Source organism: Bradyrhizobium sp. BR 10261 (assembly GCF_019455395.1).
In the GTDB taxonomy this organism is placed as follows: Bacteria; Pseudomonadota; Alphaproteobacteria; order Rhizobiales; family Xanthobacteraceae; genus Bradyrhizobium; species Bradyrhizobium manausense.
In genome coordinates this window covers 56,438-111,540 of record NZ_JACOFQ010000025.1, presented here as the reverse complement: position 1 = coordinate 111,540, position 55,103 = coordinate 56,438, and the positions used below count along the sequence as shown (strand labels likewise).

56 protein-coding genes and 1 tRNA gene (1 of these 57 cut by a window edge) are annotated in these 55,103 nt (G+C 64.6%); 35 read left to right on the top strand and 22 right to left on the bottom strand.

Annotated elements, in window-relative coordinates; all coding sequences use genetic code 11:
• A protein-coding gene (locus HYH07_RS26510) for an MFS transporter (RefSeq protein ID WP_057751592.1) crosses the window boundary here: on the top strand, nt 1-852 show its 3' portion. It extends 513 nt beyond the left edge of the window; the window shows 852 of its 1,365 coding nt (coding positions 514-1,365); the start codon falls outside the window, past its left edge; the stop codon is at nt 850-852.
• A gap of 8 nt (nt 853-860) precedes the next feature.
• On the opposite strand, the gene HYH07_RS26505 is transcribed toward HYH07_RS26510, so the two are convergent.
• The 3 genes from HYH07_RS26505 to HYH07_RS26495 all read right to left on the bottom strand — a co-directional run bounded on the left by HYH07_RS26505 (nt 861) and on the right by HYH07_RS26495 (nt 5,224).
• The gene (locus tag HYH07_RS26505) at nt 861-2,111 is read right to left on the bottom strand and encodes an arsenic transporter (protein ID WP_220005275.1); all 1,251 of its coding nucleotides are present in this window, start codon (nt 2,109-2,111) and stop codon (nt 861-863) included.
• A gap of 43 nt (nt 2,112-2,154) precedes the next feature.
• Nucleotides 2,155-2,595: an EamA family transporter gene (locus HYH07_RS26500; RefSeq protein WP_220005252.1), complete on the bottom strand. Its 441-nt coding sequence runs from the start codon at nt 2,593-2,595 to the stop codon at nt 2,155-2,157.
• A gap of 151 nt (nt 2,596-2,746) precedes the next feature.
• Nucleotides 2,747-5,224 (bottom strand): PAS domain-containing sensor histidine kinase, encoded by a 2,478-nt coding sequence (locus HYH07_RS26495; RefSeq protein ID WP_220005251.1) that lies wholly within the window; start codon nt 5,222-5,224, stop codon nt 2,747-2,749.
• 214 nt (nt 5,225-5,438) lie between these two features.
• Between HYH07_RS26495 and HYH07_RS26490 the strand changes: the two genes are divergently transcribed.
• The 4 genes from HYH07_RS26490 to HYH07_RS26475 all read left to right on the top strand — a co-directional run bounded on the left by HYH07_RS26490 (nt 5,439) and on the right by HYH07_RS26475 (nt 10,018).
• Nucleotides 5,439-6,533, top strand: coding sequence for a putative zinc-binding metallopeptidase (locus HYH07_RS26490; protein WP_220005250.1), 1,095 nt, complete (start codon nt 5,439-5,441; stop codon nt 6,531-6,533).
• A gap of 149 nt (nt 6,534-6,682) precedes the next feature.
• Nucleotides 6,683-8,698 carry an acetyl/propionyl/methylcrotonyl-CoA carboxylase subunit alpha gene (locus HYH07_RS26485; RefSeq protein WP_220005249.1) on the top strand — a complete coding sequence of 672 codons (2,016 nt, stop codon included), beginning with the start codon at nt 6,683-6,685 and terminating at the stop codon, nt 8,696-8,698.
• A 157-nt stretch (nt 8,699-8,855) separates the two neighbouring features.
• Nucleotides 8,856-9,722, top strand: a complete 867-nt coding sequence (locus HYH07_RS26480) for an oxaloacetate decarboxylase (protein ID WP_220005248.1) — start codon at nt 8,856-8,858, stop codon at nt 9,720-9,722.
• A complete protein-coding gene (locus tag HYH07_RS26475) occupies nt 9,719-10,018 on the top strand; it encodes an acylphosphatase (RefSeq protein ID WP_057751581.1) in 300 nt (99 codons plus the stop codon). The genes HYH07_RS26480 and HYH07_RS26475 overlap by 4 nt, the downstream gene beginning before the upstream one ends.
• Nucleotides 10,019-10,171: 153 nt before the next feature.
• Here HYH07_RS26475 and HYH07_RS26470 read toward each other — a convergent pair whose 3' ends face one another.
• Nucleotides 10,172-11,692 (bottom strand): PAS domain-containing sensor histidine kinase, encoded by a 1,521-nt coding sequence (locus HYH07_RS26470; protein ID WP_220005247.1) that lies wholly within the window; start codon nt 11,690-11,692, stop codon nt 10,172-10,174.
• A gap of 152 nt (nt 11,693-11,844) precedes the next feature.
• On the opposite strand from HYH07_RS26470, the gene HYH07_RS26465 reads away from it, so the two are divergent.
• From HYH07_RS26465 to HYH07_RS26455, 3 genes are read left to right on the top strand one after another with little or no spacing between them, the layout of a single operon-like run.
• Nucleotides 11,845-12,402 carry a GbsR/MarR family transcriptional regulator gene (locus HYH07_RS26465; protein ID WP_220005246.1) on the top strand — a complete coding sequence of 186 codons (558 nt, stop codon included), beginning with the start codon at nt 11,845-11,847 and terminating at the stop codon, nt 12,400-12,402.
• A gap of 15 nt (nt 12,403-12,417) precedes the next feature.
• A complete protein-coding gene (locus HYH07_RS26460; RefSeq protein ID WP_220005245.1) occupies nt 12,418-13,083 on the top strand; it encodes a DUF4166 domain-containing protein in 666 nt (221 codons plus the stop codon).
• Nucleotides 13,080-14,516, top strand: a complete 1,437-nt coding sequence (locus HYH07_RS26455; RefSeq protein ID WP_220005244.1) for a TIGR01777 family oxidoreductase — start codon at nt 13,080-13,082, stop codon at nt 14,514-14,516. Before HYH07_RS26460 ends, HYH07_RS26455 begins: the two co-directional genes overlap by 4 nt.
• 12 nt (nt 14,517-14,528) lie before the next feature.
• On the opposite strand, the gene HYH07_RS26450 is transcribed toward HYH07_RS26455, so the two are convergent.
• On the bottom strand, nt 14,529-15,380 hold the full coding sequence (locus tag HYH07_RS26450) for a LysR substrate-binding domain-containing protein (protein ID WP_220005243.1): 852 nt from the start codon (nt 15,378-15,380) through the stop codon (nt 14,529-14,531).
• A 108-nt stretch (nt 15,381-15,488) separates the two neighbouring features.
• Between HYH07_RS26450 and HYH07_RS26445 the strand changes: the two genes are divergently transcribed.
• A complete protein-coding gene (locus HYH07_RS26445; RefSeq protein WP_220005242.1) occupies nt 15,489-15,911 on the top strand; it encodes a 4-oxalocrotonate tautomerase family protein in 423 nt (140 codons plus the stop codon).
• Between the two features lie 44 nt (nt 15,912-15,955).
• Here HYH07_RS26445 and HYH07_RS26440 read toward each other — a convergent pair whose 3' ends face one another.
• Nucleotides 15,956-16,669: a DNA helicase gene (locus HYH07_RS26440; protein ID WP_220005241.1), complete on the bottom strand. Its 714-nt coding sequence runs from the start codon at nt 16,667-16,669 to the stop codon at nt 15,956-15,958.
• 201 nt (nt 16,670-16,870) lie between these two features.
• Nucleotides 16,871-17,620, bottom strand: coding sequence for a lipoyl(octanoyl) transferase LipB (gene lipB, locus HYH07_RS26435; RefSeq protein ID WP_220005240.1), 750 nt, complete (start codon nt 17,618-17,620; stop codon nt 16,871-16,873).
• An 82-nt stretch (nt 17,621-17,702) separates the two neighbouring features.
• On the opposite strand from lipB, the gene HYH07_RS26430 reads away from it, so the two are divergent.
• Both HYH07_RS26430 and HYH07_RS26425 read left to right on the top strand, forming a co-directional pair.
• The gene (locus HYH07_RS26430; protein WP_057751563.1) at nt 17,703-17,945 is read left to right on the top strand and encodes a FliM/FliN family flagellar motor switch protein; all 243 of its coding nucleotides are present in this window, start codon (nt 17,703-17,705) and stop codon (nt 17,943-17,945) included.
• 170 nt (nt 17,946-18,115) lie between these two features.
• Nucleotides 18,116-18,200: transfer RNA gene (locus tag HYH07_RS26425), tRNA-Leu, on the top strand.
• Nucleotides 18,201-18,244: 44 nt separating this feature from the next.
• Here HYH07_RS26425 and HYH07_RS26420 read toward each other — a convergent pair.
• Nucleotides 18,245-18,502, bottom strand: a complete 258-nt coding sequence (locus HYH07_RS26420) for a hypothetical protein (RefSeq protein WP_220005239.1) — start codon at nt 18,500-18,502, stop codon at nt 18,245-18,247.
• Between the two features lie 208 nt (nt 18,503-18,710).
• On the opposite strand from HYH07_RS26420, the gene HYH07_RS26415 reads away from it, so the two are divergent.
• Nucleotides 18,711-19,085 carry a hypothetical protein gene (locus HYH07_RS26415; protein ID WP_220005238.1) on the top strand — a complete coding sequence of 125 codons (375 nt, stop codon included), beginning with the start codon at nt 18,711-18,713 and terminating at the stop codon, nt 19,083-19,085.
• Between the two features lie 10 nt (nt 19,086-19,095).
• On the opposite strand, the gene HYH07_RS26410 is transcribed toward HYH07_RS26415, so the two are convergent.
• Both HYH07_RS26410 and HYH07_RS26405 read right to left on the bottom strand, forming a co-directional pair.
• Complete coding sequence (locus tag HYH07_RS26410; protein ID WP_220005237.1) at nt 19,096-20,346, bottom strand: polysaccharide deacetylase family protein; 1,251 nt, start codon at nt 20,344-20,346, stop codon at nt 19,096-19,098.
• Nucleotides 20,347-20,529: 183 nt separating this feature from the next.
• Entirely contained in the window at nt 20,530-21,336 is an 807-nt protein-coding gene (locus tag HYH07_RS26405) for a polysaccharide deacetylase family protein (RefSeq protein ID WP_220005236.1), read from the bottom strand.
• Nucleotides 21,337-21,414: 78 nt separating this feature from the next.
• On the opposite strand from HYH07_RS26405, the gene mgtE reads away from it, so the two are divergent.
• The 4 genes from mgtE to HYH07_RS26385 all read left to right on the top strand — a co-directional run bounded on the left by mgtE (nt 21,415) and on the right by HYH07_RS26385 (nt 25,196).
• A complete protein-coding gene (gene mgtE / locus HYH07_RS26400) occupies nt 21,415-22,836 on the top strand; it encodes a magnesium transporter (RefSeq protein ID WP_220005235.1) in 1,422 nt (473 codons plus the stop codon).
• Between the two features lie 183 nt (nt 22,837-23,019).
• Nucleotides 23,020-23,346: a DNA-binding transcriptional regulator gene (locus HYH07_RS26395; RefSeq protein WP_220005234.1), complete on the top strand. Its 327-nt coding sequence runs from the start codon at nt 23,020-23,022 to the stop codon at nt 23,344-23,346.
• Nucleotides 23,347-23,491: 145 nt separating this feature from the next.
• Nucleotides 23,492-24,310: an aldo/keto reductase gene (locus HYH07_RS26390; RefSeq protein WP_220005233.1), complete on the top strand. Its 819-nt coding sequence runs from the start codon at nt 23,492-23,494 to the stop codon at nt 24,308-24,310.
• 49 nt (nt 24,311-24,359) lie between these two features.
• A complete protein-coding gene (locus tag HYH07_RS26385; RefSeq protein WP_220005274.1) occupies nt 24,360-25,196 on the top strand; it encodes a hypothetical protein in 837 nt (278 codons plus the stop codon).
• A 308-nt stretch (nt 25,197-25,504) separates the two neighbouring features.
• Here HYH07_RS26385 and HYH07_RS26380 read toward each other — a convergent pair whose 3' ends face one another.
• Nucleotides 25,505-26,218 carry a DUF599 domain-containing protein gene (locus HYH07_RS26380; protein WP_057751800.1) on the bottom strand — a complete coding sequence of 238 codons (714 nt, stop codon included), beginning with the start codon at nt 26,216-26,218 and terminating at the stop codon, nt 25,505-25,507.
• Between the two features lie 119 nt (nt 26,219-26,337).
• Between HYH07_RS26380 and HYH07_RS26375 the strand changes: the two genes are divergently transcribed.
• The 5 genes from HYH07_RS26375 (at nt 26,338) to HYH07_RS26355 (ending at nt 29,532) form a co-directional block, all read left to right on the top strand.
• Complete coding sequence (locus HYH07_RS26375) at nt 26,338-27,000, top strand: glutathione S-transferase family protein (protein WP_057751492.1); 663 nt, start codon at nt 26,338-26,340, stop codon at nt 26,998-27,000.
• A 135-nt stretch (nt 27,001-27,135) separates the two neighbouring features.
• Entirely contained in the window at nt 27,136-27,504 is a 369-nt protein-coding gene (locus HYH07_RS26370; RefSeq protein WP_249781156.1) for a YidB family protein, read from the top strand.
• A 206-nt stretch (nt 27,505-27,710) separates the two neighbouring features.
• Nucleotides 27,711-27,902, top strand: a complete 192-nt coding sequence (locus HYH07_RS26365) for a hypothetical protein (protein WP_026312695.1) — start codon at nt 27,711-27,713, stop codon at nt 27,900-27,902.
• A gap of 157 nt (nt 27,903-28,059) precedes the next feature.
• Nucleotides 28,060-29,049 (top strand): hypothetical protein, encoded by a 990-nt coding sequence (locus HYH07_RS26360; RefSeq protein WP_220005231.1) that lies wholly within the window; start codon nt 28,060-28,062, stop codon nt 29,047-29,049.
• 42 nt (nt 29,050-29,091) lie between these two features.
• Nucleotides 29,092-29,532 (top strand): DUF1489 family protein, encoded by a 441-nt coding sequence (locus HYH07_RS26355; RefSeq protein ID WP_220005230.1) that lies wholly within the window; start codon nt 29,092-29,094, stop codon nt 29,530-29,532.
• Here HYH07_RS26355 and panC read toward each other — a convergent pair.
• Nucleotides 29,529-30,380 (bottom strand): pantoate--beta-alanine ligase, encoded by an 852-nt coding sequence (gene panC / locus HYH07_RS26350; RefSeq protein WP_220005229.1) that lies wholly within the window; start codon nt 30,378-30,380, stop codon nt 29,529-29,531. The two genes, HYH07_RS26355 and panC, sit on opposite strands and share 4 nt — an antisense overlap.
• 272 nt (nt 30,381-30,652) lie before the next feature.
• On the opposite strand from panC, the gene HYH07_RS26345 reads away from it, so the two are divergent.
• The 4 genes from HYH07_RS26345 to HYH07_RS26330 all read left to right on the top strand — a co-directional run bounded on the left by HYH07_RS26345 (nt 30,653) and on the right by HYH07_RS26330 (nt 34,522).
• A complete protein-coding gene (locus HYH07_RS26345) occupies nt 30,653-31,576 on the top strand; it encodes a division plane positioning ATPase MipZ (protein WP_220005228.1) in 924 nt (307 codons plus the stop codon).
• A 343-nt stretch (nt 31,577-31,919) separates the two neighbouring features.
• Nucleotides 31,920-32,780, top strand: a complete 861-nt coding sequence (locus HYH07_RS26340) for an alpha/beta fold hydrolase (RefSeq protein ID WP_057751481.1) — start codon at nt 31,920-31,922, stop codon at nt 32,778-32,780.
• Between the two features lie 196 nt (nt 32,781-32,976).
• Nucleotides 32,977-33,732 carry a VWA domain-containing protein gene (locus HYH07_RS26335; RefSeq protein WP_220005227.1) on the top strand — a complete coding sequence of 252 codons (756 nt, stop codon included), beginning with the start codon at nt 32,977-32,979 and terminating at the stop codon, nt 33,730-33,732.
• Nucleotides 33,733-33,796: 64 nt separating this feature from the next.
• Complete coding sequence (locus HYH07_RS26330; RefSeq protein WP_220005226.1) at nt 33,797-34,522, top strand: DnaJ domain-containing protein; 726 nt, start codon at nt 33,797-33,799, stop codon at nt 34,520-34,522.
• 223 nt (nt 34,523-34,745) lie between these two features.
• Here HYH07_RS26330 and HYH07_RS26325 read toward each other — a convergent pair whose 3' ends face one another.
• Nucleotides 34,746-36,548, bottom strand: a complete 1,803-nt coding sequence (locus HYH07_RS26325) for a serine hydrolase (RefSeq protein ID WP_220005225.1) — start codon at nt 36,546-36,548, stop codon at nt 34,746-34,748.
• A gap of 388 nt (nt 36,549-36,936) precedes the next feature.
• On the opposite strand from HYH07_RS26325, the gene HYH07_RS26320 reads away from it, so the two are divergent.
• From HYH07_RS26320 to clpA, 3 genes are all read left to right on the top strand, one after another.
• Nucleotides 36,937-37,275 (top strand): phasin family protein, encoded by a 339-nt coding sequence (locus HYH07_RS26320; protein ID WP_057751475.1) that lies wholly within the window; start codon nt 36,937-36,939, stop codon nt 37,273-37,275.
• Between the two features lie 679 nt (nt 37,276-37,954).
• Entirely contained in the window at nt 37,955-38,287 is a 333-nt protein-coding gene (gene clpS, locus HYH07_RS26315) for an ATP-dependent Clp protease adapter ClpS (RefSeq protein WP_027530069.1), read from the top strand.
• A gap of 292 nt (nt 38,288-38,579) precedes the next feature.
• Nucleotides 38,580-40,988 (top strand): ATP-dependent Clp protease ATP-binding subunit ClpA, encoded by a 2,409-nt coding sequence (gene clpA / locus HYH07_RS26310; RefSeq protein ID WP_220005224.1) that lies wholly within the window; start codon nt 38,580-38,582, stop codon nt 40,986-40,988.
• Between the two features lie 74 nt (nt 40,989-41,062).
• On the opposite strand, the gene HYH07_RS26305 is transcribed toward clpA, so the two are convergent.
• From HYH07_RS26305 to HYH07_RS26290, 4 genes are all read right to left on the bottom strand, one after another.
• Nucleotides 41,063-42,484: an MFS transporter gene (locus tag HYH07_RS26305; protein WP_220005223.1), complete on the bottom strand. Its 1,422-nt coding sequence runs from the start codon at nt 42,482-42,484 to the stop codon at nt 41,063-41,065.
• 148 nt (nt 42,485-42,632) lie between these two features.
• The gene (locus HYH07_RS26300; RefSeq protein WP_167353994.1) at nt 42,633-42,794 is read right to left on the bottom strand and encodes a hypothetical protein; all 162 of its coding nucleotides are present in this window, start codon (nt 42,792-42,794) and stop codon (nt 42,633-42,635) included.
• An 86-nt stretch (nt 42,795-42,880) separates the two neighbouring features.
• A complete protein-coding gene (locus HYH07_RS26295; RefSeq protein WP_220005222.1) occupies nt 42,881-43,906 on the bottom strand; it encodes an aldo/keto reductase in 1,026 nt (341 codons plus the stop codon).
• A 155-nt stretch (nt 43,907-44,061) separates the two neighbouring features.
• Nucleotides 44,062-45,018, bottom strand: coding sequence for a helix-turn-helix domain-containing protein (locus HYH07_RS26290; RefSeq protein WP_220005221.1), 957 nt, complete (start codon nt 45,016-45,018; stop codon nt 44,062-44,064).
• 205 nt (nt 45,019-45,223) lie between these two features.
• On the opposite strand from HYH07_RS26290, the gene HYH07_RS26285 reads away from it, so the two are divergent.
• Nucleotides 45,224-46,240 (top strand): carbon-nitrogen hydrolase family protein, encoded by a 1,017-nt coding sequence (locus HYH07_RS26285; RefSeq protein ID WP_220005220.1) that lies wholly within the window; start codon nt 45,224-45,226, stop codon nt 46,238-46,240.
• Between the two features lie 28 nt (nt 46,241-46,268).
• Entirely contained in the window at nt 46,269-47,309 is a 1,041-nt protein-coding gene (locus HYH07_RS26280; protein WP_220005219.1) for a phenylacetaldoxime dehydratase family protein, read from the top strand.
• Nucleotides 47,310-47,433: 124 nt separating this feature from the next.
• Here HYH07_RS26280 and HYH07_RS26275 read toward each other — a convergent pair whose 3' ends face one another.
• A complete protein-coding gene (locus tag HYH07_RS26275) occupies nt 47,434-48,072 on the bottom strand; it encodes an HAD family hydrolase (protein ID WP_220005218.1) in 639 nt (212 codons plus the stop codon).
• An 82-nt stretch (nt 48,073-48,154) separates the two neighbouring features.
• On the opposite strand from HYH07_RS26275, the gene HYH07_RS26270 reads away from it, so the two are divergent.
• The 4 genes from HYH07_RS26270 to tsaA all read left to right on the top strand — a co-directional run bounded on the left by HYH07_RS26270 (nt 48,155) and on the right by tsaA (nt 50,883).
• On the top strand, nt 48,155-49,117 hold the full coding sequence (locus tag HYH07_RS26270; RefSeq protein WP_220005217.1) for a lytic transglycosylase domain-containing protein: 963 nt from the start codon (nt 48,155-48,157) through the stop codon (nt 49,115-49,117).
• Nucleotides 49,118-49,271: 154 nt separating this feature from the next.
• A complete protein-coding gene (locus HYH07_RS26265) occupies nt 49,272-50,012 on the top strand; it encodes an AzlC family ABC transporter permease (RefSeq protein ID WP_220005216.1) in 741 nt (246 codons plus the stop codon).
• The gene (locus tag HYH07_RS26260) at nt 50,009-50,359 is read left to right on the top strand and encodes an AzlD domain-containing protein (protein ID WP_057751453.1); all 351 of its coding nucleotides are present in this window, start codon (nt 50,009-50,011) and stop codon (nt 50,357-50,359) included. Before HYH07_RS26265 ends, HYH07_RS26260 begins: the two co-directional genes overlap by 4 nt.
• A gap of 32 nt (nt 50,360-50,391) precedes the next feature.
• Nucleotides 50,392-50,883, top strand: a complete 492-nt coding sequence (gene tsaA, locus HYH07_RS26255; protein ID WP_220005215.1) for a tRNA (N6-threonylcarbamoyladenosine(37)-N6)-methyltransferase TrmO — start codon at nt 50,392-50,394, stop codon at nt 50,881-50,883.
• Between the two features lie 3 nt (nt 50,884-50,886).
• Here tsaA and HYH07_RS26250 read toward each other — a convergent pair whose 3' ends face one another.
• The 4 genes from HYH07_RS26250 to HYH07_RS26235 form a co-directional block, all read right to left on the bottom strand.
• Nucleotides 50,887-51,312, bottom strand: coding sequence for an HIT domain-containing protein (locus HYH07_RS26250; protein WP_220005214.1), 426 nt, complete (start codon nt 51,310-51,312; stop codon nt 50,887-50,889).
• A gap of 63 nt (nt 51,313-51,375) precedes the next feature.
• Nucleotides 51,376-52,632, bottom strand: coding sequence for a GNAT family N-acetyltransferase (locus HYH07_RS26245; protein ID WP_220005213.1), 1,257 nt, complete (start codon nt 52,630-52,632; stop codon nt 51,376-51,378).
• Between the two features lie 54 nt (nt 52,633-52,686).
• Nucleotides 52,687-53,433 carry a glycerophosphodiester phosphodiesterase gene (locus tag HYH07_RS26240; protein WP_220005212.1) on the bottom strand — a complete coding sequence of 249 codons (747 nt, stop codon included), beginning with the start codon at nt 53,431-53,433 and terminating at the stop codon, nt 52,687-52,689.
• 5 nt (nt 53,434-53,438) lie between these two features.
• Complete coding sequence (locus tag HYH07_RS26235) at nt 53,439-53,906, bottom strand: RidA family protein (RefSeq protein WP_220005211.1); 468 nt, start codon at nt 53,904-53,906, stop codon at nt 53,439-53,441.
• Nucleotides 53,907-54,159: 253 nt separating this feature from the next.
• Between HYH07_RS26235 and HYH07_RS26230 the strand changes: the two genes are divergently transcribed.
• Nucleotides 54,160-55,005, top strand: coding sequence for a cell envelope integrity EipB family protein (locus tag HYH07_RS26230; RefSeq protein WP_220005210.1), 846 nt, complete (start codon nt 54,160-54,162; stop codon nt 55,003-55,005).
• The last annotated feature ends 98 nt before the right edge of the window (nt 55,006-55,103 follow it).

Genomic DNA, 55,103 nt, shown 5'->3' with positions numbered 1-55,103 from the left:
GTCATCGTGATCTTCCTCTTGATCGACATGCAGCACGAGATGCTGTGGCGCGTGACGCTCGGGCTCGGCGCGGTGCCGGCGCTGATCATCCTGGTGATGCGCCACGACGTGCCGGAGACGGCGGTGTGGCTGGTGCAGAAGGGACGCTACCGCGAGGCCAAGCAGGTCGCGCGCGAGATGTTCAACGACGATCTCGCCATGCTGCCGGACCAGGACGTCGAGGTGCCGAAGGTTTCGACCCGGGCATTCCTCGCCGACCTCAAGAAGGATCCGATCCGCTGGCGCGCCACCGTCTACGGCTGGATCGCCTGCTTCGCGCAAGGCAGCGAATTCTCGACCTTCGCCTTCTACCTGCCGGTGCTGTTCGTGATGGTCGGCGTCTCCAGCGTGCTCGGCAACAATCTGGTGACGATGGGCCTGTTCTGCTTCGCCGCGCTGTCGGGCTGGGTCGGCCCGCTGCTGACGCCGAAGATCGGCCATCGCGGCATCGCCATCGCCGGTTTCGGCATCGTGCTGGCTTCGCTCTTGGTCGCGGCCTTCGCGCTCTACACCGACAACAAGATGCTGCTGCCGTTCGCGGCCGCCGCCATGCTCTGGGGTCATTATTGGGACGCGTCGAACTGCATGACGATCCCGACCATGGTCGCCAAGCCGAAATACCGCGGCACCGCCAGCGGCTTCGCCTACATGTTCGTGAAGCTGCCGTCGTTCCTGGCGATCTTCCTGTTCCCGTCGCTGTTCGCGGCGATCGGGCAGGCCAGTGCGACGCTGTTCGTCGCGATCTTCCCGCTGATCGGATTGCTTGCGGCAATCTTCATCCTGCCTGAGGTCTACGGCTACGAGAACGACTAGTAGAGAAGCTACCTGATCGCGGCAGCCAGTGCCGCGATCAGGGCCGGCGGCGTCACCAGCATGCCGAGCTTGAGGAACGGCCAGGCGCCGAGCTCGATCTTCACCCGCCGCAACGCCACCAGCCACAGGATGGTGGCAAGCGATCCCGTCACCGACAGATTGGGCCCGAGATCGACACCGATCAGGATGGAGCTGACGACGGGCGTGGGCAGGTGATCGCTGGCAGCGACCGAGCCTGCGACGAGCCCGACCGGCAGATTGTTGGCGATGTTGGTGGCGATCGCGGTTGCGACGCCGACGCTCCAGGCCGCCTTCGGGACTGATTGCGCCACCGCTTCATGCAGCAGCGCGCTGAGCTGGCCGATGACGCCGGTCTTGATCAGCGCCTCCACCATCACGAAGAGACCGCCGACCAGCGGCAGCACGCTCCAGGATACGCCTCTCAGCACCGGCATCGGCGATTGGCGGCTGATCAGCAGCACGACGGCTGACGTCACCACGCCGCAGACGAAAGTCGGCAGCCCGAGCTGCTTGTCGAGTGCGGAGGCTGTGACCAGCACGATTCCGACAGCGATGATGCCGATAGCCGTGAGCTTGCCGCCACGGCCGAGTATCGGATGCGGCACGCTGCTTGCGATCGTTTCCTCCTTCAACGCGTGATGCTGGGTCAGGCGCAACACGATATAGGTCAGCAGGATCGACGCCGCCGAGGGCAGGGCGAACAGGCGCAGCCATTCGCTGAGCTGCGGCATGCGCGCGCCGAACACGACGAGATTGGCGGGATTGGAGATCGGCAGCACGAAGCTCGCGGCATTGGCGATGAAGGCGCAGACGAAGAGATAAGGCAGCGGTTTTGCGCCGGCCGCGCGCGTCGCGGCGTAGACGGCCGGCGTCAGCACGATGGCGGTGGCGTCGTTGGAGAGCAGCACGGTGACGACAGTGCCGACGATGTAGATCAGCAGGAACAGCCGTTGCGGGGATCCGCCGGCATATTCAACCGCAACCGCGGCGAGATAGTCGAACAGGCCCTCGAGCCGCGCCAGCTCGGCGATCAGCATCATGCCGATCAGGAAGAGATAGACGTCGACGCCTTTCTCGATGCCGACAAGCGCATCCTGCCACGGCAGGAAGCCTGATAGCACCAGCGCGCCGGCGCCGAGCACGGCCCAGATCGCCTCGGGCAGGCGGAAAGGGCGGATGATGACGCCGGCAGTCGCGGCGACGATGATGCTCCAGGCCCAGATGGGGTCAGACGGCAGGCTCGGCACGGATAGTCCTTGGCGTGGAATGAAATTGGAAGCGTCAGAATTTCACGGCGAGCAGCACCGCCCCGGCGCCGATCATGGTGATCCCGGTCCAGCCCTGCGCGCTCGGCCGCTCGCCGAGAAAGGCGAAGGCGAACAGCGCCACCAGCACCACGCTGAGCTTGTCGATCGGCGCCACCAGCGTCGCCGGCCCGAGCTTCAGGGCACGGAAATAGCACAGCCACGACGCGCCGGTCGCAAGCCCCGACAGCACCAGGAACAGCCAGGTTTTCGGCGAGACCGCCGACGGCACCGTGAACTGGCCGGTGAAGAACAGCAGCACCGAGAAGGCCAGCAGCACCACGATGGTGCGAATGAAGGTGGCGAGATCAGGATTGATGTTCTCGACGCCGACCTTGGCGAAGATCGCGGTCAGCGCGGCGAAGCAGGCGGAGAGCAGCGCCCAGGTTTGCCAGGCGGAGAAGAGGGCGGGTTTCATGTCATCGGTATCCGTTGTTCCAGGACGACGCGCCATCGTCGTCATTGCGAGCGCAGCGAAGCAATCCAGTCTGTCTCCGTGGAAAGATTCTGGATTGCTTCGCTGCGCTCGCAATGACGGAATTTGTGGCAACGTCGTACAACTATAACACTCAACGCGCCACCGACAGCTTCTCGGTGATCGCCTTGCGCAGGATGCGCGAGAGCGATTCCACCGAATACGGCTTCTGGATCAGTTCAAAGCCGCGGTGAGCATTTTCCGCGAGCACGTTGCTGTAGCCGGAGGTGAGCACGACGGGCAGGCCCGGATAGCGCTCGCGGATGATGCCGGCGAGCTCGACGCCGTTCATGCCGGGCATGATCACGTCGGAGAAGATGAGATCAACCGCGAACTCGTTCTCGCCAAGGATGGCGAGCGCGGCGTTGGCGTTGGCGACGCGACGGGTGACGTAGCCGAGGTCCTCCAAGAGCTCGGTCGAGAACTGGCCGACATCGTCATTGTCCTCGACCACGAGCACGCGATAGCCCCGGCCGGTGGTGGCGCCCTCACTGGTCAGCGAGGACGCTTCCCTCTCGGCGCTGGGGCTCTGCGCCTGCGGCAGATAGATGGTGAAGGTCGCGCCCTGGCCCGGTGTGCTCGTCACGGCGATGTCGCCCTCGGACTGTTTTGCAAATCCAAAGGCCTGGCTGAGGCCGAGGCCGGTGCCCTTGCCGACCTCCTTGGTGGTGAAGAAGGGTTCGAAAATGGCGTCGATGTTCTCGGGCGCGATGCCGCTTCCGGTGTCCGCGATCGAGATCGCGACATAGTCGCCGCTGCGCGCGGACTGCGCGCGCAGGGTCGGAATGCCCTGGACCTTGCGCACTGAAATGGTGAGCCGGCCTTCATCGTTCATGGCGTCGCGGGCATTGATGGCGAGGTTGATCAGGGCGGTCTCGAACTGCGCGACGTCGGCGACGGTGAAGCAGTCGGCATCGTCGATCTCGACGACAATCTCGATGCGGCCACCGACCAGCGGCCGGACCAACTGCGCCACGCCCTCGACCTGGCTGCCGACATTGAAGATCTGCGGCTTCAGCGGCTGCCGGCGCGCGAAGGCCAGCAGCTGCGCGGTCAATTTCGAGGCGCGCTCGACAGTGTCGGAGATGGCATCGACATAGCGGCGGCGGCGCTCCTCCGGCAGCTCGCGCCGGCGCAGGAAGTCGGTCGCCGAGCGGATGATGGTGAGCAGGTTGTTGAAATCGTGCGCGACGCCGCCGGTGAGCTGCCCGATCGCCTCCATCTTCTGCGACTGCCGCAGCGCTTCCTCGCCGCGGCGGCGCTCGGTGACGTCGACGGCTTCAGGCACCGCGCCGGTGATGTTGCCATGGCGGTCGAGCACGGGGCGGATGCTGAACTCGAAGTCGCGCTCGCCGATGGGCAGACGCAGCCGCATCTCAAGCCGCACGGCTTCGCCCTTCAGCACGGTGTTGAAGGCCTCGCGCACGGTTGCGCTCATGCCTTCCGTACCGGTGAACCAGGGCGTGTCCCAGAACGGCTTGCCGATGACCTCGGCAGAACTCGCCTTGATGCCGTCGAGCGCGGTCTTGTTGGCGTAGAGCAGCTCGCCCTTCAGGTTGATCAGGCCCTGATACTGGTTGCTGGTCTCCAGGATGGCGCGCAGCCGGGCCTCGTTGGATTCGAGCTCGGCGGTGCGCTCGACGATGCGCTCTTCCAGCGTCTCATTGAGCTTCCGCAGCTCGATCTCGGCCTGCTTGGCGGCGGTGATGTCATGGGCGACGCCGATGAAACCGATATGCTTGCCGGTCGGGTCCCAGCGCGGCTGCGATTCCGAGCGCAGCCAGCGCCATTCGCCTGATGCGTTCTTGTAGCGCGCCTCCAGCACGAACGGTTTGAGCGAGGCTTCGCCCTGGACCGATTGTTGCAACACATGCGGCAGGTCGTCAGGGTGCAGCACCTTGCGCCAGTCGAAGGCGATGGCCTGCTCGTAGGGCAGGCCGAGGAAGTCGACATAGGCCTGGTTGGCGAAGGAGCGCGTGCGGTCGAGCTTCGTCACCCAGATCGGCACCGGCGCGCTGTCGGCGATCAGCCGGAAACGCTCTTCGCTCTCGCGCAACGTCTCGCGGGCGAGCATCTGGTCGGTGATGTCGATATGGGCGCCGACGAGGCGGATGGCGCGGTTATCGTGGTCGCGCTCGATCTTGGCGACGACGCGGATCCAGCGGGTCTGGCCATCGCTGGGGCGGATGATGCGATATTCGGCCGTGTAGTCCCCGCCGGTCGCGGCCAGCGCATCGAAGAAATGCTTGACGGTGGCATCGCGGTCGTCGGGATGGATGCGGCTGACCCAATCCTCATGCGTCTCGTCGGCGGCCTCGGGCGGCAGGCCGTGGATGATCAGATATTCGGGCGAGCGGCGGTTCTTGAAACCTTCGCGGAGGTCGACTTCGAGCCCACCCACTTTGCCGATGCGCTGGATGCGCGCCAGCTCCGCCTCGCGCTCCTGCAGCGCGCGATAGGCCTCGTCCCGCTCGCGCGCGATTTCTTCGAGGTGCTGGCGCAGCCGTTCGGCGGCGATGGTCTCGGGCAAAGGATCGTTCAAGGTATCGGCCGTTGTGATGCGGGGGCGCACGTGCCGGACCGATATTCACATAGACACGGCGTGATAGCCATTGCTCAAAAGGGAATAGCTTGAGGAAACGCCCACCGTATTGCATCCGGTGATGTCAATGAACGCGGGGGCTGGCTATTTGTTCCTAAAGAAGGAACGATGAGCGGCCTGCGCGCGTATCTGCGTGGCGCCATAGTTGATATCGGTAAGACACACCTTCCCAAGAGGCTCAATCTTGAAGCTCTTTGTTTGCCAGGACTGCGGCAACGTTCTTTATTTCGAGAACCGCGCCTGCGGACGCTGCGGCCACAGGGTGGCCTTCCTGCCGGAAAAGGAGACGATGTCGGCGATCGAGCCCGATGGGGAGGGTTGGAAGACGCTTGCGGACAAGGGCGAACGCCGCATGCTCTGCCGCAATGCCGATTACGACGCCTGCAACTGGCTGACCGATGCCGGCGATACTACCGGCTATTGCCGCGCCTGCCGCCACAACGGCATCGTGCCCGATCTCTCCGACCCCGCGCAGCTCGCCGGCTGGCGCGAGCTGGAGGTGGCAAAGCACCGGCTGTTCTATTCGCTGATCCGCTGGAGGCTGCCACTCCAGACCCGGCAGGACGATCCCGAGCACGGCCTGATCTTCAATTTCCTCGCCGATGATCCCAACACCGGGCAAAGGATCATGACCGGCCATGACAACGGACTGATCACGATCGCGCTCACCGAGACCGATACCATCGAGCGCGAGCGGCGCAGGCTGGAGATGGGCGAGCCTTACCGTACGCTGCTCGGGCATTTCCGCCACGAGGTCGGGCACTATTTCTGGGACGTGCTGGTGCGCGAGGGCGGCAGACTGGACGAATGCCGCGCCGTATTCGGCGACGATTCCGCGGATTACGGTGAGGCCCTGCAGCGGCATTATGCCCAAGGCGCGCCGCCGGACTGGCAGCAGAATTACGTCTCGTCCTATGCGACGACGCACCCCTGGGAGGATTTCGCCGAGACCTGGGCGCATTACCTCCACATCGTCGATACGCTGGAAATGGCTGGCGAGTTCGGCATGGAGGTGCGCCCGAAGGTCGACCGCGATGGGGAGCTGTCGACGCGGATCCGCTTCAACCCCTACGAGGCGCGGGACATTCAGGCGATCGTCGATGCATGGCTGCCCTTCACCTTCGCCATGAACAGCGTCAACCGCGCCATGGGCCTGCGCGATCTCTATCCCTTCATCCTGTCGCCGGCCGTGGTCGCCAAGCTCGGCTTCATCCACAGCCTGGTCCGGGACGTGGCCAAAGGCGGAAAGCAAAAGGGCGGCCAGGGCTCAGGCCCGTAGCGGTCTTGCGCTGGTACGCCAGAGCGGGCCGGATTTTGCCCGTTGCCTCCAGCCAATTTTGCTGTACCACGACAGGATACGGCCCCGTCCCACCGGCCCGCCAAGGCGTGGGGCAGGGTCCCGCCCAGGGGACGAAGCTCAAGAAAATCATGTTCAAACGCATCCTGATCGCCAACCGCGGCGAAATCGCCTGCCGGGTCATCAAGACCGCCCGCAAGATGGGAATTCAGACGGTTGCCGTGTATTCCGAGGCCGACCGCGACGCCCTCCATGTCGAGATGGCCGACGAGGCCGTCCTGATCGGCCCGCCGGCCGCGGCCGAGAGCTATCTGGTGATCGAGAAGATCGTCGAGGCGTGCAAGAAGACCGGCGCCGAGGCGGTGCATCCCGGCTATGGCTTCCTGTCCGAGCGCGAGGCGTTTCCGCGCGCGCTGGAAGCCGCCGGCCTCGTCTTCATCGGCCCGAACCCCGGCGCGATCGCCGCGATGGGTGACAAGATCGAATCCAAGAAGGCCGCCGCCAAGGCCAAGGTCTCGACCGTGCCGGGCTATCTCGGCGTCATCGAGGACGACAAGCACGCGGTCAGGATTGCCGACGAGATCGGCTACCCCGTCATGATCAAGGCCTCCGCCGGGGGCGGCGGCAAGGGCATGCGTATCGCGCATTCGAAGGCCGAGGTCGCAGAAGGCTTCAATCTCGCCAAGGCGGAAGCCAAAGCCTCGTTCGGCGACGATCGCGTCTTCGTCGAAAAGTTCATCGTCGATCCCCGCCACATCGAGATTCAGGTGCTGGGCGACAAGCACGGCAACGTCATCTATCTTGGCGAGCGCGAGTGCTCGATCCAGCGCCGCAACCAGAAGGTCATCGAGGAAGCGCCGTCGCCTCTGCTCGACGAGGCCACCCGCCGCAAGATGGGCGAGCAGGCGGTCGCGCTGGCGAAGGCCGTGAATTATGATTCCGCCGGCACGGTCGAATTCGTCGCAGGGCAGGACAAGAGCTTCTACTTCCTGGAGATGAACACGCGTCTCCAGGTCGAGCATCCCGTCACCGAGCTCGTCACCGGCGTCGACCTCGTCGAACAGATGATCCGCGTCGCTGCCGGCGAAAAGCTCGCCATCGCGCAGAAGGACGTCACGCTGACGGGCTGGGCGGTGGAGTCGCGCCTCTATGCCGAGGACCCGTTCCGCAACTTCCTGCCCTCGATCGGGCGCCTGGTGAAGTATCGCCCGCCGGCGGAGGTGAGCAAGGACGGCATCACGGTGCGCAACGACACCGGCGTGCAGGAAGGCGGCGAGATCTCGATCCATTACGATCCGATGATCGCCAAGCTCGTCACCCACGCGCCGTCGCGTGCGGCCGCGATCGAGGCGCAGGCGACCGCGCTTGACTCGTTCTATGTGGACGGCATCAGGCACAACATCCCGTTCTTGTCCGCGCTGATGCATCATCCGCGCTGGCGCGAAGGCAATCTGTCGACCGGCTTCATCGCGGAAGAATTCCCCAAGGGCTTTTCCGTGCGCGTGCCCGAGGGCGAGGTCGCGCGTCGCATCGCCGCGGTTGGCGCCGCGATCGATCACGTGCTGGGTGAGCGCAAGCGGCAGATCTCCGGCCAGATGGGCGGGCGCGTCGTGCAGCGCGAACGCCGCCGCGCGGTCTGGCTCGACCGCCAGGAGATTCCGCTCGAGATTGCCCGCGAGGGCGATGCGATCGCAATCCGTTTCGTCGATGCCGACGGCACGGCCGGCAAGGCGCATCTGTTGCAGTCGCCATGGAAGCCGGGCGACCCGGTCTGGCAGGGCACCATCGACGGCCACTTCATTGCGGTGCAGGCGCGCCCGATCGCCAACGGCATTCGCCTCGCGCATCAGGGCGTCGAGGTGCCGGTCTATGTCTGGACCGAAGCCGAAGCCGCCTCCGCCCGGCTGATGCCGGTGACGACCGCCTCCGATACCGGCAAGAAGCTGCTGTGCCCGATGCCCGGCCTGATCGTCTCCATCGCGGTGACCGAGGGGCAGGAGGTCAAGGCCGGCGAGACGCTGGCCGTGGTCGAAGCCATGAAGATGCAGAACGTGCTGCGCGCCGAGCAGGACGGCACGGTGAAGAAGATCCACGCCAGCGCCGGTGCGACGCTCGCGGTGGACGCGCTGATTTTGGAGTTTGCGTAAGTGTGTGAGTGGGGCCCTGCTGGCCCCACCAACATCGTCATTGCGAGCGCAGCGAAGCAATCCAGACTGCCTCCCTCGGAAAGACTCTGGATTGCTTCGCTGCGCTCGCAATGACGGAGTATGTTGCGGCTGCGTCGCAATAGTGTGAGAGGGCACCATGGCCTTTCGTTCCCGCCGCGAGAAATTGCGTTCCATTCTGTCGGGCTCGGCTTGCGTCCGTCCCGGCTCGGTCTATGACGCGATCTCGATCCGCATTGCCGAGGATCTCGGTTTTCCGCTCGGCATGTTCGGCGGCTCGGTCGCCTCGCTCGCCGTGCTCGGCGACCCCGATGTCACGCTGATCACACTCACCGAGCTTGCCGAGCAGATGCGTCGGATGTCGCGTGCCGCAGGCCTGCCGGTGCTGGTCGATGCCGATCACGGCTATGGCAATGCGCTCAACGTGCGCCGCACGGTGCAGGAGCTGGAGACGGCGGGCGCCGCCGGCCTCACCATCGAGGACACGCTGTTGCCGGCGGCCTTTGGCGAGGCCAAGGCGCAGCTGATCTCCCTGGAGGAGGGCGTCGGCAAGATGAAGGCCGCGCTCGATGGCCGCGGCGATCCCTCGCTGGTCATCATGGGCCGCACCGGCGCTGCCTCGATCACCTCGGTCGAGGATGCGATCCGTCGCGCCCGAGCCTATGAGGCGACCGGTGTCGACGCATTGTTCTTCACCGGCATCAAGTCACGCGCCGAACTCGAGGCCATCGCCGGCGCCACGCGTCTGCCCATCGTGCTCGGGGGTGCACCGGACGAATTGAACGCGATCGACTATCTCGCGGGCCAACGCGTGCGCATCGCGCTTCAGGGCCATGCGCCGATCGCGGCTGCCATACAGGCGGTCTACGACGTCCAGAGGGCGTTGCGCGAGGGCACGCCGCCGAAGGCGCTGAAGGGATTGCCGTCGGCGGAGCTGATCAACCGCGTCATGCGCGAGGCCGATGTCAAGGTGCGCAGCGCCGATCTCCTTGGACTGAAAAGATGAGCCGGGCGATCCTCCAGGTGATGATCCGTGGGCGCGTGCAGGGCGTCGGCTATCGGGCCTGGGTCGAATACCAGGCAACCGCGAGCGGCCTCGAAGGCTGGGTCCGCAACCGCCGCGACGGCAGCGTCGAAGCGCTGTTCGCGGGCGCGCCGAAGCATGTCGCCGACATGGTCGCGCTGTGCCGCCACGGTCCGCCATCATCGCGCGTGGACAGCGTGACCAGCGAGACGGCCAGCGTCGATGAACTGAACCTGCGCCGGGCAGGGGAAGCGTTCTCCGTGTTGCCGACGGTGTAGCTTCAAAAGAGATCGTCATGCCCGGGCAAAAGCGCGAAGCGTGTCTTCGCGCCAGATGTCCCGGGCATCCACGTTCTTCGTGCTGGTAGACGTGGATGGCCGGGACGAGCCCGGCCATGACGCTGTGGAGGCTTTAGTGGGTGAAGCCTGCCATCACCGCGGCAGCTTCGAAATCGCTTCGCTCAGTTCGTGGATCTCATACGGCTTGCGCAGGATCGGGAAGTCGCCGCGGACGCCGGCGGCGGCTTCGCTGTAGCCGCTGGCGAGCAGGATCGGCAGGTTGGGGTGGGTCTGGCGCAGCAGGTGGGCAAGGCCGAGCCCGTCCAGCTTGCCGGGCATGACGATGTCGGAGAACACGAAGTCGACGCCGTCGCTCTCGAGTTCGCGCAGCGCCGCTTCGGCATCTGCAACCCGGCGCACGCTGTAGCCGAGCTGCTCCAGCAGACCGGTGCTGACGAGTGCGACATCGGGATTATCCTCGACCAGCAGCACCGTGCCGCTGCCGCGCACCGTCGCCGCCTCAGGCGTCTCGTTCGACGCGGTCGCGGTTTCGCGCGGCAGCAGGATGGTGAAGGTCGTGCCCTTGCCGAGCTCGCTTGCGACCTTGATCGTGCCGCCAGCCTGATGCGCGAAGCCGTGCACCTGCGACAGGCCGAGGCCAGTGCCTTTTCCGACCGGCTTCGTCGTGAAGAACGGTTCGAAAATCTTGTCGACGACGTCGGAGGGGATGCCGAGCCCGGTATCGTTGACGGTGATGGCGACGTATTCGCCGTTATGGAGCGGATCGTCGAGGACGATGTTGTGCGCGCCGATCGTCACCGTGCCGCCGTCGGGCATGGCATCGCGTGCGTTGATGACGAGATTGAGCAGTCCGGTCTCGAACTCGGAGATGTCGGCCTTGACGGGCCAGACCTCGCGCTCGATGTCGAAGTCGAGATGAACCGCGCTGCCAACGCCGGCGTGAAGCACTTCGCGGATCGCCTCGATGCGGTCAGCCAAATGGATCGCCTGCGGATTGACGCTCTGCCGCCGTGCGAAGGTTAATAGCTGCCCGGTCAGTGCGGCGCCCCGCTTGGCGGCGGTCTCGATCGCCGAGATGGCGCGCTGGAACCTGGAATCCTCGGGATCGCCCTTCTTGAGGATGTGAAGGCTGCCGCTGATGATCATCAGGAGATTGTTGAAGTCGTGGGCGACGCCGCCGGTGAGCTGGCCGAGCGCATCGAATTTTTGCGACTCGGCAAGCTGTGTTTGCATCGCCTCGAGCCTGATTTGAGCATTGCGCCGCTCGGTGATGTCGCGCGTGATCTTGGCGAAGCCGACCAGGGCTCCGTTCTCGTAGATGGGGTCAATCACCACGCTGGCCCACAAGAAGGTGCCATCCTTGCGGACGCGCCAGCCTTCCTCTTCGTAGCGGCCCTGCTCGCGCGCGGTGCGGAGCGCACGGGCAGGCTTGCCGCTGGCCCGGTCGGCCTCGGTATAGAAGCGCGAGAAATGCTGGCCGAGAATCTCGTCGGGCGAATAGCCCTTGATCCGCTCGCCGCCAATGTTCCAGCTCGTGATGATCCCATTGGGATCGAGCATGTAGAGCGCGTAGTCCGCGACTCCTTCAACCAACAGCCGGAAACTCCGTTCGCTTTCGAACAAGTCTCTCTGTTGACTGGACTTTTTGACCATTACGTACCCCGCCTCGACGGGAGCAAACGCCTTGAACGGCCTTTGGTTCCCATCTTCTGAGAGGTTTTTAGGCAAATATTGCGGACGGTATGCAGGTGGGAAGGCTTCGACAAACGCTTGACACGCGGTCGATGCCGTCAGATATTTCTGTTATGACAGAAATAACCGGAAAGAAGAAACTTCCCGCCGCCGTCGAGCGCTTCATCCTGCACTGGGGCGACATGGGCGATCAGTGGGGCGTCAACCGCTCGGTCAGCCAGATCCACGGGCTGCTCTATCTCGCCGAGGCGCCGATGACCGCGGAGGACATCGCCGACACGCTCGGCATGGCCAGGTCCAACGTCTCCAATTCGTTGAAGGAGCTGCTTGCCTGGAACCTGATCCGGCGCGTGCCGATCCTTGGTGACCGCCGCGACCACTACGAGGCGGAGACCGACATCTGGGAGGTCGCAACGCGTATCGCGGCGCGGCGCAAGGAGCGCGAGCTCGATCCCGCGATCACGGCGCTGCGGGCCTGCGTGACCGATGCGGCCGACGATCCGACCATCAATCCGGTCGCGAGCAAACGGCTGAAGGAGATGCTCGCCTTCACCGAGCTCGCCGACCACTGGTTCATGCAGATGCTGAAAGTGCCGCGGCCGCGGGTGGTCGCGTTGATGCGGCTTGGCGAGAAGATCGCCAATTTGCTGCCGCTGGGCAAAGCCAAATAGGTTTGAGGAGGTGCGATGACGTCGGCACGACTATCAGGCTCCAGCGCACCAACCATTGCTCAGATCAAACTGCTCGATGATCGCCGCTTCCGTTCGCTGCTGTCGGACGAGGATTGGGGCCGCCTGCCGCTTGCGACCTGGCGACGCTTCTCCAAACGCGTCGCGGATGGCGACAGCGTCGTCTATGTCGGCGTGGTCGACGAGGTCGCCTTCAGCGACATCGGCTGGTGGTTCGCGCAAGCCGCGCGCCTGATCGGCGGGCCACTTCCCACGGGGCGCGACACCGGCGTGCCCATGATCGTGACCGTCACCGAGGACGGTACGACAGGCGGTCAGACCTGGACCCGGATCTGCGCGCGCAAGCGCGGCTTTCCGCAGGTGATCCATTCGGCCAAGCGTTTCGCCGGCCCGACCGGGCTGGAGGAATATGTCGGCTACGGCGTCTCGATGGCGCTGCGCATCGCGGTCGAGGGTGAGACGCTGACCTTCCGCAGCGCCGGTTACGGCCTTCAGCTCGGACGCCTCTGGATCCCGCTGCCGCGATGGCTCGCGCCGGGCGATCTCACCGTGACGCATCGGGATCTCGGCGAGGGCGCCTTCCGCTTCACCCTCGATCTCATTCATCCGCGTTACGGCGTGCTGATCCACCAGTCAGCATTGTTCAGGGAGGCCGTATCATGACCCCGCTGTTGTGGACGCTCATCGCCATTCAGATCGTGATGGGCGTGTTCGACACCTTCTATCATCACGAGTTCACCGAGCGCCTGGCCTGGCGTCCGTCGCAGCGTCTTGAGCTGAAGCTGCACGGCATCCGCAACATGTTTTATGCGGTGCTGTTCCTCATACTGGGCTGGCTCGAGGTCTATGGCGTGCTGGCGCTGCTGATCGTCGCGCTGCTGGTTGCCGAGATCGTCATCACGCTGATGGATTTCGTCGAGGAGGATCTGAGCCGCAAGCTGCGGCCGAGCGAGCGGATCAATCACACGCTGCTTGCGATCAATTACGGCGCCATCCTGGTGCTGCTGCTGCCGGTGCTGATGGTCTGGGCCATGCGGCCCTTTGGCGTGACCGTGGTCTATCAGGGCCTGCTCAGCATCGCTGCGACCGCCTGCGCAATTGGCGCGACACTCTGCGGTATCAGGGATTTTGCCGCGATGCGCCGACTCGGTCGCATGCGAAGCGCTCCGACGGACGGTCTCGTCATGCAGCTGCCCGGCCGCAAGACCGTCCTCATCACCGGCGCCACCGGCTTCATCGGCAGCCGTCTTGCGGCGAGCCTCAGCGGAACAGGGCACCACGTCATTGCGCTGATCCGCAATCCTGCGAAGGCCGAGATGCTGCCGCCCCCGGTGACGCTGATCACCAGCCTCGATCAGCTCCCGGCCGATACGCATATCGACGCCATCGTCAATCTCGCCGGCGAGCCGATCGGCAACGGCCTGTGGACCGAGGCCAAGCGCGCCAGGATCATCGGCTCGCGCATCGACATCACCGGCGAGGTCGTGAAGCTGATCGCAAGGCTCGAACGTAAGCCGGAGGTACTGGTCAGCGGCTCCGCGATCGGCTGGTATGGCTTGTGGGCGGACCAGGTGCTGACGGAATCGGCCAAGTCGCATGCCTGCTTCAGCCACGAGCTGTGCGCGGCCTGGGAGAAGGCGGCGCGGCCGGCGGAGGCGCTCGGCGTCCGCGTGGTCTTCTTGCGCATCGGCCTCGTGCTCGGCACCGAAGGCGGCTTCATCACGCGCCTCTTGACGCCGTTCGAGTTCGGGCTCGGTGGTCCCCTCGGCACCGGGCGACAATGGATGTCCTGGATCGAGCGCGACGACCTCATCCGGCTGATCGCCTATGTGATCGCCACGCCGGATCTGGCGGGCCCCGTCAACGCCACGGCGCCGATTCCGGTGACCAATGCAAAGTTCACCGAGGAGCTCGGCCGCCGGCTGCGTCGACCCGCGGTGTTTCGCATCCCCGGTGGCCTGCTTCGCCGGATCGGCGGCGGCCTTGCCGATGAGCTGCTGCTCGGCGGCCAGCGCGTGCTGCCGAACAAGGCGCTGAGCCGCGGTTTCGTGTTCCGTCATGAGACGCTGCGCAGCGCGTTCGAGGCGATTTTGTAGATGCTCGCGGCGTTAAGCCGCCGCGCTCCGGAACGTCGCCGCCACCGCGCGCAGCGCGGTCAGCTTTGCCGGATCGCTGACCTTCGAATGCAGCATCACCTTCGAGCTGCCGAGTTTCGGGAGCTTGTGCGTGGGACCGATATCGACCAGCCCGGGAGGCGCGATCCGGCGTGCCAGCGGGGCGATCGCAAGCCCGGCGAGCGCGGCTGCGACGACCGCCGTCACGCCGCCGCCGACAAAGCGTTCGCGCCAGGCGAGGCCGGCCTTGTCGAGTGCGCGCACGGCGATGGCGCGGACGCCGCAAGGCGGGGCGAGCGTTGCCAGCGGCAACGCTTCGCCCTTCGGCAGCGTGTAGCGTCGCGATGCGAACCAGCCGAACTCATCCTCGGTGAGTTTCTCACCGCCGCGGCGGCTGCCCTCCTGACGGACGATCACCGCATCGAGCTCTCCTGCATCATAGGCGTCCTGCATCTCGCGCGAGAAGCCTATGGTGACGGCAAGCGTCAGGTTTGACGACATCGCGTGCAGCCGCTCGAGCAGCGGCACCAGCTCGGGTCCGGCGGCGTGATCGGAGATGCCGAGGGAGAGCGATTGCGCGGCCGGTGCCTCGCCCGATAGCGCGAGGTCATGCGCCGCCATCAGCGCGCGGGCGCGCTCGAGGAAGCCTGTGCCGTCGGCGGTGAGCCGGACCGCGCGCGGCGAGCGCTCGACGAGACGTTTGCCCAGCAGCGTTTCCAGCCGTTGCAGCTTGAGGCTGACCGCAGCCTGCGTTGTGCCGAGCGCTTCGGCGGCGCGGGTGAAGCTCTGGAGGTCGGCGACCAGCAGAAAGGCCTGGACGGTCGTGATGTCGAGGATGGGCTTCATTACAAACCGTTATCACTGGTATCATCTGAGATAAGATACCAATATGACGGCGGAAGGTCTAGTTTCTCACCAACGCCGCAAGTTCAGCGGCATCTGAGGAGAACAACCATGCCCCTGATCACCGTATCCTACAGCACCTCCCGCCAGTCGCCCTCGCTGAAGGCCGACATCGCGAAAGCCGTCTCCGAGCTCACTGCTAAAATCCTGCACAAGGATCCCAAGGTGACAGCCATCATCGTGAAGTCCGTGGATGCGGATGACTGGTTCGCCGGCGGCAAGTCGCTCGCCGAGCAGAAGCTCGCCAGCTACTGGATCGAGATCCACGTCAGCGAAGGCACCAACACCAAGGACGAGAAGGCGACCTATCTCGCCGCGATGTTCACACGCATGGCCGAGATTCTGGGGCCGCTGCATCCCGAGACGTACTTGCATGTCGACGAGGTCAAGGGCGATGCCTACGGCTTTGGCGGCCTGACCCAGGAGCGGCGCTACATCGCCGGCAAGCTCGACGTGCCGCTAAAGGCGGCGTGAGGCCTTCGAGCCGCAGGTGAGCGATCTCACCCGCGGCTCGCCGGTCAGCTTGCGGCCCGGAACTCGATCTCGGAATTGTTGATGAAGCAGGTCTTGTCGAACAGCTTCAGGTCGAGCGGGTTCGGCAGCCTGACATCGCTGATGTCAGGGCAGGGCTTTGTTGAGGAATCATAGGAGCGATCGATCTGCGAGATGAAGACGACGATCAGCCCCTTGTCGCGCGCAAAGGATTTTAGCGCGCGCACCTGAACGGTGAGATCAGGGTTTTCGCGCCGCTGATCGAGCAGTTGCAGATAGTCGATGACCACGACCGTGCCGCGCGGCGCAGTGGCCATCTGCTTGACGACATAGTCGGCGCTGATGGCGTCGGAGCAATCGACCTCGAACAGCTTGTCGAACTGCACAGGCTCCACGCCGAGCGCACGCAGGCGATCGAGCACGTCTTTCTCGGTGTATTCGAGCGAGAAGAACGCGGCGCGGTGGCCTGATTTCATCGCCTCCAGGGCGAGTTCGAGGCTCATCAGCGTCTTGCCCTGACCGGGGCGCGCCCCGACCAGCACGAGGTCGCCAGGCTTGAATTGCGGAAACAGCTTGCTGGCTGGTGTCAGTGCCGCAGCTTTTGCCGCGAGCAAGCTCCAGGCGGAAAACCCTTCCGTCGTCGCGATGCGGTCGAGCGCGTCGTGCAGAGGGATGCCTTGCTCGCGGGACAGGCGTTTTGCTTTGCGCTTGAGATGATAGATCGGCGCAGACAATTTCATCGTCAGAACCTCCTGATGCGAGCAGAAAGCGCAATCCCTCCTTATGCCCGATGCTCGAACAGTCGGTCCGATGGTTTAGTCGCCCGGCATGATCTGTACTTTCCCGGCGGAGGGGGGAGGCGTGGGCGGCACCTGATGCAAGCGTAACTGATTCCGCGCGCGTGGAGAACGCGCAGCAGCTCATCGCCAACAGGAATGCAATCAGACGGCGGCTTCCGGCAGCAGCGCGCGGGTCGGCCCGAACAGTTCTTCAAACGACTGCCGCAACGCGACGTCGACATCTGCCATGGTCACGAGCTGGCCGAGATCGACCAGCGAGGTGACGCCGTAGCGGGCGTCAGTGACGCCGCAGGGGACGATGCCTGCAAAGTGTTCCAGCTCCGGCTCGACATTGATGGCGATGCCGTGGAACGAGACCCAGCGCTTCAGCCGCACGCCGATCGCCGCGATCTTGTCCTCGTGCTCCGCCCCTTTGTCCGGGCGCTTCACCCAGACGCCGACCCGGTCCTCGCGTCGCTCGCCGCGCACGTTGAAGGCGGCGAGCGTCTTCAGGATCAGCTCTTCGAGGCTCGCGACATAGGCCCGGACATCAGGCCGGCGGCGCTTGAGGTCGAGCATGATGTAGGCCACCCGCTGGCCGGGGCCGTGATAGGTCAGCTGACCGCCGCGCCCGGTCGCGAAGGTCGGGAAGCGGGAATCGAGCAGGTCGGTCGCCTTGCCTGATGTGCCTGATGTGTAGAGCGGGGGGTGTTCGAGCAGCCAGACCAGCTCCGGCGCTTCCCCGGCCGCAATCGCGGCGACGCGGGCCTCCATGGCGGCCACCGCATCCGGATAGGGCACGGGGCAATCCGAGATTCGCCACTCGACGGGCTCGCCATCGGCGGCGGAAAACGACGTCAAATCGAGCTCTTGGCGCTTGTTCTGGCGGGGGCTTTGCGACGAATTAACCATTGGCTAACCATAACGTGGTGATCATCTCGGGAGCAAATGCCAAGTCCCTAAGTGTCGTTCTCCAGTTGCGGCGGTCCTGACAGTGCCCACACTCGATAAAGTCACCGTGGATCTCATGGTCGTCCTCGGGACGACCACCATGCCGATCCATCAAGTATTACGTCTTTCCCGCGGCGCCATCATCGAGCTGGACGCAACTGAGGCCGACGAGGTCAAGGTTCTCGCCAATAATCTGCCTGTAGCTTCCGGCGTCGTGCTGGTCGACCGCAACAGGATCGCGGTCGAGGTCAAGCAGATGCTGCCGCGGACGCCCGGGAGCCGATAGCGGCCAGGGCACGCGTTCGCGCCGGATAGGGCCGATCCGGGCGGGGATAAGACTTTCCTGCCAGGCCTGTGGAATTCACCGCCTTTGCAGGCTTGTATCCCCCTGATGGATTTGTTAGATCGGCGACCGCTGATCCGGCCAGCCTCAAGACCTCAGGCCGGTATCTCCTAGCGCTCGTGGCGGAACTGGTAGACGCGCTGCCTTGAGGTGGCAGTGGGTAACACCGTGGGGGTTCGAGTCCCTCCGAGCGCACCACTTTCAAATCTCATTCCTGGAAGCCAGCGGCCCGCTCGGGCCTCTCAGCCATATTCCTCGCCGATCCCGTATTCCCGGTAGATCTCGAGCGGGTCGAGATCCGGGAACAGGCGGCATTTGGCCTGGGCCAAGTGCAGGCTCACCGCGTTCGGCTCCTTGCCGTGCGACAGCATCTTGCGGATGTCGTCCATGTGCGCGCTCGGCTGGTGCTTGGCCTCGAGCTGCTCCAACGCGACCAGGGCGGTGGCGAGCGCCTCGGTCAGAACCCACTCGTCGTGGCCCGTGATTCCCTTCTTCGACATCGGCAGACCTCACGCGTCAGCGGCGGCAGCAGTCTACCGTAGCTTTTCTTGAATCTCCATCGAGCAGCACTGGGCGGCGGCGGCTCGCGCTCTTGCTTGCATTATGGCGGCGCGTGGCTAAAAGGCGGCGGCGCGCGGGCGATGGTATGCTTCCTGATGCAATAGTGGCGTAGATGGCCTTGCGCGACCTCTCTCGGCTGGAGCCAGCATGGTCTTTCTAAGCTTCGTCTACCGGTTCCTGACCAACTTTGCGTTCATGGCGCTGGTCTATTTCAGCCTGAACTTCATGGAGAAGTACCAGAACCGGGCGGTCCTCGCGATCCTGGTGCTGGTCTATGCCGGCATGCGGGCAGCCTCGACGCTGCGGGCGTTCTATTTCTTCCAGAAGATCGAGAAGCTGGAGGCCGAGACCAAGCGCCTTCAGGCGCCGATCAATGACGGCTCGGGCGGGACCAGCGCACGCAAGCAGATCGTGACCGACGTTGCGCGGCTGCGCCGTGACGGCGAGCTCAAGTCCTATATGGACTTGTTCTTCCTGGCGCTGATCGTGCTGCTCTGCGTCGCCAATATCATGCGGCAGTAACGCGCTTAGCTCAGGCCCGCTTCTTCAGGCTGGTGGCGAGCCGGGTCGGGCGGGACGCCGTGCCCTTGGCTTGAGCCGCGTGCTTCGACGCGGAGGACGCAGCCGTCCGGCGGGCTTGAATTCTGCCTGCCTTGCCCTTGCCGGCATGCGGCGTCTCTGCTGCCATCGCGAGCCGCGTCGCGGCGCGCCGCGACAGGGTCGTCGACAGCAGCACCTCGACCGAGCCCTCGGGGATTGCGAAGAGATCGCGGCCGGGCGCGGGCAGGGTGGAGGCGATATCGGCCTGCGCCATGGTCTTGCGCGGCAGCACCCGCGGCTCGTGCGCGGTCTCGGCGTTGAGATCGGCAAGACCCGGCGCCGGCAGCGTCGCGGTTTGCGCGAACACGAAATTCGGCACCTGCGGCCAGCGCGCGATCGGCGTCGTCTCCGTCGGCGGATGCAGCAGCCATTCCACCGGCGTGGTCGGTGTCGCCGGCTGGTCGGCGGTCGCGGGCACCACATGCACGATGCGATAACCGCGCGCCTTGAGGTCGCGGATGATCTTGGGCAGCGCCGCCACGGTGCGCGGCTGGATGTCGTGCAGCAGCAGGATGCCCTTGCCCTTGGCCTCCAGCCGCTGGATCGCGAGCTGGTAGACGCGATCGGGCGAGACGTGGCGCCAGTCGTCGGCCGGGAAGTCGGCGCTCCACACCTGGATGCCGCGCGAGATCAGATAGTTCTCGACGCCGTCAGCACGCATCAGGCCGGGAATGCGGAAGAACGGCGCCAACTTGGACGGGTCCGTCATTGCCGCCGACGTCCACTCGATGCCGCCGTTGATCTCGGCCTCGGCCTTGTCAATTGGCATCCTGTCCATCGTCAGCGGATGGGTCATGCTGTGCGTGCCGACGGTGTGGCCCGCCGCGACCAGCTTGCGCACGCCTTCCGGATTGGCCTTGGCCTGCTGCCCGATGATAAAGAACGTCGCCTTGATGCACTCGCCCGCGAGGATCTGGAGCACCTGGTTGGAATATTTTGGCAGCGGACCGTCGTCGAAGGTCAGCACCACCTCGTGATCCCTGAGCGGCAGCGTCTCGCGGTACTGCATGGTGCCGATGCGCGGATGCTCGTGCGGGTCGACGACCAGCGTGCGTGATGTGCCGAGCGCATCGGGGTGTCCCGGGCAGTCGGCTGCGAAGGCAGCCGGTGACGCGGTGGTCAGCAAGCCCAGCAGCAGGACGGTCCACGATCGCGCCCGAAAAACAACGCTACTTCCGATCATGAAACCCCGTCTGCCCTCATCTACATTGGCTGCGATATCGGTAGGTCGGAGACATCAGGAAACGGTTCAGGTGCCAAGACCTTTCCCGCCCGAGGCGCCCCTCAATCATTGCATGGCGTAGTATGAACAGAATGTTAATAGGGCTCAAATCACCCCAATTTGGTCAGCCGTGACATTCCGGCATCAATGCGCGTCGGCGTTCTTCTGGGATGTGCCCGCCGGCACGACATGGACCACGCGATAGCCATTCTCCCGCAACCACCGCAGGAAGTCCGGCATCATGGCGGCCGTGCGCGCCTGGGCATCGTGGAACAGGATGATACCCTTGCGGGCGGCGGTGACGCGGTCGGTGATCAACTTGAGTTCCTGCGCCGGCGTCATGTCGTTCCAGTCGCTGGCCCAGAAATCGGCGCCGAACACGACGATGCCGCGGTGCTCGAGCATGTCGAGCTGGGCCGGCGTGGACTCGAAATAGGGGAAGCGGAAGAACGGCGTCGACGGTGTCGTGGTCGAGACCCCGTGCAATGCCTTCTCGTCGGAGGCGATGCCGTGGTCGATCTCGTAGTGCGCCGTATCAGCCGGGATACGCGCCATGTACGGATGCGACCAGGTGTGATGACCGATGGTATGACCTTCGCGGGCGATGCGCTTGACGAGATCAGGGAATTCGGTGGCGCTGCGGCCGACCAGGAAGAAGGTCGCGCGCACGCATTCCTGCGCCAGCGCCGCCAGCACCTTGTTCGTCGAGGGCGGACGCGGACCGTCGTCAAAGGTCAGCACCACCTCGTGATCTTCAAGCGGCAGCGTCTGCGGAAAGCTCTTCAAGCCAACGCGTGGCGTGGTCTTGGCATCGACGCTCAGGATCCGCGAGGTGCCGAGCGCATCGCTCCGGGGGCAATCAGCCGCCCGGGCCGAGCCGATCACGGTGAGGCCGGCGAGAGCCAGGCCCGTCGTGATCGAGGTCCATTTCGGCCGATGCATCTTTACCATTGCGCTCGCGATTGTCTTGTGGGTATTGCCTCACCGTCAGCCCAAACCATCAAACCTGTGAAACGGCGAGGCGTTCCCATGGATGAACAGATCGATGGCGCTGCTTCCGCCGAGGCATTGGTACTCGACCACGTCCCCATGCGCAACGAAGACGGCGAAATCAGGCATGAATTCGTCGAGGAAATTGCCCATGCGATCGAGGCCGCCGACAGCGCTGCGCTGCGCGCCTGCGTCGCCGAGCTGCACGAGGCCGACCTCGGTGATCTCATCGCGGCGCTTGCGCCCGACGACCGCGTCCGCCTGGTCGAGCTGACCGGCGCCGATTTCGACTTTTCCGCGCTGAACGAGGTCGACGAGAGCGTTCGCGAGGAAATCCTCGACGAGCTGCCGCCGGAAACGGTAGCCGAAGGTGTCCGCGAACTGGAATCCGACGATGCGGTCGAGTTGCTGGAGACCCTCGACGAGGCGGAGCAGGAAGAGATCCTCGAGAAGCTGCCGCTCAAGGAGCGCGTCGCGCTCGAGCGCAGCCTGCTGTATCCGGAAAACTCCGCCGGCCGCCGCATGCAGACCGAGTTCATCGCTGTGCCGCAGGATTTCACGGTCGGGCAGGCGATCGACTACATGCGCGACACGCCCGATCTGCCTGACCGGTTCTACGAGATTTACGTCGTCGACAAGGACCAGCACTGGCAGGGCGCGGTGCCGCTCGACGTGCTGCTGCGCGCCCGCCGCCCGGTGCCGCTGACCGAGCTGACCGACGAGGATCGCCGTCGCGTCTCCGTCCTGGAGGATCAGGAGGAGGTGGCGCGCATGTTCGGCAAGTATAATCTCGTCGCAGTCCCCGTGCTCGATACCCAGGACCGCCTCGTCGGCGTCATCACGGTCGACGACGTCGTCGACGTCATCGAGGAGGAGGCCGACGAGGACCTCAAGGCGCTCGGCGGCGTCACCAGCGATGAAGAGCTGTCGGACACCTTTCTCACAATTGCGCGCGGCCGCTTCAACTGGCTGCTGATCAACCTCGCCACCGCCTTCCTGGCCTCGTCCGTGCTCGGCCTGTTCGAGGGCCAGCTCGAGAAGATGGTGGCGCTCGCCGTGCTGGCGCCGATCGTCGCGAGCCAGGGCGGCAATGCCGCGACCCAGACCATGACGGTCGCCGTCCGCGCGCTCGCCACCCGCGAGCTCGGTTCCTCCAATGCCTGGCGCGTGGTGATCCGCGAGACGCTGGTCGGTCTCGTCAACGGCATCGGCTTTGCGGTGATCACGGGCATCGCGGCGGTGGCATGGTTCAAGATCCCGGGCCTCGGTGTCGTCATCGGGCTTGCGATCATCGTGAACCTCGTCGCCGGCGCGCTCGGTGGCATCCTGATCCCGATGGCGCTCGAACGCGTCAGGGCCGATCCGGCCGTGGCCTCGGGTACGTTCGTGACGACAGTGACTGACGTGGTCGGATTCTTCTCCTTCCTCGGCATTGCAACGCTGTGGTTCGGGTTGAAGTAAGACCCGTGTCTGCTCCGTCATTCCGGGGCGCGCCACTTGGCGCGAGCCCGGAATCCATCTGTCCGCATGCGCCGGTGCTCAATGGATTCCGGGCTCGCGCCTCGCGCGCCCCGGAATGACGGTGAGACCATCTTTAATCCGACCTTAAGCGACCTCCCGCATGATTCCCTCGCGCTTGGGGGAATGAGCATGCGGTTGCGGCTGAAGGCGGACGGACGGGTCGTTGAGTTGCGGGACGGGCAAGAGCTTCCTATTGCGCCGTTTTCCGTCCAGCCGGTCCAGCCTGCGATCGAGACTCCGCCGGCGGAAGCCGGCTCGCTCGGGGTGCGCGATCTGCGCCGGCGCGCCTGTTTGACCCAGATGGAGTTCGCCGCCAAGCTTGGCGTGCCCGTCGAGACCATCCGCAATTGGGAGCAGGGCAAGCGCGCCCCGCGTGGACCCGCCCGCGCGCTGCTGGCCGTGATCGCGCATGCGCCTGATACGGTGTTCCAGGCGCTGGCCAAAGCCTGACGTCAAGGCCTGACTCGCGAACCTGCCGACAGCATTGCGGCTGAAGATCAGCATCTACAGCCAGCCTCGTCCGTTGCACTCTGGCGACCAGGTCCATAATGACGGCGCTGACGACTCCCGGGGCGCCGCAACAGAGAGAATCCTCATGCTGTTCGTCGAGGCCAATGGCGCCAAAATCCCGGCGATCGGGCTCGGGACCTGGGAGCTGAGCGGCCGGACCTGCGCCCGCGTGGTCGAGCAGGCGCTGCGGCTGGGCTACCGCCATATCGACACCGCCCAGGTCTATGACAATGAGCGCGAGGTCGGCGACGGATTGCGCGCCTCCGGCGTCCGCCGCGACGACGTCTTTGTCACCACCAAGGTCTGGACCAACCATTTCGCGCCGCACGATCTCGAGCGGTCGATCAAGGAGAGCCTGGTGCGCCTGAGGCTTCCCGCTATCGACCTCGTGCTGTTGCACTGGCCCAATCCGCACGTGCCGCTGGAGGAGACGTTGGGCGCGCTGGCGCATGCCAAGCGCATGGGCCTCACGCGCCACATCGGCGTCTCCAATTTCACGGTCGCGCTGATCGAGCAGGCGGTCGCCCTGTCAGGCGAGCCGCTGGTCTGCAACCAGGTCGAATATCATCCCTATCTCGATCAGGCGAAGGTGAGGGCGGCCTGCGACCGGCACGGGATGGCACTCGTTGCCTACAGCCCGATCGCCAAGGGCCGCATCAAGTCCGACCGGACGCTCCTGGACATCGGCCACGCCCATCGCAAGACGCCGGCGCAGATCTGCCTGCGCTGGCTGGTGCAACAGAATGTGTCTGCCATTCCCAGAACCTCGCGCGTCGAACGTCTGTCGGAGAACATCGAGATCTTCGATTTCGAGCTCTCGGATGACGAGATGGCAGATATCGCCGCACTGGCCAGGCCCAAGGGACGCCTGACCGATTTCGGCTTCGCGCCGAAATGGGATTGAGGGGGAACTTGGGTATGCTAGGAGCAGGATGGCAACCCAAGATCGGGCGATGGAACTGCGCAAGATCATCCGGACGGACATTACGGCGTCGGCGATCGCGCATTTGACGCTGGTCGCGCTGATCATCGTGATCAGCGAGGTCCATCCATTTCATTCCGCGCCGTCCGAGACCGTTGCGGTCGACATCGTCACGCCGGAGCAGGTGAAGCAGCAAGAGGCCAAAGCAGAAGAAAAGGCAGAGGAGAAGGCCAAGAAGGAGGCGAAGGAGGAGGCGAAGGAGAAGCCGTCCGAGCCGCCCCCTGATCTGAAGCTGCCGAAGCTCGACTTCACTGACAAGGACAAGCCGGACACATCGCCCCAGCCTGCGGCCAAGGAGAAGCTGGCGCCTCAGCAGAAGCAGGCTGCGCACGAGGCGCAACAGAAGCAGCCTGCGATGCCGCAGCCGCAGGCGGCCGCTCCGGCCTATCAGCCGCCGGAGCCTGATGTGACGATCAAATACGGCGTGATGCTGGGCCTGCCGCCCGCGTCGAAAGACGCCCCCAAGGATGATGGTGGCGATGCCAAGGACTCGATCGCGGCCAAGCTGCCGCCGGAGGTCATTACCGAGCTTCGGCGTCACCTGAGAAGTTGTTTGAAACTCCCGGCGGAGGTCGCGCCGACCGATGCCGTGCGCATCAGACTGCGGATGGTGATGGCCACCGACGGTACGCTGGCGCGGCCGCCCATCCTGATCGAGGCGCCGCCGTCCGCGAAGGGCGTGGCCATCGTAAAATCAGCGATCAGTGCGACGCAAGCCTGCCAGCCTTACAAGATGTTGCCGCCGGACAAATACGAGGAATGGAAGGTGATGGACCTTTCGTTCACGCCGCGGGATTTCGGGTCATAGTTTTCGACTGGGATTACGCGAGCGCGCGACGTGTGTCTGCGTCTACACACTCGCTGTCATCGCCCGGCCAGTGCGCAATTGCGCACCAGGACCGGGCGATCCAGCACTCCGAGACGGCGCGGATAGAACCGAGAAGCTGCGGTGTACTGGATTCCCGCTGCGCGGGGAATGACAGCGTCACTTGGAGAACCATGCCGCCGCCTCATACTCCGTCATTGCGAGCGCAGCGAAGCAATCCAGAACCCCTCCGCGGAAAGACTCTGGATTGCTTCGCTGCGCTCGCAATGACGACGTGCAAAGAGCTCGGCTCACCGGCCGCGCTTGCGCTCATCGCCCGCGGCCACCTCCGGCGCCATGGCGGCCCAGGCGCTGGAGGCGAACTGCCGTCGCCAGGTCACGACCACCACCGCGGCCGTGGTCACGAACAGCACCCAGGGGCTGACGAACCAGCCGAGATAGCCGAGCGCGAAGAAGAAGGCGCGCTGGCCGCGGTTGAAGTGGCGGCCGGCGGATTCGAACAGGCGCGTGGTGCGCATCACATGGGCTTCCGCCTCCGGCGTGTCGCGCTGCGAGGCCGGCGGCATGCCACCATAGAGGATGGCGACATAGTTGAACAGGCGATAGGCCCAGGCGAATTTGAAGAAGGCATAGACGCAGATCAGCACGAGGCCGACGCATTTCAGCTCCCACATTGCGGGCGAGGTGCTGAGATCGATCGGCAGCTTGGCCAGAATCGTGATGGCATCGTTGGTGGCGTGCAGCAGCGCGAGCGCGCCGCCGAGCGCGAACAGGCTGGTGGAGGCGAAGAAGGCGGTGCCGTTCTGAAGCGAGGCCATGATCTGCATGTCGACCATGCGCGCCTCGCGGTCGAGCAGGCGGCGCACCCAGACTTCGCGGTATCTGTTCATCCGGGCCGACAGGCTGTCGCGGCCATAGGCGGAGTGCTCGAGCGTGGCGGCATAAACCAGCCACTCGATGATGAAGAAGCCGACGGCGGTGATGTCGACCCAGTGCCTGCTCATATCTGTCTCCTCGCGGGCCACCACGATTGCCATGCATGTTCCTGTGCGGCAACGATTGATTGGCGGCAGGCGATGGCGCTAAAAGCAGCCGCACACGGATTTACGGAAGGACCCGAGACATGGCAGCGCTCAAGCTCGCGATCGGCAACAAGAACTACTCGTCATGGTCGATGCGGCCCTGGCTTGCGCTGCGCGCCAACGACATCCCGTTCGTGGAGACCGTGATTCCGCTCTACACGGACAATCCCGCGGACAAGGAGCAGATCCTGTCCTTCAGCCGCGCGGGCAAGGTGCCGGTGCTGGTCGACGGTGACATCACGGTGTGGGATTCGCTTGCCATCATCGAGTACATCGCCGAGCGTTATCCGGAGAAGAAGCTGTGGCCCGACGATGTCGCGGCCCGCGCCTTTGCCCGTTCGGTCTGCGCCGAGATGCATTCCGGCTTCATGGCCTTGCGCAGCGAATGCGGCATGAACCTGCACCGTCCGGTGCGGCCTGTGACGCTGTCGGCGGATGCCAAGGCCAATGTCGCGCGCGTTGAGGAGATCTGGCACACGTGCCGGACCCGCTATGGCGCCGGCGGGCCGTTCCTGTTCGGGCGCTTCGGCGCGGCGGATGCGATGTATGCGCCGGTCGTGCATCGCTTCCGCACCTACGCCATCGAGGTCACGCCGGAGACCAAGGCCTACATGGATACGATGATGGCAATGCCGGCGTTCCAGGAATGGACCCGCGATGGCCTCGCCGAAACGCTTGTCATCGAAAAGTTCGAGGACGCATAGTCGAAAACATGATCCGGAGACGTGGATACCGCTTCTCAGATAAGGCCATGCTGGCTTGAAATGTGAATGAGCACCGCTTGACGACGTGCCGAACGGCGGCGCTCAATCATGGGGAATAACGAAGAGGGGACGGCCATGGGACTTCTGGACTCGCTGGAGAACAATCCCGCACTGCGCAGCGCGCTTGGGCAGCTCGGCGCCGCCGTGCTGCCAGCCGTGCTGAGCGAGGTGATGGGCAGCAACAACCAGGGTGGCCTGGGTGCGATCGTCGCAAAGCTGCAGCAGGCGGGCTTCGGCGAGCAGGTGAAGTCCTGGCTCGGCAATGGCCAGAACCTTCCCATCTCGGCCGACCAGCTCCGCGCCGTGCTCGGCAACGACACCGTCCGCCAGCTCGCGGCGCGCTACAACATCCCGGTTGACCAGCTCGGCGAAATCCTGGCCCAGGAGCTGCCCAAGGCGGTGGACCAGGCAAGCCCGAACGGCCATCTGCCTCACGGCGCTTGAGGGCGGGACGTTCCGGCGGTATCGCAGGGAGCTTGGTTCCCTTACTATCGTACTGAAAACATTGCCGGATTGTCCCATTTGAGACGGTTGTATACTGCTGGCCAAAACGCCGCATCGCGTGCTATAGGTCACACCGGGTTTTCAGCCGGTCCGTCGCAGTGGGACCCTGGGCACGGCCGGCGCTGTTTGAGTGATGGAGATGGGCGTTGAAGCATAAATTCCCCGTGGGAACGCGCGTATTGTTCACTGCCAGCAACGTCGCGCGCCCGGCTGCGAGTGGCTCATACGAGGTCATTCGCCTGCTGCCGACGGAAGGCGACGACTGCCAGTACCGGATCAAGAGCTCCACCGAGGCCTTCGAACGGGTCGCCAAGGAAAGCCAGCTCGCGCTGTCGTAATGCGCTGACGCTAGCTGCGCATTGACATCGCGGACGAATTTGCGCCGCTCGCCGTCAAAAGGCCCGCTTCACCTCCGCAAGGTGGGCCGGGGGCAGTTGCCGACTCGCGGTGCTCGCTTGACCATCAGCTCTTTGCTCGCGTGAGGGGACATCGCGCATGAACGGGGCATGGGCCTCATCGCTCGACCAAATCTGGCGCTCGCCATCTTTCCCGATGTGGATGACGCTGGCGGCTGCCGGCTTCTTCGGATTGATCATGCTGATCACGCTGTTGCGCGCCGAGAGATCAGTCGCCAACGGCGCGCTGACCGTCATCACGCTGCTCTCGATCGGCATCGCAGTGGCCGCCACCGTGAAGATCTACGGACCGGTGGGGCAGGCGGCTCCGGCCGAAGCCCGCACGCAAGCCACTGTCACCGCGACCCTCCCGGCGCTGGCCTGCCTCGACGATCTCGCCGGCGATGCCGTGGCCGCCGGCTGCGAGAGGGCACTGTTCGGTGCGCCTGACACGGCGGCAGCCGCCGTGGCTTATACGGCGGCCCGGATCGATCGGCTGACCGCGCTTGGCGATGCCGCGACCGCCGACAAGAGCCTGACGCTCGACACCAAGGTGCTGCGCAAGGCGCTGGAGCGTGATCGCTTCGGCCTCGTGGCGCAGGTGCTGGTCAGCCGCGACGGCTGCACCCAGTTCGATTGCGCCGCGTTCCGCTCGCTGACGGATCAGCAGCAGGTCGCGGCCAATATGGATTCCCATCTCTATGATCAGCTAGTCGCGCGCTATGCGCCGACCTGGAATTCGCCTGTAGCGGCGCCAGGAGCGCTGCCGCCCAATCCGATCGCGGCATTGCCGCCATCGATGCCGTCAGGCAAGCCGACCAATGCCGAGTTCCCGAGCGCCTCGTCGACCCCGCCGGTGAGCATCATGACTCCGGAGCCGCCGACGTCAGCCACGCGCCAGTCGTCGGCCGCCAATGCGTCGGCCGCACCGGCTGCGGCCTCCCGTGCGCCGGCTGCGACCTCGGCGCAGGCCGCCGCGCCCGCTGCGAAGAAGCCGCCCGCGCCGAAGGCTGCGCGCGCGCCGGCCGCCGCGCCGGTTCCGCTCGCACCGCCGCCGGGCGCGGCTCCCGCGGCTGCGGATAACAATTAGTTCGGCTTTGAAAACCTGTGCATGGCCCGCTAATGCTGGGCCATGCCACTCCATCTGATCAAGCTTGCCGTCGGCTGCGACTCCGTCAAGGAATTGAAGGCGTGGGTCGCCGAACGGATGCAGACAGCCAAGAAAAAAGGCCTGCCGCAACACCACATCCACATCACCCGCATGGTGCCGAAGCGCGACGCCGAGCTTCTCGCCGGCGGATCGCTTTATTGGGTCATCAAGGGCGAGATCGCCGCGCGTGAGAAGATCATCGGCATCGAGCCATTCCGCGACAAGGATGGCATCGGACGCTGCCGGATCGTGATGCAGCCGAAGGTCATTTCGGTGTCACCGCGACCGATGCGTCCGTTCCAGGGCTGGCGCTATCTCACCGAGGATTCCGTGCCGCCCGATCTCGGCAAGTCGGCCGCGGGCACCATCGCGGCGATGCCTGAGCCGATGCGGCGGGAGCTGCGCGATCTCGGACTGCTCTAAACCGCGACATTGTCGATCAGCCGCGTCGTGCCGAGCTTGGCGGCGACCAGGATCCGCAGCGGCCCGTCGTTGCGCGACGTGACAGGGGCCAGCGTCTTTGCGTGGCGCACCTCGAAATAGTCGAGTGCAAAGCCGGCAGCCGCGATGGTCTCGGCGCCACGGGCCATCGCGGGTCTGATGGCTTCGCCGGCGTGAATGCGGCCGGCACTGTCCTTCATAGCGCGGTAGAGCACTGTCGCGGTCTGGCGTTCCTCGGGCGAGAGGTAGACGTTGCGGGAGGACATCGCGAGCCCGTCGCGCTCGCGCACGGTGCGGGAGCCGATCACCTTCACGCCGAGGTCGAGGTCGCGTGCCAGCTGCGTGACCACGCGCAATTGCTGAAAGTCCTTCTCGCCGAAGATCGCGACGTCGGGCCGGCATTGCGTGAACAGCTTGCCGACGACGGTGGCGACGCCGCCGAAGAAGTGCGGGCGGAAGCGGTCCTCGAGGCCGGCCAGCGCCGGTCCCTCCGGGACGATGCGAGTCGCAAAACCCTCCGGATACATCGCCTCGACGCCGGGGTGCCAGACGATGTCGACACCCTCGGCTGCGAGCTTGGCGATGTCGGCTTTCCAAGTCCGCGGATAAGCGCCGAAATCCTCCGATGGCGCAAACTGCGTCGGGTTGACGAAGATCGATACGACGACGCGGCTGCCGCGCCGCTTGGCGAGGCGCACCAGCGACACATGGCCGTCATGGAGTGCCCCCATGGTCGGCACCAGCGCGACCGTGGCCTTTCGCTTGCGAAGATTGTCGACGGCGCGTCGCAGGGCGGGCACCGTGCGGGTGATCAAGGGGCTTGGTGACATCAGAGCTCGGGAAGGTTGGGGGTGGGCGCCGCCAGCCGCGCAGCCGGCTAACCTTAACAAGCGCCGGCTGTGGACGCCATGCATCGACATCGTGCACAGCACGTTCTGCAGCGAGGATGTCGCGCCATTGTGGGCTGGATCACGGAGGCGAGGCCGCGCGCGATTCATGATGACCATTATCGCCCTGTGATTTCGTTATCCTGTCACGCATTTCACTTGACCGCAGACGCGGCCAAATCGAAGATATTGCTTAAGGGGTGTTGAGGATCGCCATGCTTGTGCAGGCTAGCCAAAGCCAATCCGGCTCGGCGCACGTTGTTGTGCTCGGCAATGAGAAAGGCGGCTCCGGCAAATCGACCACCGCCCTGCACATCGCGGTTGCGCTCCTGAAGGCCGGTCAGCGCGTCGCCACCATCGACCTCGACTGCCGCCAGCAAAGCTTCACTCGTTACATCAACAACCGGTCCGCCTGGGCGCGCCGCACCAGGCTCGACCTCGAGTTGCCGGTGCATCGCTGCATCAAGCTTGGCGAGACCATGCTGATCGCCGAGAACGAGAATTCCGAGTTCCAGCAGTTCATGGAGGCGGTCTCGGCGGTCGAGAGCCGTTTCGACTTCATCGTCATCGATACACCCGGCACCGACAGCTATTTGATGCGGCTGGCCCATTCGATGGCCGACACGCTGGTGACGCCGATCAACGACAGCTTCCTCGATTTCGACGTGCTCGGTACCGTCGACCCCACCAACTACGCGGTAACAGGGGAAAGCCATTACGCCGAGATGGTGCGCGATGCCAGGCGCAAGCGCCGTCAGCTCGACGGCTCGACCACCGACTGGATCGTGGTGCGCAATCGCCTGTCGATGCTCGGCTCGCGCAACAAGCAGCTCGTCGCCGACGGGCTGAAGGATTTGTCGCTGCGGCTCGGCTTCCGCTACGTCGACGGCTTCGCCGAGCGTGTCGTCTATCGCGAGTTCTTTCCGCGCGGCCTGACCGCCCTCGACGAGATCGACGAGGCGACGCTCGGGATGCGACCCAATCTCGGCCACCTCACGGCGCGGGAGGAGGTCACGAGCCTGCTGCGCCAGCTCAAACTGCCGCTCGACGAGCGGGGCCGGCGACGTGCGGCAAATCGCGCCGAGTGGTTCAGCCAGGTGGACAAACCGCTCGAGGTCCACGACATCCTCGGCGCCTAGCGCGGTAAGTCGCTACTTCCGGTCGACCATGGCCCAAGCGGTTCCCGCGGGAACCCGTCGGGCCTGAAGTTTGTTTTCACCTAGCATTCACCGTGAAATTGAACCCGATCGTGACGGGGTGCGTCGGGTGGTCATCTGTATCTGGTCGTAGCGGTATCAGAACGCGGTGCCCACCAAACGTGTGCGTCGCACAATGAAAGGGCTGTCGGTTCACAATATTTAGCCTTCCTGTCACGCGCCTGTGACATATATTGGGGAATAGGCGACCAGGGGCCGAAGAGCCTCGGAAGAAACACGATTTTCAACAGGGATCAGGCCGCACGGCCTGGGGCTGAGGACGAAAATGAAGCGTGGAATTGCCGTTCTGGTTTCTGTGGGAGCCCTCTTCAGTGTCGCCTATTTCACGGCGAGCAAGTGGGCCATCAAGCACGAGACCATCACCTTCTACGACGCTTCGCGCGACAATCGTCCCGTGCCTGTCGACATCGCAATCCGTCGCGACAAGGAAATGCAGGCCAATGCCGGCATGATCACGCTTCCGGTCGCGGTGATCAATCACGGCAACACCGTCAAGAACACCGAGTACGGCTTCCTCGCCAACATCTTCGCTGCGCGCGGCTACATGGTCGTGAGCCCGCAGCACGATTTGCCGACCGATCCGCCCATGGTGACCAAGCCCGGCGAGCTCTATGTCGGCCGTCTGCCGCAGATCCTGCGCGGTGTCGCCAATATTCATCTGGCAATGCAGGAGATGAAGAAGGTTCAGCCCAACGCTGACTACACCAAGGTGACGATGGTCGGCCATTCCATGGGCGGCGACATCACGATGTATTTCGCCAAGCAGTATCCGGACGAGGTCAAGAAAGTCGTGACGCTGGACAATCTCCGCGTCCCCTTCGTCACCGCCGGCAAGTTCAAGATCCTGTCGTTCCGCTCCCACGATCCGCAGTTCAAGACCGATCCGGGCGTGCTGCCGACCGACGAGGAGTGTGAGAAGGCCGGTATCCAGGTCGTGAAGACGGACTTCCAGCACAACGACATGCGCGACACCGGTCCGGACGATGCCAAGAATTCGATCCAGGGCATGCTGGATAAATTCCTGAGCGATACCGATAGTTCGATCGCGCCGGTCGACACGACGTCGTCGCCGCCGAAGGTGCTGGAGCCCGGTCCGGTTGCCCTGATGGCGCCCGCCAAGAGCTGATCCTGGAACGGCTGATCCTGGAACGGCTGATCCTGGAACGGCTGATCCTGGACAGCTGATCCGAGAAGAGCTGATCTGAAGAGCTGACCGAAACAAGTCTCAAAGCCTCCGCCGGCCCCGACTGCGGAGGCTTTGCACATTGACCGGGCAGGGCACGCTATCCACATTGGTGGCGAGGCACCAAGGGCAATGCCAGATGTCCGGCGATTCCATCAAACCGCGCCATAGCGATCCCCTGTCCGAGCGAGCCGAGAACGACGGCGCGCTGCCGCAGGCAAAGACCTCGACCTCCGAGGATGTCGCCGCCTTCGTCGCCAAGGCGCGTGCATTGTCTCCGCATGCACCGGGTGCGAAGGGCCGCTTGATCTTTGCGCTGGATGCGACGATGAGCCGGCAGCCGACCTGGGACATGGCCTGCGCGCTTCAGGCTGACATGTTTCGCGAGGCTGCGGCGCTTGGCAGCCTCGACATCCGGCTGGTCTACTATCGCGGCTACAATGAATGCCGCGCGACGGGGTGGATTTCCGACAGCAGCAAGCTTGCAACACTGATGAGCAAGATCGATTGCCGCGGCGGCGACACCCAGATCGGCAGAGTGCTGACCGATGCGCGGCGCGAGGCGGTTAGATCAGGCGTACGTGCCGTGGTCTTCGTCGGTGACGCCATGGAGGAGAAGGTCGACGCGCTCTGCGCCATGGCCGGCGAGCTCGGCATGCTGAAGGTGCCGGTGTTCCTGTTTCAGGAAGGCCATGATGCGGTCGCCGAACAGGCCTATCGCGAGATTGCGCGTTTGACCGGCGGTGCCTGGTGCCGGTTCGATCCGGGCGCGGCGGCACAGCTGCGCGAGCTGTTGCGAGCCGCCGCCGCCTATGCCGCCGGCGGCCGCGAGGCATTGCTGCGATTGGCGAAGACAACGGGCGGAGCTGCACAGTTGATCGGACAGATGAAGTGAGGCTGGCCCTTCCGGTTCGGCGCGACAGCATGCTTTTTGGCAATTGGGCGACTATATTCACGCCATGACTCTGATCGCCGGCGTTGTCGCCGTTATCACGCTCTATTTGTTGCTCCAGATGTTCCGCGCCGCCAATCCGGCGGTGCTGGCGCGCACCATCAAGCTAGGCGGCGGTGTAGTCGCGCTCGCGGTCGCCGCCTTTACCGGCTTGAGGGGCGAACTGGCGGTGGCGATCCCGCTCGGACTTTTCGGAGCCGGACTGCTCGGCTGGACGCCGCTCGCGAATGCGGGCTTTGGCAATGTCGGAGGGCTGTTCGGTGGTGGCGCATCGCGCTCATCCGGTCGGGCCTCGCGCGTGCGATCGCAATTCCTGGATATGCGGCTCGATCACGATTCCGGCCAGCTCTCGGGCGAGATCGTCTCCGGGCCGTATGCCGGGCGCAGCCTCGACGAGTTCGATCTTGCCGGCCTGCTGGCGATGGTCCCGGCGTTCGACGCCGAGAGCGTGGCCCTACTTGAAAGCTATCTGGACCGCCGGTTTCCCGCCTGGCGTCAGAACGCGCAGGGCAACGCGGCAGGGGGGCAGCGCCGCACGGCGCCGAGCGGCAAAATGACGGCGGAGGAAGCCTATCAGATCCTTGGCTTGCAGCCGGGAGCGGGGCGCGACGACATCAGCCGGGCGCACAAATCCCTCATGAAGAAACTGCATCCCGACCAGGGGGGCTCGACGTACCTCGCTGCCCGGGTAAACGAGGCCAAGGATACTCTGCTTCGTACGCATAACGGCTAACTCCGGCACTACGCCACAAACGCCCGTACCGCGTGAGCTTGCTTGCTCTGTTTGCCGTCGCCCCGATGCCCGCCATTGTCGGCGTGGTCGATCCCTTGGGTAAAGTTTTAACCGTAAATTCTTGACGAGAGGTTGTCGTGGAACAGCCTGCAGCGCCACCACGTCCCCAAAACAAAAAAGCCCGCGCAAGGCGCGGGCATTTTGATTCGAAAGGATCGAGAGATCAGTTGCGGACGGTCATGCAGGAGATGTCGGCACGCTTCAGCGTCCTGCATACCGCTTCGGCCTGGTCCCGTTCGAGCCCGGCAAAGCGGGCGCGGTAGAGCTTGCGATTGTCCCTGGCGACGACTGGCTCGGTGAACGGATCGGCCTTGCTGAGCAGGCCACGGGCCGAGCTGCGGGCAGCTTCAATGCGCTGCTGGGCCTCGCTCTCGCTCTCGAGCGCGCCGACCTGCACGATCCAGCCGCTATGGGTGACGGCCGGCTTGCTGGCGCTCATTTGGATCGGCTGCGGCGCCGGATCGGCGGAGGCAAGCTTGGCAGCCGGCGCGGGCGCCGGTGCGGCGACGGTGGTTGCCGGCAGCACGCCAAGAATGCCGTTGCCGGTGCCGAAGCCTGCCGGCTGCGGCGGCAATTCGGCTCGGGCGGGCTCCGGCTTGTTGACGATGTCGGCCCTGGCGACGACGGCGCCGGACGTCTCGGCGACGTCACCGCGGGCTGGAATCGTGTTGGTGACTTGCGGTGCGACCTGCGTCGGGGCGGCGGAGGCGACCTTGACTGCGCCGGCCTTGACCTGAACCGTCTTGACCCGGACCGGCTTCATCGGCTCGGACGAACCCGGAATGAGGGCAATTGGCTGGCTCGAGATCACGCCGTTGGTGAGAGGCGCCGGCTCGATCTTGGACTCGGTGGGCTTGGCTTCAGGCTTGGGCTGCACCGGCGGCATCGCCGCGGTTGCAGCCGCCAGCGCCGCAAAGCGCGAGGCCGGACGCGGCGCGGGGGCCTCGGCAGCAGGAGCGGCCGCGACCTGGACAGGCGGGACGGGGCGTGCCGGGGTCTCCGATGCATCGGCGACGTCGGTGCTGGCATCGGCACTATTGCGCTCGGTCACTGCGGCAACCGTGTGGGTGGTTGCGCCCTTCTCGAGATTCTCTGCGAGCAGATTGCGCATGATGGCATCGCGCGAGCCGCCGCTGCGACCGCCAAGCACGACGCCGATGAGATAGCGGTTGCCACGGCGCATCGAGGTGACGAGGTTGAAGCCGGAGGCGCGGGTGTAACCGGTCTTGATGCCGTCGACGCCCTCGACGCTGCCGAGCAGGTGATTGTGGCCGCGGATCTGCTCGCCACGCCAGGTGAACGAGGTGGTCGAGAAGTAGCGATAGTAGCGCGGGAAGCGCTCCTGGATGGCGCGGCCGAGCGTCGCCTGGTCGCGGGCGGTGGTCACCTGCTCGTCGTTGGGCAGGCCATTGGCGTTGCGATAGACCGTCTTGGACATGCCGAGCGCGCGCGCCTTGCGCGTCATCATCGCGGCGAAATCGTTCTCGCTGCCGCCGATCGCTTCCGCGATCGCGACAGCGGCGTCATTGGCCGAGCGGGTGACGAGGCCCTTGATCGCGTCTTCGACGCGGATGGTCTGGCCGGCACGCAGGTTCAGCTTGGTCGGATCCTGGTCGGCGGCGTGCTGCGACACCGGCAGCTCGGTATCGAGCTTCATCTTGCCGGACTCCAGACGCTCGAACAGAAGATAGAGCGTCATGATCTTGGTGAGCGAAGCCGGATGGCGAATGCCGTCGGGGCTGATCGATTGCAGCACGGCACCGGAATTACCGTCGACGATGATCGACGCGAATTGCGGGCTGTAGCTCTCGGAGGCCTCGTGATGCACCCGGTGGTGCGCATAGTGGCGCCGATAGCGCCGTGCGTCGGCTGCATCGGTCGTGAAGATGACGGCTGTGGTGACCGTGAGAAACCCGAAAACGCCAACCCGCGCCAAGCGCGAGGAAGACCAGTTGCTACGAAGCATGGAACCCCGTCCCCGTTTGTGACTTGATCACCGGCTCGTGAGGCGAAATTGTGCCCTGCGGACCCGGGATCATTACCTGCTCAGGCTGTCCCTCCGCTGGTGTTCACTGCGGGGGACGTTGGGCCTGAGCCGCTGTTCTGGCTAAGGTGATGTTCTCACACGGCTTTTGGCCGCCTGCGGAAGTGAACACGTCCAGGGAATCAGGGTAGGGGACGGCGGTTTCCAAAAGCTTAAGAAACCCTTGCGGGAAAGCCCGGGAATTTCCGTAAGTGGCGTCGACTTTTGTGCGCCGCACAAGATTCTTGACTTTTTTGTGCATTGCACTAATTGTGGGCAGAGTCAGGGAGCCGGGGCTTCCGGACGCGAGCCAGGGAAAAAGGATTCCAAGATGTTCAAGGTTGAAGACTTCCAGAACTACGGGAAAGAGCATTTCGAGACCTACGTTGCCTCCGCAACCTCGGTGCAGCACGGCCTCCAGGCGATCGCCAGCGCCTATGGCGACTACACCAAGAAGTCGTTCGAAGACACCAAGTCGTTCGTCGAGAAGCTTTCCGGCGTGAAGTCGCTGGACAAGGCGCTTGAAGCGCAGACCGATTTCGCCCGTTCCGCTTACGAAACCTTCGTCGCGGAATCGCAGAAGATCGCAGGCCTCTACAGCGACCTCGCCAAGCAGGCGTTCAAGCCGGTTGAGACGGTCGTGTCGAAGTTCACCCCGGCTGCCCAGTAATTTTCTGAACTCCTGATCACAAGGCCCGGCTGCATCAGCCGGGCTTTTTTATTTTGCACGAGGCTCTCTTTGCATAGCGCTCGCGGTGTAGGTCCGCGGTGAGCGTGATGTTCGGCAGCGCGGACGTATCGACGAGCAGCGCATTGAAATAGGCGTCCGCCTTCGTCAAAGGCGGCTGTCAGCGGGCCGGCGAAATACGACGACGGCGTCATTGTGGTCTTGCTGGATCTCACGCCACAGCGTTGAACAACGGATGAAGCGGACCGTAGAAATCCGGAGGAATGGCCGTGCCGAAACGTCGAGGTCATGTCGATGTCAGGTTCCTGATCAGCATGTTCCGAACAGGCGGGCGGGAAGTTTTTGTCAAACCGGTCCGGATTGACTAACCTTGTCCAGGATCGCCCGGACCGGGAATCGGGGCGCCGCGGCCGCATCGGCTGGGCCTTTGCACGCTTGCGGCGAGCCGAGGGCGGGCCCATATTGCCTGCAATCGATCCGGCTCGACCGGACCGGTTGGAAGCGGCGATCCGACAAGGCGGCGCGCCGGCGCGAGACCCACGCGTGTGGGCGGCGCGGCGGACCGTCAGACGCTTCCGTGGGGAATTTGAACGCCTGAGCCATGCTGCAATTGACTTCCAGACTCGACCTGTCCGCGGCGGCTGCCGCCCATGCTCCCCGGATGAGCAACGACGAGAACCGTTCCGGTGGCCCGGCGGGTCCGAACACGTCTGTCATTACCAAGGTCAAACCTAAGACCAAGCGGCCGAACCTCTATCGTGTGCTGATCCTGAACGACGACTACACGCCGATGGAGTTTGTGGTCCATGTGCTGGAGAAGTTCTTCCAGAAGGACGTCGAGGCCGCGACCAAGATCATGCTGCATGTCCATCATCACGGGATCGGCGAGTGCGGTGTGTTCACCTACGAGATTGCCGAGACCAAGGTGACGCAGGTGATGGATTTTGCCCGCAAGCACCAGCACCCCCTGCAATGCGTGATGGAAAAGAAGTAACCGCGCGTTCGAATCCGGCGTTCTTTGGAGTGCTTCTGTTCGCGCGGTGTGTGACGTCAGCGCAAGCCGCGGCGTGATCCGGCCGACTCAGCGCCGGCGTCTGTCCTGCCCAAATGGGCAGTTTTGCCCAAATCGGAACGGGTTTTGCATCGAGGATGCGGTGGGCGCGCAATGCCCGTAGAGTCGCGGAACCGGTCTTTTGCCGCGATCTTGTATAACTATATGTGACAAAGGTTGTTGTTGCCTGACCGGGCGATGGCGATCATGATGGTGGGGGCCATAGAGGACGCGAATGCCGACTTTTTCCCAAAGCCTTGAACAATCCCTGCATCGTGCGCTGGCGATCGCCAATGAGCGTCATCACCAATACGCGACGCTCGAGCATCTTTTGCTCTCGCTGATCGACGACTCCGATGCAGCCGCGGTCATGCGCGCCTGTAGCGTCGATCTCGACAAGCTCCGCACGAGCCTCGTCAATTATCTTGAGACCGAATTCGAGAATCTGGTGACGGATGGCGCCGACGACGCCAAGCCGACCGCCGGCTTCCAGCGCGTGATCCAGCGCGCGGTGATCCACGTGCAGTCCTCCGGTCGTGAAGAGGTGACCGGCGCGAACGTGCTGATCGCGATCTTCGCCGAGCGCGAGAGCCATGCCGCGTACTTCCTGCAGGAGCAGGACATGACGCGCTATGATGCCGTCAACTATATCAGCCACGGCATCGCCAAGCGGCCGGGCGTCTCCGAGGCGCGTCCCGTGCGCGGCGTCGATGAGGAAACCGAGACCAAAGGCAACGAGGACTCCAAGAAGAAGGGCGAGGCGCTCGAGACCTATTGCGTCAACCTCAACAAGAAGGCGCGCGACGGCAAGATCGATCCGGTGATCGGACGCAATTCCGAGATCAACCGCGCGATCCAGGTGCTGTGCCGCCGGCAGAAGAACAATCCGCTGTTCGTGGGTGAGGCCGGCGTCGGCAAGACCGCGATCGCGGAAGGCCTCGCCAAGCGCATCGTCGACAGCGAAGTGCCGGAGGTCCTGGCAGCCGCCACCGTGTTCTCCCTCGACATGGGCACGCTGCTCGCCGGCACGCGCTATCGCGGCGACTTCGAGGAGCGCCTGAAGCAGGTGCTGAAGGAGCTCGAGGCGCATCCCAACGCCATTCTGTTCATCGACGAGATCCACACCGTCATCGGTGCGGGTGCGACCTCGGGCGGGGCGATGGACGCCTCGAACCTGCTCAAGCCGGCGCTCGCCTCGGGCACGATCCGCTGCATGGGCTCGACCACCTACAAGGAATATCGCCAGCACTTCGAGAAGGACCGCGCGCTGGTGCGGCGCTTCCAGAAGATCGACATCAACGAGCCGACGGTCGAGGACGCCATCGCCATCCTCAAGGGCCTCAAGCCTTACTTCGAGGACTACCACCGGCTGAAATACACCAATGAGGCGATCGAGGCTGCGGTGCAGCTGTCCTCGCGCTACATCCACGACCGCAAGCTGCCCGACAAGGCGATCGACGTGATCGACGAGTCCGGCGCGGCGCAGATGCTGGTGGCCGAGAACAAGCGCAAGAAGACGATCGGCATCAAGGAGATCGAGACCACGATCGCTTCGATGGCGCGGATCCCGCCGAAGAGCGTCTCGAAGGACGATGCCGAAGTGCTCAAGCATCTCGAGCAGACCCTGAAGCGCACCGTGTTCGGCCAGGACAAGGCGATCGAGTCGCTTGCCGCGTCGATCAAGCTGGCCCGTGCCGGCCTGCGTGAGCCGGAGAAGCCGATCGGCTGCTATTTGTTCTCGGGTCCGACCGGCGTCGGCAAGACCGAAGTCGCCAAGCAGCTCGCGGCGACGCTCGGCGTCGAACTGCTGCGCTTCGACATGTCTGAGTATATGGAGCGGCACACCGTGTCGCGGCTGATCGGCGCGCCTCCCGGCTATGTCGGCTTCGACCAGGGCGGCCTGCTCACCGACGGCGTCGACCAGCATCCGCATTGCGTGGTGCTGCTCGACGAAATCGAGAAGGCGCATCCGGATCTCTACAACGTGCTGCTCCAGATCATGGACCACGGCCGGCTCACCGACCACAACGGCAAGCAGGTCAACTTCCGCAACGTGATCCTGATCATGACCACGAATGCGGGCGCGGCGGATCTGGCGAGGCAGGCGTTCGGCTTCACGCGCTCCAAGCGGGAAGGCGACGACCACGAGGCGATCAACCGGCAGTTTGCGCCGGAATTCCGCAACCGTCTCGACGCCATCGTCTCGTTCGGTCATCTCAGTGTCGAGGTGATCGGCACCGTGGTCGAGAAGTTCGTGCTTCAGCTCGAGGCGCAGCTCGGCGACCGCGACGTCACCATCGAGCTGTCCGAGCCCGCCAAGACCTGGCTGATCCAGCACGGTTATGACGAGCAGATGGGCGCGCGGCCAATGGCCCGTGTCATCCAGGAGCACATCAAGAAGCCGCTGGCTGACGAGGTGCTGTTCGGCAAGCTCAAGGGCGGTGGCCACGTTCGCGTCGTCCTGGTCAAGGACGAGGCCGACGAGACCAAGGAAAAGATCGGCTTCGAGTTCGTCGAGGGGCCGGTCACCCCCAAGCAGGAAAAGCTGCCCGCCCGCAAGCGTCCGCCGGGCAAGCCCAACAAGCCGGGCGGCCCCGGCGGCTCCAAGGGGCCGACCTCGAAGGGCCCGCTGGTCAAGGCTTGATCGGCGCATCATGAATCGACAAGGCCGGCTGAAGAGCCGGCCTTTTTTTGGGTGGGGGTCTGTGTCAGGCGGTGTTACTCGCCGCGCAGGCGCTGATCGTCCTGCACACGGACGTGCTCGGCGCCGCGTGCCCCGGCCGGCGATAGCCGCAACATGCTCAGAACGGCGCCGCAGAGCGCAAATCCGACGCCGGCGAGGAGCGCGATCCGGGTCCCGTCAACCGGGTAGCGGCCAAGGAAAAGCGCAACCAGCGCAGCGCCTGTGGTCTGGCCGAGCAGGCGCGCGGTGCCCAGCATGCCGCTGGCGCCGCCCGAGCGCTCACGCGGGGCGGCGGCGATCATGGTGCGGTTGTTGGGCGTTTGAAACAGGCCAAAGCCGAAGCCCGCCAGCGCCATCCGCCAGACCACGTCGAGCGGGGTCGGACTTGCCGGCAGGAAAGCGAGCGCGCCGAGGCCACAGGCAAACAGCATCAGCCCGATGCCGCCGAGCAGGCCGGCCGGATAATGCTCGACCAGGCGGCCGGCGAGGGGAGCCGCGCACGCCACTGCGATCGGCCATGGCGTGATCAACAGACCCATATGCACGGCCGAATAGCCGAAGCGGCTCTGGAGGTAGAAGGGGATCGCGACGAAGGCCAGCATCTGCCCGCAGAACGAGGCGATCGAGGTCGCGATCGACAGTCCGAACACCGGGATGCGCAGCAGATCGACCGGCAGCAGCGGCGACTTCATGTGCGTCTCGCGATAGATGAGGAGCGCGCCGGCGACGATCGCAATCGCGAACTGGACGAGGCAGGTGAGCGTCGCCTCGCCATGACCGACGCTGTCGATCGCGGCGATGCCGACGCCGAAGGTGATCGCCGAGAGCGCCGCGCTCTGCCAGTCGAACGAATGGTTCGCCAGGATCGTGTGCGGCAGGCTGCGCAGGCCGAGCACCAGCGTGACCACGCCGAGCGGCACATTGATGGCGAACAGCCAGGGCCAACTGCCGACCGCGAGGATGCCGGCGGCGAGCGTCGGCCCGACCGCGGCGGAGAAGGCGACGACCAGCGCATTAAGCCCGATGCCGCGGCCCAGCAGGCTGCGGGGATAGGTGAAGCGGACCAGCGCCGAATTGACGCTCATGATGCCGGCTGCGCCGAAGCCCTGGAGGATGCGCGCGATCGTGAGCAGCGGCAGCGTGTGCGCCAGCGCGCAGAAGGCTGAGGCGAGCGTGAACAGCGCAAGGCCGACCAGATAGACGCGGCGATAGCCGACAATCTCGCCGAGCGATGCCAGCGGCAGCAGCGAGATCGTGATCGCAAGCTGATAGCCGTTGACGATCCAGATCGAGAAGGCCGGGCTCGCGTTCAGGCCGGTCGCGATCGTCGGCAACGCAACATTGGCGATGGCGCTGTCGACGACGGCCATGATGATGCCGAGCGCAATCGTCAGCACCGCCTGGTTGCGCTGTGGTTGCGGCAGGCCGTCGGCATGCTCGATCGGGACAGACGACATTGTGGGGGCGTGCTTGATTCGAGCCGTGAGTGTCCCCTCGATTAGGAAATTGCGCTGTCCATCGCAACCCGGCAGGACACGGGCGGTTCCTGTGCCGGAAGCAGGTCTGGCGGCGCTGGGGACATGGATCTGCGCGCTGTTCGCACACTCACCAGCGCGACGTCGCCTTGCCGTAGATGTAGAGCGCTATCAGCCCGATCGTGACGGCCGTAGAGAAAATTACGATGCGGCGATCCCAGTCGATCCGCGTCCGCTCTGCACGGTCGAGATTGAGGGCTGTGAACAGAGCCTTCATGGCAAATCGGCGCATCGGGCTGCCTCGTGGGGCCAGCATGGTGCCATGGTAAGCGTGGACCGGATTGATGCAGCTCAAGCCGGCTCTTACCGGGGAGCCGATCACACCGGCGGCGGATTGCGGTCGGAGAAGGTCCCGCGCTGGTGCCAGTACGGATAGGGCAGCGTCACCTTGCTCGCCGCGTCGAGCTTGGCGACCTGGTCCTTGGTCAGCGACCATCCGACCGCGCCGAGATTCTCGCGCAATTGCGTTTCGTTGCGGGCGCCGATGATCAGCGTCGACACGGTCGGGCGCCGCAGCAGCCAGTTCAGCGCGATCTGCGAAACGCTCTTGCCGGTCTCCCTGGCGACCTCGTCGATCGCGTCGACGACGCGATAGACGTGTTCGTCTGGCACGGGCGGCCCGAAATCCGCAGTCTGGGGCAGGCGGCTCACTTCAGGCCTCGGCTGGCCGCGGCGGATCTTTCCGGTGAGGCGGCCCCATCCGAGCGGTGACCAGACCACGGCACCTAACCCCTGGTCGAGGCCGAGCGGCATCAGCTCCCACTCATAGTCGCGCCCGACCAGTGAATAGTAGGTCTGGTTGGCGACGTAGCGCGGGAAGCCGTGCTTGTCGGCAATGGAGAGCGACTTCATCAGGTGCCAGCCCGAGAAATTCGAGACGCCGACGTAGCGGATCTTGCCGGCGCGCACGAGCACGTCGAGGGTGCTGAGCACCTCCTCTGGCGGCGTCATGGCGTCAAAGCCATGAAGCTGGAACAGGTCGATATAGTCCGTGCCGAGACGGCTCAGCGAGCCGTCGATGGCCGCGAGCAAATGCTGGCGCGATGAGCCAATGTCATTGGGGCCGTCGCCAAAGCGGAAGGTTGCCTTGGTGGAGACCAGCACCTTGTCGCGCCGGCCCTTGATGGCTTCGCCGAGCACGCGTTCGGATTCACCGAGCGAATAGACATCGGCGGTGTCGAACATCGACACGCCGGCTTCCAGACAGATGTCCAGAAGGCGCCGCGCTTCGGGCGCGTCGGTCGTCCCCCAGGCCGCGAGGCGGCCGACGCCGCCGAACGTGCCCGTGCCAAGGCTCAAAGCGGGCACCATGAGGCCGGATCGGCCCAAGCGTCGGTGTTCCATCGAACTGCTCCTCGGCTAGCCGCTGATTGATTGGCGCGGCCTTGTGGAGAGATCGTAATGCAAGCAGATGTGTTGTCCTACGGCGCGTTGACATACCCGCCTTGCTCGCCGAATGGCCTGGTCGTGCAGACGCACGTCATCGAGTTGGCCGGATCCTAATGCCGTAGCTGGCTTTGCCTGTAGTCGCGCGGCGACATCCCGAAATGCTCGCGGAAGACGCGGCCGAAATGCGAGACGTCGTTGAAGCCCCATGCAAACGCGATCTCGCTGATGTGGCGATGGGCGAGCAGGGGCGAGGCGAGGTCGCGCCGGCATTGCGCGAGACGTTCGGCAAGCACATGGCGTTGGAATGAAGTGTCCTCGTCGGCGAGGAGGTCGTTGACGTAGCGGGGCGAGACGCCGAGAGCAGCGGCCGTTTCGGCCAGCGAGAGATCGGGATCGGCAAGGCGCGCGCGGATATGCGCCTTGAGCCGGTAGAGCAGGGCGGAGCGATGCGTCGAGGACGGCAGTGATGTCCCGCCAAGCCGTTCGCTCAGCGCCATCGCCAGCAAGTCGACCGCCTGCTCGGAAAGGGCGGCTGCACTGCTCGGCGCGAGCCGATCCGCGCTTTGGCAAAGCTTGAAGATGAAATCATAGGCGAGCCGCTCGAGCGGCGCATCGGTTCCGAACGTGATCGCGGTGAGCGTCTCGGTGCCGCCCAGCCGCCGCTGCAGCATCTCGCGCGGCACCTTGAAGATGGTTTGGGAGAACGTATCCTTGAACTTCAACTCGTAGGGACGCGTGGTGTCGTAGAGCGCGAACTCGCCGGGATGGATCACCGTCTCGCGGCCGTCCTGCTCCACCCCGCCATCACCGCGATTGCCGAGTGCAACGAGGACATAGTCCTGATCCGAACGCGCGATGCGCGAGGGCGTGCGGAAGACGTGCTGGCGCTCGGAGCAGACCTCCGAGCAGACGGCTTTGCCGAGCGGGGCCTGGGTGACCGAGCCGTGAAAGGCGCTGCCGAGGTCGGACTTGCAGTCGAGCCCGACGAACACGTCGCAGACGATGTCCTGCCAGAGAGCAAGCCGCCGGTAGCCGGGGCTGCCGTCTGTCGTGAACTGGATTGTCATTGTCAGGCCTCCCCTTCACGTCCAGCAACCGCATGGGTGACACAGATCATGCCTGATTGCAGGCAAGTTCCATACCGGGTCGCGCTCCCTATTCGTGTTCTTGCCAGTCGAGTTTTTGTTCCGCCGTGGTCGAGCGCGGCCGCCCGGCTTGGCCCAATAGACTGCATCGGACGTGGTTTTGGATCAACCGGCAAGGGAGGCGGCAATGGGCATCGAACATCCGAAATACAAGGTCGCGGTGGTGCAGGCAGCGCCAGCCTGGCTCGATCTCGACGCCTCGATCGACAAGTCGGTCGCGCTGATCAGGGAGGCCGCCGAGAAGGGCGCCAAGCTGATCGCGTTTCCGGAAGCGTTCATCCCCGGTTACCCCTGGCATATCTGGCTGGACTCGCCGGCCTGGGCGATCGGCCGTGGTTTTGTGCAGCGCTACTTTGACAATTCGCTGGCCTATGACAGCCAGCAGGCGGAGCGACTGCGCGACGCAGTGCGGAAAGCTCGGCTCACCGCGGTGATCGGCCTGTCCGAGCGCGACGGCGGCAGCCTTTACCTGGCGCAATGGCTGATCGGACCCGACGGCGAGACCATCGCAAAACGCCGCAAATTGCGGCCGACCCACGCCGAGCGGACCGTGTATGGCGAGGGTGATGGCAGCGATCTCGCGGTCCATGCGCGGCCCGACATCGGCCGCCTCGGCGCGCTGTGCTGCTGGGAGCATCTCCAGCCGCTGTCGAAATACGCGATGTACGCCCAGAACGAGCAGGTGCATGTCGCGGCCTGGCCGAGCTTCTCGCTCTATGATCCGTTCGCGCCGGCGTTAGGGGCAGAGGTCAACAACGCCGCCTCGCGCGTCTATGCGGTGGAAGGCTCCTGCTTCGTGCTGGCGCCCTGCGCCACGGTATCGCAGGCCATGATCGACGAGCTCTGCGACCGGCCGGACAAGAATGCGCTGCTGCATGTCGGCGGCGGGTTCGCCGCGATCTACGGGCCCGACGGCAGCCAGATCGGCGACAAGCTCGCGCCGGACCAGGAGGGCCTGCTGATCGCAGAGATCGATCTCGGCGCCATCGGCGTCGCCAAGAACGCAGCCGATCCCGCCGGGCATTATTCGCGCCCCGACGTCACGCGGCTGCTGCTCAACAAGAAGCCGTACAAGCGGGTCGAGCAGTTCACGCTGCCGGTCGACACGGTCGAGCCGGTGGAAATCGGCGCGGCAGCGAGCTGATCGCTGCGATCGAGGGGAGGGTATGATTATGGAATCCGCAATTCCCGCGCATCTCGAAACCCCGCGCACGCGTCACAAGCGCGTGCCTGATGATTATCAGCCGCCATATCCATCTTTCGTGGCGCGCTACAAACCCGGAGTGAGCCGCGTGGTGATGGCCTATTTCGGAGTGCAGCATCGTGGAGCGCTATCGGCGGCTGCGACGGAAGCGCTCGCCGAAATCGGCAGGCTGTATGCCGGTGAGGGCGGTCCCACGCATTGGGACCGCGCGCACTATGTCGACCAGGCCGGACACGCCAACATCGTTTCGGTGGCCTATTGGGACGACATTGCACGCTTCGACACCTGGTTTGCGCCGGCACGTGAGGCGTGGACCGGAAAGTCGCGCGATGGTATCGGCACCTTCATCGAGGTGTTGCGCCCCGCGGTGGCACGGCACGAGACGCTATTCTCCTCGTTAGGCAGGCCCGAAGGCGTTGCAGCTATCGCCGAGGGCATGAGCGGTGAGGTGCAGGAGCATGCTTATTGGGGCGGCATGCGCGATCGCATTCCGCTGTCGCAGACCGACCCGATGTCGCCTGGTGGCAATCCTGAGCTGATCCGTGACGGTGCACGCCTGCGGGTGAAGGCGCACGACAATCTCTGCCTGATCCGCTCCGGGCAGGACTGGACCGATACGGAAGCGTCGGAACGCAAGCTCTATCTCGACGATGTCGAACCGGTGCTGCGCGAGGGCATGGATTTCCTGCGCGACGACGGGCTCGGAATCGGCTGCTATGCCAACCGCTACATGCAGGTGCTCTCGGCTGACGGCAAGGCAAGTGAAAAATCATACGGCCAGAGCTGGTGGAGGAGCTTGGCTGCACTGGAGCGCTGGGCGGAATCGCACCCGACCCACGTCAAAATCTTCGGCGCGGCGATGAAATATCTCTCGACGCTGGGGCCGTCAGCGAAGCTGCGGCTTTATCACGAGGTTACGGTGGCGGCTGCCGATGAGCAATTCTTCGAATATCTGAACTGCCATCCGAAGACGGGAATGCTTGCGGCGGTCGAGACGGTTGCCGCTTAGAGCATGATCCGGAAAAGTGTGAAGCGGTTTTCCCTCGCGACATCAGCGGAACGCGTTTGCGCGGAGATCATGCTCAAACAATAACCTAAAGCGCGATGATGATTTAACCCAATCTCATCGCGCTTTAGGCGACGCAGTGGCCGAGCAGCTCCGGATGCACCGCGCAAATGTGATGCGCGCCGGCATCCCTGAGCTCGGCCTCGCTGCCATAGCCGTAGAGCACGCCGATCGCCGTCATGCCGTTGGTCCGGGCACCGACCACGTCATGGCTGCGGTCGCCGATCATGATGGCACTGGCAGCGTCGACCTTGGTCTCCTCGAGCGCGTAGCGCAGCAGGTCGCGCTTGTCGACGCGGGTGCCGTCGAGCTCCGAACCGAACACCCGCTCGAAATATGGTTTCAGGCCGAAGTGCTCGATGATGCGGCTTGCATAGACAGCGGGTTTGCTGGTCGCGACGAACATGCGCGCGCCCGTTGCGGCGATCGCCGCCAGCGTGTCGTGGATGGCCGGATAGGGTGTGTTCTCGAACAGACCGACCTCGGAAAACCGTTCGCGGTAGAGCAGAAGCGCCTGGTCGGCCAATGCGTCGGTTCCGGTCAGCTTCTTGAGGCTGGCATGCAGCGGCGGCCCGATGCACCAGGTCAATTCATCCTGGCTAGGGACCGCTTGCCCAAGTTTTTTCAGGGCGTACTGGATCGAACCGGTGATCCCGGGCTTTGGATCGGTCAGCGTACCGTCGAGATCAAAATAGATTGTCTGCATCCTGGCCGGGCTCAACGTTGCTAATTCCCGCCGTTGCTAGTTGCCTTGGGGGCCGAGTTCAAGGGCCGAGTTTGGGAGCGACATGGCATTCGTCGGGGCTCAGAAGCTGATCTGGTGGCTGCTCGCGGCGGCGTTCGTTTGCACGCCGGTGCTGGCCGAGGATGCTCCGGTCCCTCCGACGCAGCTTGGCCCCGAGGCGCCGGCAAAACCGGCAGCGAACGAGCCTGCGCGCGAGAGCGACACGCGGGAGTCGATCTGCCTGATCGTCGAGGCCGCCGCGCGTGATGCCAATCTGCCGCTGGAATTCTTCGCCCGTGTGATCTGGCAGGAGAGCCGTTTCCAGGTCGATGCCGTCGGACCAGTGACGCGCAGCGGCGAGCAGGCGCAGGGGATCGCGCAGTTCATGCCGGGGACCGCGAGCGAGCGCGGGCTTCTCAACCCCTTCAATCCGGTTCAGGCGCTGCCGAAATCCGCCGAGTTCTTGAACGAGCTGCGCAACCAGTTCGGCAATCTTGGCCTCGCCGCCGCCGCCTACAATGCCGGTCCGCGGCGGGTCCAGGAATGGCTCGCGGGCACTGGTCCCATGCCGGAGCAGACGCGCAATTACGTCTATGCCATCACTGGCGCGAGCGTTGATACATGGGCCAAGGCCGGCAGCAGCGGCAAGGGACCGCCGAGCGCGCCGCCGACGAGCTGCCGCGACCTGATGGCGCTGCTGAAGCGCGCGCCGAACCCGTTCGTCGCAGAACTCGAGCAGCATGTCGAGCTCGCCGCTGCGAAGATCTGGGGGGTTCAGCTGGCCGCGGGCTTCGACCGCAACAAGGCGCTGGCGATGTACTCCCGTGCCGTCACGCGCCTTAGCGGCGTGATCGGTGAGCGCGATCCGAGCCTGCTCAGTTCGGTGGTGCGCAGCCGCGGCTCGCACGCTTTCTACCAGGTGCGCATTGGTGCCGATACGCGAAGTGAGGCAGATGATTTATGCAACCGCATTCGCAAAGCGGGCGGCGCATGTTTTGTGCTGAAGAACCGCGGCGTGAACGGATAGGCGGTGCGCCTCTCACCTCTTGTCATTGCGCGGCGCCCCGGAATGACGGCCGTTGGCTGTACGCGCATGCCAGCCCCGCCGCGGGCTTCCTTGACGAGGCGATCCGCATTGCCCGTTATGCAGGCACGATTCCGCAACCCTCGGCCAAGCTCCCGTGGCGCTCCCTCCGCTCGATTCCCTGCAATGGCAAAGTTCCTGGCGCGCCTTCGCCTGGGGAGTGCGCTCGATCACGCAGACGATCCTCACGCTCGTCCTGTTCGCGACCTATCTCGGCATCGGCGCGCTCGCGCATGACACCCATTTCAGCCTGCTCTGGGCGCTCTGCTCGACCCTGTTCGTTTGGGCGGGGCCGGCGCAGATCATCCTGATCACGACGCTCGGCTCCGGCGCCACCATCATCCAGTCGGCGATCGCGGTCACGGTCAGTGCGATCAGGCTGTTTCCGATGGTGGTCTCGGTGCTGCCCCTGATGCGCACGCCGACGACCAAGCGGCGCGAGCTGTTCTTTGCAGCCCATCTCACGGCGGTGACGCTGTGGGTCGAATGCCATCGCTTCCTGCCGCTTGTGCCGCGCGAGCGGCGCATCGCCTTCGTCAACGGGCTCGGCTTCGGCCTGGTCTCGGTGTGTCTCACCGCAAACACGGTCGGCTATTTCCTCGCCGCCAATCTGACGCAGGCATTGGGCGCCGCGATCCTGCTGCTCACGCCGCTATCCTTCCTGTTTTCGACCGCGCGCAACAGCCGCGAGGTTGCCGACGTGGTCGCACTTGCGCTCGGCATCTTGCTCTATCCGCTGGCGGCGAAGATGAACTCCGGCCTCGATATCCTCGTCAGCGGCGTGGCCGCCGGCACCATCGCCTATGGCGTGCACTGGTGGCGCGAGGTGCGCGCATGAACGCTGCGCAACTGATCGGCGATTGGCATGCGCTGGTCGTGCTGTTCGTCGCCGGGGTCGTGCCCAACCAGATCTGGCGCATGCTCGGCCTGTGGTTCGGCGGCGGCATCGATGAGGGCTCGGAGCTGCTGGTTTGGGTGAGGGCGGTCGCCACCGCGATCCTCGCCGGCGTCATCGCCCAGATCGTGGTCCAGCCGCCCGGCGCGCTCGCCAGCGTGCCGGATGGCTTGCGCTATGGCGCAGTGGCCGCCGGCCTCGTCGTCTTCCTGCTGACACGCCGTTCGATCTTCGCGGGCGTTGTCGCCGGCGAAGTCTTCATGCTGGCCGGCAAGTGGTGGTTGGGCTAAAACCACCAGCGAATAGCCAAGGAACCGGAAATATGGTTCGCGAAAACGAGCTCCGCGAGGGCGAAATCGCCATCGAGCTGCCGTCCACGGAAGATGCCGGCCTCGTCTTCATCGGCCGCATCCGCACGCCCTGGACCTCGCGGCTGGAAACCCCACGGCAGGGGCGCCAGGACGGCCCGATCTGCCGCCTCGAGATCTTTGAGCCGTTCGTACCGGCGATCAAGGGCGTCGACTTCTACAGCAATCTCGAAGTGCTCTACTGGCTCGACCAGTCGCGCCGCGACATCGTGCTGCAAAGCCCGAAGAACAACGAGAAGACCCGAGGCACCTTTTCGCTGCGCTCGCCGGTGCGGCCCAATCCGATCGGCACCTCGATCGTGAAGCTGGTCGGCATCGAAGGCAATGCGATTCTGGTGCGCGGCCTCGACTGCATCGATAATACGCCACTGATCGATATCAAGCCGGATCGGTGCGAGTTCACCCCATTGGCCGCGGCGCAGGCTGGGGATTCCCAGACGGAGTGACGGTCAGGCCTTCAGTGCCGCGATCAGCTTGGCCGCGTTCTCTTCCAGCACCTTGACGTCTTCCTTGCGGCTCGCGGGCGGCAGCATGGCGACGCCGTCGTGCCGGGGCAACACGTGCATGTGGAGATGAAATACGACCTGTCCCCCGGCGGGCTCGTTGAACTGCTGCACGGTAATGCCGTCGGCCTTGAATGCCTTCATCGCGGCCGCGGCGATCTTGTGCGCGCCGCGGGCGACGTGGGCGTAGTCGTCCGCCTTGATGTCGAGGATGTTGCGGACAGGGGCCTTCGGGATCACCAGCGTGTGGCCTGTTACCCGCGGCATGATGTCCAGGAAGGCGAACACATGCTCGTCCTCGTAGACCTTGTGGCAGGAAAATTCGCCGCGCAGGATCTTTGCGAAGATGTTGTTCGGGTCATAGGCGGTCATGGCGGCGCTCCCGGCAATTTTGAGCTCAATTTTGCGCTTACTGTCACCAGCTGCGCGGGCGCGTCAAGGCGCCTCGTCGATGCCTTTCCGGAACGGGCCGAGTTCGGCCAGCTCCCGCCCAGCCTCCGCGACATAGGCGCGCTCGCGCTTGAGGTAATCGTCGATGGCGCGACGCAGGCCCGGATCAGCGATGAAGTGGGCGGAGTGGGTCGTTCGTGGCAGGTAGCCGCGCGCGATCTTGTGCTCGCCCTGCGCACCGGCCTCGACATGCGCAAGACCATGTTTGATCGCAAAATCGATCGCCTGATAGTAGCAGACTTCGAAATGCAGGAACGGATGATGCTCGACTGCGCCCCAGTTGCGGCCGAACAGCGTGTCCGAGCCGATGAAGTTGATCGCGCCAGCAATCCAGCGCTCGTTGCGACGGGCCATCACCAGCAGCACGTCCTGACTCATGGTGTCGCCGATCAGCGAGAAGAATTCGCGCGTGAGATAGGGCCGGCCCCATTTGCGCGAGCCGGTCTCCATGTAGAATTCGAAGAAGGCGTCCCAGGCGTCCTCGGTGATGTCCTTGCCCGTGAGCCAGTGAATGCTGATCCCTGCGGCAAGCGCATCGCGCCGCTCGCGCTTGATGGATTTGCGGTGGCGTGAGTTCAGGGTCGCCAGGAAATCGTCGAAGGTGGCAAAACCCTCATTGTGCCAGTGGAACTGCTGGTCGGTGCGCTGGAGGAAGCCGTGCTGGGCGAGCAGCTTCCACTCCGCCTCGCGCGCGAAGGTGACGTGCACCGAGGACGCCTTGCTGACACCGCACAGCGCCACCAGGCCGCTCGCCAGCGCTTCCATGATGCGCTCGCGGTCGACGCCGTCGCGCACCAGCAGCCGCGGCCCTGTGGCTGGTGTGAAGGGAACAGAGACCTGAAGCTTCGGATAGTACCGGCCGCCGGCGCGCTCATAGGCATCCGCCCAGCCACGGTCGAAAACGTATTCGCCCTGGCTGTGTGATTTCAGATAGCAGGGCACGACGCCGGCGACGCGGCCCTCGATCTTGGCGACGAGGTGCCGCGGTCCCCAGCCGGTGCGGATCGTGGCCGAACCCGATTTCTCGACCGAGGAAAGAAAGGCGTGAGAGACGAACGGGTTATAGGCGGGCTTTAACAGGCCGAGCGAATCGCCTGGAAGCCCGGATGAGGTTCCCAAGCCATGCCCATTGCAGGCCTTTTCATTGCGAGCCTTGCCAGGATTGGCGCAGGCGTCCCAATCCTCCGGCGAGACTTCGCCAATGGACGGGACCGCCTCCAGGGTGATTTCGGATGATGCCATTGCGCCCAAGATCGTGCATTGCAGCAGCGACTTCAAGGGTTGGCACCATCAAGCTTACGGGACGAAGCCCTCAAAGATCATCTGGTCGGCATATTGCGCGACCCGCGTCCGCTGCTCTGATGTGCGGGTGGTCCAGCCGAGCAGGGCGCAGCCGAAGATATTCCGGGCGATCCAGGGGGCGGGCGCGGGCAGGTCGTCGACCCTGAAAGCGACGAAATGCGGCCGGGTCTGAAAGCCGTGACGCAGGTACAGCATGGTGTCGCGCTGTTCCCGGGTCAGGTACGCCCAGTACTCGTCCTCATAGCTCCGCTGCGCGACGATGCCGCGCGGGCGGGAGGGCAGCAGCTCGCGTAGCGCCAGCACCTGGTCGGGGTCGAAGGACATGCCGACCGCATGGCCCTGATAGGACGCCAGCACCTCGGCCATCCGTTTCACCAGCTTGCGGTCACCGTCAAAATGGCTCTTCACCTCGATCACCAGCGGCACGCGGCCGTCGACCATGGCGCAGAGGTCAGTGAGCGACATCATCCGCTCGGTCGTATTCTTGAACGTGATGGCCTTCAGCTCGGCGGCGGTCTTCGCGACCACAGGGCCGCTGGCGTCGGTGAGGCGGCCGAGCGCATGGTCGTGATGCACCATGGCCTCGCCGTCAGCGGAGAGCTGGATATCGACCTCGATGGCAAAATTGCCTGCGATCGCGGCCTGTACCGCGCCCGGCATGTTCTCGACGATGCCACGGGAGATGTCATGCAGGCCGCGATGGGCGACCGGCCGCGCTGTCAGCCAATCCGGAGCACGCATGAACGTCAGGCGACCTCGAACACGCCTTCGACCTCGACCGCCGCATCCGCGGGCAGCGAGGCGACGCCGACGGTGGTGCGGGCGTGGCGGCCCTTGTCACCGAACGCGGCGACCATCAGGTCGGAGGCGCCGTTCAGCACCTTCGGCCCGTCCAGGAAGTCCGGCGCCGAGTTGATGAAGCCGCCAAGGCGCACCACGCGCGTGACCTTGTCGAGGTCACCGAGTGCGGCCTTGACCTGCGCGAGCAGATTAACGGCGCAGCCGCGCGCGGCTGCGGCGCCGTCCTCGATCGAGACGCCGGCGCCGAGCTTGCCCTTGGCGATCAGCTTGCCTGATGGATCGAAGCAGACCTGGCCGGAGACGAACAGCAAATTGCCGGTCCGTACGAACGGGACGTAATTGGCCACGGGAGAGGGGGCCTCGTGCAGCTTGATGCCCTGTTCCGCCAGCTTCTGCTCGACCGTGCCTGCCATGTCTCGACCTCGATGTCTGAAAACTCGTCCCAACCCGGTGCGTCTGGAACTGCCCGGGCGGCCCTGTTTCGCCCATCGTGCCGCCACATGCAAGCAAGCGTATTGGTCCGCGAGAGGCCGGCGCGCTCTGCATTTTCCTGAGGCAGATCAGAAGGTTCGACGGAGGGGCGCAACTTTAAGTGAAACCGCCGTAGTTGCGACGCAATGGAACGGTCATTATTGTGTCGAATCTGCGCGTCCCCAGGGAATAGATATGGTGCACCTTTTCCGGACTTCACTCGGTGTGATGGCGCTCGCGGTGGCCACTCTCGGCGCCGGCAGCGGCGCGCATGCCGCGAACGGTCCGTTCCTCGCGCACCAGGCGCTCTATGATCTCAGCCTGGTCAAATCGCGCTCCAATTCGATCAACAGCGCGCGCGGCCGCATCCTCTACAATTTCGCCGGAAGCGCTTGTGAGGGCTACACGTCCGAATTCCGCCAGGTCTCCGAGCTCGACAGCGGCGAGGGCAAGATCACGCTGAGCGACCTCCGCTCCAATTCCTGGGAGGATGCCGCCGGGAAAAGCTATCGCTTCAAGATCGAGACGCGGATGAACGAGGCCGAGGCCGGCCTCGTCGACGGCTCGGCGGAGCGCGACGGCGACCACATCAACGTCAAGCTGAAACTGCCGGCGCCGAAGAGCTTCACCCTGGACGGCAAGATCGTGTTCCCGACCGAGCAGATCCAGCGCATCATCGCCGCCGCCAAGGACGGCAAGTCGCTGCTGGAGCTCTCGGTCTATGACGGCTCCGACGATGGCCAGAAGGTCTACAACACGCTGACCGTGATCGGTCAGCCGATCCCCGCCGACCGCACTGGCTCGCCTGATCCGTCGACATCTGACGAGCACATGAAATCGCTGACGCGCTGGCCGGTGACCGTCAGCTATTTCGATCGCGAAGCCCAGCAGAAGGAAGGCGAGCAGACGCCTGTTTACGCGATGTCGTTCGAGCTCTACGAAAACGGCGTCTCCCGCCAGCTCGTGCTCGACTACAACGATTTTGTGATCTCCGGCGCGATGGGCAAGCTCGACGTCAAGGACAGCAAGCCTTGTAATTGAGCGCCTGTGCTGGAGCTGCAGCATACGCGCACTCGACACACGCCATGACCGTCACCCTGAGGTGGCTGCTTCTTCAGCGGCCCTCGAAGTGCGACGGC

Bases quoted from the DNA above. Each gene is read 5' to 3' on its own strand.
- HYH07_RS26500 (WP_220005252.1), bottom strand. From the start codon at position 2,595: ATGAAACCCGCCCTCTTCTCCGCCTGGCAAACCTGGGCGCTGCTCTCC.
- HYH07_RS26485 (WP_220005249.1), top strand. From the start codon at position 6,683: ATGTTCAAACGCATCCTGATCGCCAACCGCGGCGAAATCGCCTGCCGG.
- HYH07_RS26480 (WP_220005248.1), top strand. From the start codon at position 8,856: ATGGCCTTTCGTTCCCGCCGCGAGAAATTGCGTTCCATTCTGTCGGGC.
- HYH07_RS26475 (WP_057751581.1), top strand. From the start codon at position 9,719: ATGAGCCGGGCGATCCTCCAGGTGATGATCCGTGGGCGCGTGCAGGGC.
- HYH07_RS26470 (WP_220005247.1), bottom strand. From the start codon at position 11,692: ATGGTCAAAAAGTCCAGTCAACAGAGAGACTTGTTCGAAAGCGAACGG.
- HYH07_RS26465 (WP_220005246.1), top strand. From the start codon at position 11,845: ATGACAGAAATAACCGGAAAGAAGAAACTTCCCGCCGCCGTCGAGCGC.
- HYH07_RS26460 (WP_220005245.1), top strand. From the start codon at position 12,418: ATGACGTCGGCACGACTATCAGGCTCCAGCGCACCAACCATTGCTCAG.
- HYH07_RS26455 (WP_220005244.1), top strand. From the start codon at position 13,080: ATGACCCCGCTGTTGTGGACGCTCATCGCCATTCAGATCGTGATGGGC.
- HYH07_RS26450 (WP_220005243.1), bottom strand. From the start codon at position 15,380: ATGAAGCCCATCCTCGACATCACGACCGTCCAGGCCTTTCTGCTGGTC.
- HYH07_RS26445 (WP_220005242.1), top strand. From the start codon at position 15,489: ATGCCCCTGATCACCGTATCCTACAGCACCTCCCGCCAGTCGCCCTCG.
- HYH07_RS26440 (WP_220005241.1), bottom strand. From the start codon at position 16,669: ATGAAATTGTCTGCGCCGATCTATCATCTCAAGCGCAAAGCAAAACGC.
- lipB (WP_220005240.1), bottom strand. From the start codon at position 17,620: ATGGTTAATTCGTCGCAAAGCCCCCGCCAGAACAAGCGCCAAGAGCTC.
- HYH07_RS26420 (WP_220005239.1), bottom strand. From the start codon at position 18,502: ATGTCGAAGAAGGGAATCACGGGCCACGACGAGTGGGTTCTGACCGAG.
- HYH07_RS26415 (WP_220005238.1), top strand. From the start codon at position 18,711: ATGGTCTTTCTAAGCTTCGTCTACCGGTTCCTGACCAACTTTGCGTTC.
- HYH07_RS26410 (WP_220005237.1), bottom strand. From the start codon at position 20,346: ATGATCGGAAGTAGCGTTGTTTTTCGGGCGCGATCGTGGACCGTCCTG.
- HYH07_RS26405 (WP_220005236.1), bottom strand. From the start codon at position 21,336: ATGGTAAAGATGCATCGGCCGAAATGGACCTCGATCACGACGGGCCTG.
- mgtE (WP_220005235.1), top strand. From the start codon at position 21,415: ATGGATGAACAGATCGATGGCGCTGCTTCCGCCGAGGCATTGGTACTC.
- HYH07_RS26395 (WP_220005234.1), top strand. From the start codon at position 23,020: ATGAGCATGCGGTTGCGGCTGAAGGCGGACGGACGGGTCGTTGAGTTG.
- HYH07_RS26390 (WP_220005233.1), top strand. From the start codon at position 23,492: ATGCTGTTCGTCGAGGCCAATGGCGCCAAAATCCCGGCGATCGGGCTC.
- HYH07_RS26385 (WP_220005274.1), top strand. From the start codon at position 24,360: ATGGAACTGCGCAAGATCATCCGGACGGACATTACGGCGTCGGCGATC.
- HYH07_RS26380 (WP_057751800.1), bottom strand. From the start codon at position 26,218: ATGAGCAGGCACTGGGTCGACATCACCGCCGTCGGCTTCTTCATCATC.
- HYH07_RS26375 (WP_057751492.1), top strand. From the start codon at position 26,338: ATGGCAGCGCTCAAGCTCGCGATCGGCAACAAGAACTACTCGTCATGG.
- HYH07_RS26370 (WP_249781156.1), top strand. From the start codon at position 27,136: ATGGGACTTCTGGACTCGCTGGAGAACAATCCCGCACTGCGCAGCGCG.
- HYH07_RS26360 (WP_220005231.1), top strand. From the start codon at position 28,060: ATGAACGGGGCATGGGCCTCATCGCTCGACCAAATCTGGCGCTCGCCA.
- HYH07_RS26355 (WP_220005230.1), top strand. From the start codon at position 29,092: ATGCCACTCCATCTGATCAAGCTTGCCGTCGGCTGCGACTCCGTCAAG.
- panC (WP_220005229.1), bottom strand. From the start codon at position 30,380: ATGTCACCAAGCCCCTTGATCACCCGCACGGTGCCCGCCCTGCGACGC.
- HYH07_RS26345 (WP_220005228.1), top strand. From the start codon at position 30,653: ATGCTTGTGCAGGCTAGCCAAAGCCAATCCGGCTCGGCGCACGTTGTT.
- HYH07_RS26340 (WP_057751481.1), top strand. From the start codon at position 31,920: ATGAAGCGTGGAATTGCCGTTCTGGTTTCTGTGGGAGCCCTCTTCAGT.
- HYH07_RS26335 (WP_220005227.1), top strand. From the start codon at position 32,977: ATGTCCGGCGATTCCATCAAACCGCGCCATAGCGATCCCCTGTCCGAG.
- HYH07_RS26330 (WP_220005226.1), top strand. From the start codon at position 33,797: ATGACTCTGATCGCCGGCGTTGTCGCCGTTATCACGCTCTATTTGTTG.
- HYH07_RS26325 (WP_220005225.1), bottom strand. From the start codon at position 36,548: ATGCTTCGTAGCAACTGGTCTTCCTCGCGCTTGGCGCGGGTTGGCGTT.
- HYH07_RS26320 (WP_057751475.1), top strand. From the start codon at position 36,937: ATGTTCAAGGTTGAAGACTTCCAGAACTACGGGAAAGAGCATTTCGAG.
- clpS (WP_027530069.1), top strand. From the start codon at position 37,955: ATGAGCAACGACGAGAACCGTTCCGGTGGCCCGGCGGGTCCGAACACG.
- clpA (WP_220005224.1), top strand. From the start codon at position 38,580: ATGCCGACTTTTTCCCAAAGCCTTGAACAATCCCTGCATCGTGCGCTG.
- HYH07_RS26305 (WP_220005223.1), bottom strand. From the start codon at position 42,484: ATGTCGTCTGTCCCGATCGAGCATGCCGACGGCCTGCCGCAACCACAG.
- HYH07_RS26300 (WP_167353994.1), bottom strand. From the start codon at position 42,794: ATGCGCCGATTTGCCATGAAGGCTCTGTTCACAGCCCTCAATCTCGAC.
- HYH07_RS26295 (WP_220005222.1), bottom strand. From the start codon at position 43,906: ATGGAACACCGACGCTTGGGCCGATCCGGCCTCATGGTGCCCGCTTTG.
- HYH07_RS26290 (WP_220005221.1), bottom strand. From the start codon at position 45,018: ATGACAATCCAGTTCACGACAGACGGCAGCCCCGGCTACCGGCGGCTT.
- HYH07_RS26285 (WP_220005220.1), top strand. From the start codon at position 45,224: ATGGGCATCGAACATCCGAAATACAAGGTCGCGGTGGTGCAGGCAGCG.
- HYH07_RS26280 (WP_220005219.1), top strand. From the start codon at position 46,269: ATGGAATCCGCAATTCCCGCGCATCTCGAAACCCCGCGCACGCGTCAC.
- HYH07_RS26275 (WP_220005218.1), bottom strand. From the start codon at position 48,072: ATGCAGACAATCTATTTTGATCTCGACGGTACGCTGACCGATCCAAAG.
- HYH07_RS26270 (WP_220005217.1), top strand. From the start codon at position 48,155: ATGGCATTCGTCGGGGCTCAGAAGCTGATCTGGTGGCTGCTCGCGGCG.
- HYH07_RS26260 (WP_057751453.1), top strand. From the start codon at position 50,009: ATGAACGCTGCGCAACTGATCGGCGATTGGCATGCGCTGGTCGTGCTG.
- tsaA (WP_220005215.1), top strand. From the start codon at position 50,392: ATGGTTCGCGAAAACGAGCTCCGCGAGGGCGAAATCGCCATCGAGCTG.
- HYH07_RS26250 (WP_220005214.1), bottom strand. From the start codon at position 51,312: ATGACCGCCTATGACCCGAACAACATCTTCGCAAAGATCCTGCGCGGC.
- HYH07_RS26245 (WP_220005213.1), bottom strand. From the start codon at position 52,632: ATGGCATCATCCGAAATCACCCTGGAGGCGGTCCCGTCCATTGGCGAA.
- HYH07_RS26240 (WP_220005212.1), bottom strand. From the start codon at position 53,433: ATGCGTGCTCCGGATTGGCTGACAGCGCGGCCGGTCGCCCATCGCGGC.
- HYH07_RS26235 (WP_220005211.1), bottom strand. From the start codon at position 53,906: ATGGCAGGCACGGTCGAGCAGAAGCTGGCGGAACAGGGCATCAAGCTG.
- HYH07_RS26230 (WP_220005210.1), top strand. From the start codon at position 54,160: ATGGTGCACCTTTTCCGGACTTCACTCGGTGTGATGGCGCTCGCGGTG.